This window comes from Escherichia sp. E4930, from assembly GCF_005845405.1.
Lineage (GTDB): Bacteria > Pseudomonadota > Gammaproteobacteria > Enterobacterales > Enterobacteriaceae > Escherichia.
The window spans coordinates 1-57,277 of the sequence record NZ_VCDZ01000011.1 but is presented as its reverse complement, the minus strand read 5'-3'; the positions used below and the strand labels follow the sequence as shown (position 1 = coordinate 57,277).

The 57,277-nt window shown below is 51.4% G+C and carries 55 protein-coding genes, 1 other RNA gene and 2 pseudogenes; 23 read left to right on the top strand and 35 right to left on the bottom strand.

Features of this window, described 5'->3' with window-relative positions:
* Positions 1-62: 62 nt before the first annotated feature.
* Positions 63-1,511, top strand: coding sequence for a urate/proton symporter UacT (gene uacT, locus FFT88_RS14655; RefSeq protein ID WP_130258061.1), 1,449 nt, complete (start codon positions 63-65; stop codon positions 1,509-1,511).
* A gap of 1 nt (position 1,512) precedes the next feature.
* Complete coding sequence (locus tag FFT88_RS14650) at positions 1,513-1,638, top strand: hypothetical protein (protein ID WP_130217940.1); 126 nt, start codon at positions 1,513-1,515, stop codon at positions 1,636-1,638.
* Positions 1,639-1,652: 14 nt separating this feature from the next.
* Here FFT88_RS14650 and FFT88_RS14645 read toward each other — a convergent pair whose 3' ends face one another.
* A complete protein-coding gene (locus FFT88_RS14645) occupies positions 1,653-1,706 on the bottom strand; it encodes a hypothetical protein (protein ID WP_123057966.1) in 54 nt (17 codons plus the stop codon).
* A 54-nt stretch (positions 1,707-1,760) separates the two neighbouring features.
* Here FFT88_RS14645 and idi point away from each other — a divergent pair, with 54 nt between their 5' ends.
* The gene (gene idi, locus FFT88_RS14640; protein WP_135405583.1) at positions 1,761-2,309 is read left to right on the top strand and encodes an isopentenyl-diphosphate Delta-isomerase; all 549 of its coding nucleotides are present in this window, start codon (positions 1,761-1,763) and stop codon (positions 2,307-2,309) included.
* 43 nt (positions 2,310-2,352) lie between these two features.
* Here idi and lysS read toward each other — a convergent pair whose 3' ends face one another.
* The 5 genes from lysS to xerD form a co-directional block, all read right to left on the bottom strand.
* On the bottom strand, positions 2,353-3,870 hold the full coding sequence (gene lysS, locus FFT88_RS14635) for a lysine--tRNA ligase (RefSeq protein ID WP_000003334.1): 1,518 nt from the start codon (positions 3,868-3,870) through the stop codon (positions 2,353-2,355).
* Between the two features lie 9 nt (positions 3,871-3,879).
* A protein-coding gene (prfB, locus tag FFT88_RS14630; protein ID WP_096179399.1) for a peptide chain release factor 2 occupies positions 3,880-4,978 on the bottom strand; the annotation gives its coding sequence in 2 pieces (ribosomal slippage) (positions 3,880-4,902 and positions 4,904-4,978; 1,098 coding nt in all).
* 91 nt (positions 4,979-5,069) lie between these two features.
* Complete coding sequence (recJ, locus tag FFT88_RS14625; protein ID WP_135405582.1) at positions 5,070-6,803, bottom strand: single-stranded-DNA-specific exonuclease RecJ; 1,734 nt, start codon at positions 6,801-6,803, stop codon at positions 5,070-5,072.
* Positions 6,804-6,808: 5 nt separating this feature from the next.
* Complete coding sequence (gene dsbC / locus FFT88_RS14620; protein WP_130207826.1) at positions 6,809-7,519, bottom strand: bifunctional protein-disulfide isomerase/oxidoreductase DsbC; 711 nt, start codon at positions 7,517-7,519, stop codon at positions 6,809-6,811.
* Between the two features lie 24 nt (positions 7,520-7,543).
* A complete protein-coding gene (gene xerD, locus FFT88_RS14615) occupies positions 7,544-8,440 on the bottom strand; it encodes a site-specific tyrosine recombinase XerD (RefSeq protein ID WP_064529792.1) in 897 nt (298 codons plus the stop codon).
* A 111-nt stretch (positions 8,441-8,551) separates the two neighbouring features.
* Between xerD and fldB the strand changes: the two genes are divergently transcribed.
* Positions 8,552-9,073 (top strand): flavodoxin FldB, encoded by a 522-nt coding sequence (gene fldB, locus FFT88_RS14610; RefSeq protein ID WP_135405581.1) that lies wholly within the window; start codon positions 8,552-8,554, stop codon positions 9,071-9,073.
* A 39-nt stretch (positions 9,074-9,112) separates the two neighbouring features.
* Here fldB and FFT88_RS14605 read toward each other — a convergent pair whose 3' ends face one another.
* Positions 9,113-9,520 (bottom strand): protein YgfX, encoded by a 408-nt coding sequence (locus tag FFT88_RS14605; protein WP_130258059.1) that lies wholly within the window; start codon positions 9,518-9,520, stop codon positions 9,113-9,115.
* The gene (gene sdhE, locus FFT88_RS14600) at positions 9,501-9,767 is read right to left on the bottom strand and encodes an FAD assembly factor SdhE (protein ID WP_000354046.1); all 267 of its coding nucleotides are present in this window, start codon (positions 9,765-9,767) and stop codon (positions 9,501-9,503) included. Before sdhE ends, FFT88_RS14605 begins: the two co-directional genes overlap by 20 nt.
* 251 nt (positions 9,768-10,018) lie before the next feature.
* Between sdhE and ygfZ the strand changes: the two genes are divergently transcribed.
* A complete protein-coding gene (gene ygfZ, locus FFT88_RS14595) occupies positions 10,019-10,999 on the top strand; it encodes a tRNA-modifying protein YgfZ (RefSeq protein WP_135405580.1) in 981 nt (326 codons plus the stop codon).
* Between the two features lie 313 nt (positions 11,000-11,312).
* On the opposite strand, the gene FFT88_RS14590 is transcribed toward ygfZ, so the two are convergent.
* Both FFT88_RS14590 and yqfB read right to left on the bottom strand, forming a co-directional pair.
* Entirely contained in the window at positions 11,313-11,972 is a 660-nt protein-coding gene (locus tag FFT88_RS14590) for a hemolysin III family protein (RefSeq protein ID WP_130217956.1), read from the bottom strand.
* A gap of 163 nt (positions 11,973-12,135) precedes the next feature.
* Positions 12,136-12,447 (bottom strand): N(4)-acetylcytidine aminohydrolase, encoded by a 312-nt coding sequence (gene yqfB / locus FFT88_RS14585; RefSeq protein WP_135405579.1) that lies wholly within the window; start codon positions 12,445-12,447, stop codon positions 12,136-12,138.
* 44 nt (positions 12,448-12,491) lie between these two features.
* Here yqfB and bglA point away from each other — a divergent pair, with 44 nt between their 5' ends.
* A complete protein-coding gene (gene bglA / locus FFT88_RS14580) occupies positions 12,492-13,925 on the top strand; it encodes a 6-phospho-beta-glucosidase BglA (protein ID WP_138352535.1) in 1,434 nt (477 codons plus the stop codon).
* Positions 13,926-13,972: 47 nt separating this feature from the next.
* Here bglA and FFT88_RS14575 read toward each other — a convergent pair whose 3' ends face one another.
* The 4 genes from FFT88_RS14575 to gcvT form a co-directional block, all read right to left on the bottom strand.
* Positions 13,973-14,866 (bottom strand): transporter, encoded by an 894-nt coding sequence (locus FFT88_RS14575; protein WP_135405620.1) that lies wholly within the window; start codon positions 14,864-14,866, stop codon positions 13,973-13,975.
* Between the two features lie 458 nt (positions 14,867-15,324).
* Positions 15,325-18,198 carry an aminomethyl-transferring glycine dehydrogenase gene (gcvP, locus tag FFT88_RS14565; protein WP_135405577.1) on the bottom strand — a complete coding sequence of 958 codons (2,874 nt, stop codon included), beginning with the start codon at positions 18,196-18,198 and terminating at the stop codon, positions 15,325-15,327.
* 118 nt (positions 18,199-18,316) lie between these two features.
* Positions 18,317-18,706, bottom strand: coding sequence for a glycine cleavage system protein GcvH (gene gcvH, locus FFT88_RS14560; protein ID WP_001295377.1), 390 nt, complete (start codon positions 18,704-18,706; stop codon positions 18,317-18,319).
* A gap of 23 nt (positions 18,707-18,729) precedes the next feature.
* Positions 18,730-19,824, bottom strand: a complete 1,095-nt coding sequence (gene gcvT / locus FFT88_RS14555; RefSeq protein ID WP_000068709.1) for a glycine cleavage system aminomethyltransferase GcvT — start codon at positions 19,822-19,824, stop codon at positions 18,730-18,732.
* A 288-nt stretch (positions 19,825-20,112) separates the two neighbouring features.
* Between gcvT and FFT88_RS14550 the strand changes: the two genes are divergently transcribed.
* A complete protein-coding gene (locus tag FFT88_RS14550) occupies positions 20,113-20,196 on the top strand; it encodes a hypothetical protein (RefSeq protein ID WP_123057965.1) in 84 nt (27 codons plus the stop codon).
* A gap of 72 nt (positions 20,197-20,268) precedes the next feature.
* Here the strand turns inward: FFT88_RS14550 and ubiI are convergent, their stop codons facing one another.
* From ubiI to ygfB, 4 genes are read right to left on the bottom strand one after another with little or no spacing between them, the layout of a single operon-like run.
* Positions 20,269-21,471: an FAD-dependent 2-octaprenylphenol hydroxylase gene (gene ubiI, locus FFT88_RS14545; RefSeq protein WP_001192176.1), complete on the bottom strand. Its 1,203-nt coding sequence runs from the start codon at positions 21,469-21,471 to the stop codon at positions 20,269-20,271.
* 22 nt (positions 21,472-21,493) lie between these two features.
* Complete coding sequence (gene ubiH, locus FFT88_RS14540; RefSeq protein ID WP_135405576.1) at positions 21,494-22,672, bottom strand: 2-octaprenyl-6-methoxyphenyl hydroxylase; 1,179 nt, start codon at positions 22,670-22,672, stop codon at positions 21,494-21,496.
* On the bottom strand, positions 22,669-23,994 hold the full coding sequence (gene pepP / locus FFT88_RS14535) for a Xaa-Pro aminopeptidase (protein ID WP_135405575.1): 1,326 nt from the start codon (positions 23,992-23,994) through the stop codon (positions 22,669-22,671). The genes ubiH and pepP overlap by 4 nt, the downstream gene beginning before the upstream one ends.
* 25 nt (positions 23,995-24,019) lie before the next feature.
* Positions 24,020-24,598, bottom strand: coding sequence for a UPF0149 family protein YgfB (gene ygfB, locus FFT88_RS14530; protein ID WP_001295378.1), 579 nt, complete (start codon positions 24,596-24,598; stop codon positions 24,020-24,022).
* A 167-nt stretch (positions 24,599-24,765) separates the two neighbouring features.
* Between ygfB and zapA the strand changes: the two genes are divergently transcribed.
* From zapA to FFT88_RS14515, 3 genes are all read left to right on the top strand, one after another.
* Positions 24,766-25,095 (top strand): cell division protein ZapA, encoded by a 330-nt coding sequence (zapA, locus tag FFT88_RS14525; protein WP_001276008.1) that lies wholly within the window; start codon positions 24,766-24,768, stop codon positions 25,093-25,095.
* 41 nt (positions 25,096-25,136) lie between these two features.
* Positions 25,137-25,320: non-coding RNA, 6S RNA (ssrS, locus tag FFT88_RS14520), on the top strand.
* A 20-nt stretch (positions 25,321-25,340) separates the two neighbouring features.
* The gene (locus FFT88_RS14515) at positions 25,341-25,943 is read left to right on the top strand and encodes a 5-formyltetrahydrofolate cyclo-ligase (RefSeq protein WP_135405574.1); all 603 of its coding nucleotides are present in this window, start codon (positions 25,341-25,343) and stop codon (positions 25,941-25,943) included.
* A 100-nt stretch (positions 25,944-26,043) separates the two neighbouring features.
* Here the strand turns inward: FFT88_RS14515 and ibsC are convergent, their stop codons facing one another.
* From ibsC to rpiA, 3 genes are all read right to left on the bottom strand, one after another.
* Positions 26,044-26,103, bottom strand: coding sequence for a type I toxin-antitoxin system toxin IbsC (gene ibsC, locus FFT88_RS14510; protein WP_071524576.1), 60 nt, complete (start codon positions 26,101-26,103; stop codon positions 26,044-26,046).
* A gap of 239 nt (positions 26,104-26,342) precedes the next feature.
* Positions 26,343-27,575, bottom strand: a complete 1,233-nt coding sequence (gene serA, locus FFT88_RS14505; RefSeq protein WP_130217979.1) for a phosphoglycerate dehydrogenase — start codon at positions 27,573-27,575, stop codon at positions 26,343-26,345.
* A gap of 254 nt (positions 27,576-27,829) precedes the next feature.
* Positions 27,830-28,489 (bottom strand): ribose-5-phosphate isomerase RpiA, encoded by a 660-nt coding sequence (rpiA, locus tag FFT88_RS14500; RefSeq protein WP_135405573.1) that lies wholly within the window; start codon positions 28,487-28,489, stop codon positions 27,830-27,832.
* 392 nt (positions 28,490-28,881) lie between these two features.
* Between rpiA and argP the strand changes: the two genes are divergently transcribed.
* The 5 genes and pseudogenes from argP to scpC all read left to right on the top strand — a co-directional run bounded on the left by argP (position 28,882) and on the right by scpC (position 35,413).
* Positions 28,882-29,775 carry a DNA-binding transcriptional regulator ArgP gene (gene argP, locus FFT88_RS14495; RefSeq protein ID WP_000828349.1) on the top strand — a complete coding sequence of 298 codons (894 nt, stop codon included), beginning with the start codon at positions 28,882-28,884 and terminating at the stop codon, positions 29,773-29,775.
* A gap of 203 nt (positions 29,776-29,978) precedes the next feature.
* Positions 29,979-32,123, top strand: a complete 2,145-nt coding sequence (gene scpA / locus FFT88_RS14490) for a methylmalonyl-CoA mutase (RefSeq protein ID WP_130217981.1) — start codon at positions 29,979-29,981, stop codon at positions 32,121-32,123.
* Positions 32,116-33,113, top strand: a pseudogene (gene meaB, locus FFT88_RS14485) (methylmalonyl Co-A mutase-associated GTPase MeaB). Before scpA ends, meaB begins: the two are co-directional and overlap by 8 nt.
* 10 nt (positions 33,114-33,123) lie before the next feature.
* Positions 33,124-33,909 carry a methylmalonyl-CoA decarboxylase gene (gene scpB, locus FFT88_RS14480; RefSeq protein ID WP_135405572.1) on the top strand — a complete coding sequence of 262 codons (786 nt, stop codon included), beginning with the start codon at positions 33,124-33,126 and terminating at the stop codon, positions 33,907-33,909.
* Positions 33,910-33,934: 25 nt separating this feature from the next.
* Entirely contained in the window at positions 33,935-35,413 is a 1,479-nt protein-coding gene (scpC, locus tag FFT88_RS14475) for a propionyl-CoA:succinate CoA transferase (protein ID WP_135405571.1), read from the top strand.
* On the opposite strand, the gene FFT88_RS14470 is transcribed toward scpC, so the two are convergent.
* From FFT88_RS14470 to argO, 3 genes and pseudogenes are all read right to left on the bottom strand, one after another.
* Positions 35,410-36,306: a LysR family transcriptional regulator gene (locus FFT88_RS14470; RefSeq protein ID WP_130207863.1), complete on the bottom strand. Its 897-nt coding sequence runs from the start codon at positions 36,304-36,306 to the stop codon at positions 35,410-35,412. The genes scpC and FFT88_RS14470 overlap by 4 nt on opposite strands.
* A 170-nt stretch (positions 36,307-36,476) precedes the next feature.
* Positions 36,477-37,217 (bottom strand): oxidative stress defense protein, encoded by a 741-nt coding sequence (locus FFT88_RS14465; protein ID WP_135405570.1) that lies wholly within the window; start codon positions 37,215-37,217, stop codon positions 36,477-36,479.
* A 92-nt stretch (positions 37,218-37,309) separates the two neighbouring features.
* Positions 37,310-37,944, bottom strand: a pseudogene (gene argO / locus FFT88_RS14460) (arginine exporter ArgO).
* A 213-nt stretch (positions 37,945-38,157) separates the two neighbouring features.
* Here argO and FFT88_RS14455 point away from each other — a divergent pair.
* On the top strand, positions 38,158-39,087 hold the full coding sequence (locus FFT88_RS14455) for a hypothetical protein (protein WP_135405569.1): 930 nt from the start codon (positions 38,158-38,160) through the stop codon (positions 39,085-39,087).
* 39 nt (positions 39,088-39,126) lie between these two features.
* Here the strand turns inward: FFT88_RS14455 and mscS are convergent, their stop codons facing one another.
* The 4 genes from mscS to epd form a co-directional block, all read right to left on the bottom strand.
* Entirely contained in the window at positions 39,127-39,984 is an 858-nt protein-coding gene (gene mscS, locus FFT88_RS14450) for a small-conductance mechanosensitive channel MscS (RefSeq protein ID WP_130259410.1), read from the bottom strand.
* Positions 39,985-40,511: 527 nt separating this feature from the next.
* A complete protein-coding gene (gene fbaA / locus FFT88_RS14445; protein WP_000034372.1) occupies positions 40,512-41,591 on the bottom strand; it encodes a class II fructose-bisphosphate aldolase in 1,080 nt (359 codons plus the stop codon).
* Between the two features lie 141 nt (positions 41,592-41,732).
* Complete coding sequence (pgk, locus tag FFT88_RS14440) at positions 41,733-42,896, bottom strand: phosphoglycerate kinase (RefSeq protein ID WP_130217997.1); 1,164 nt, start codon at positions 42,894-42,896, stop codon at positions 41,733-41,735.
* 49 nt (positions 42,897-42,945) lie between these two features.
* The gene (gene epd / locus FFT88_RS14435; protein WP_096121752.1) at positions 42,946-43,965 is read right to left on the bottom strand and encodes an erythrose-4-phosphate dehydrogenase; all 1,020 of its coding nucleotides are present in this window, start codon (positions 43,963-43,965) and stop codon (positions 42,946-42,948) included.
* A 371-nt stretch (positions 43,966-44,336) separates the two neighbouring features.
* Here epd and FFT88_RS14430 point away from each other — a divergent pair, with 371 nt between their 5' ends.
* The 5 genes from FFT88_RS14430 to FFT88_RS14410 are packed head-to-tail and all read left to right on the top strand — an operon-like array spanning position 44,337 to position 47,413.
* Positions 44,337-44,768, top strand: coding sequence for a PPC domain-containing DNA-binding protein (locus FFT88_RS14430; protein ID WP_130258044.1), 432 nt, complete (start codon positions 44,337-44,339; stop codon positions 44,766-44,768).
* Between the two features lie 22 nt (positions 44,769-44,790).
* Positions 44,791-45,369, top strand: coding sequence for an ECF transporter S component (locus FFT88_RS14425; RefSeq protein ID WP_000113903.1), 579 nt, complete (start codon positions 44,791-44,793; stop codon positions 45,367-45,369).
* The gene (locus tag FFT88_RS14420; RefSeq protein WP_135405568.1) at positions 45,370-46,077 is read left to right on the top strand and encodes an energy-coupling factor transporter transmembrane component T; all 708 of its coding nucleotides are present in this window, start codon (positions 45,370-45,372) and stop codon (positions 46,075-46,077) included.
* Complete coding sequence (locus FFT88_RS14415; protein WP_135405567.1) at positions 46,065-46,742, top strand: energy-coupling factor ABC transporter ATP-binding protein; 678 nt, start codon at positions 46,065-46,067, stop codon at positions 46,740-46,742. Before FFT88_RS14420 ends, FFT88_RS14415 begins: the two co-directional genes overlap by 13 nt.
* Entirely contained in the window at positions 46,736-47,413 is a 678-nt protein-coding gene (locus FFT88_RS14410) for a sulfate/molybdate ABC transporter ATP-binding protein (protein ID WP_135405566.1), read from the top strand. Before FFT88_RS14415 ends, FFT88_RS14410 begins: the two co-directional genes overlap by 7 nt.
* Here the strand turns inward: FFT88_RS14410 and FFT88_RS14405 are convergent.
* Genes FFT88_RS14405 through cmtB form a run of 6 tightly spaced genes read right to left on the bottom strand, consistent with a single transcriptional unit; the run spans position 47,385 to position 52,739 of the window.
* Positions 47,385-48,098 (bottom strand): nucleoside/nucleotide kinase family protein, encoded by a 714-nt coding sequence (locus tag FFT88_RS14405; protein ID WP_135405565.1) that lies wholly within the window; start codon positions 48,096-48,098, stop codon positions 47,385-47,387. The genes FFT88_RS14410 and FFT88_RS14405 overlap by 29 nt on opposite strands.
* Complete coding sequence (gene fumE, locus FFT88_RS14400) at positions 48,095-48,604, bottom strand: fumarase E (RefSeq protein ID WP_135405564.1); 510 nt, start codon at positions 48,602-48,604, stop codon at positions 48,095-48,097. Before fumE ends, FFT88_RS14405 begins: the two co-directional genes overlap by 4 nt.
* Positions 48,605-48,625: 21 nt before the next feature.
* Positions 48,626-49,591, bottom strand: a complete 966-nt coding sequence (glpX, locus tag FFT88_RS14395; protein WP_000987277.1) for a class II fructose-bisphosphatase — start codon at positions 49,589-49,591, stop codon at positions 48,626-48,628.
* The gene (locus FFT88_RS14390; RefSeq protein WP_135405563.1) at positions 49,588-50,865 is read right to left on the bottom strand and encodes a zinc-binding dehydrogenase; all 1,278 of its coding nucleotides are present in this window, start codon (positions 50,863-50,865) and stop codon (positions 49,588-49,590) included. Before FFT88_RS14390 ends, glpX begins: the two co-directional genes overlap by 4 nt.
* Positions 50,866-50,879: 14 nt before the next feature.
* Complete coding sequence (gene cmtA, locus FFT88_RS14385) at positions 50,880-52,268, bottom strand: PTS mannitol transporter subunit IICB (protein WP_130221438.1); 1,389 nt, start codon at positions 52,266-52,268, stop codon at positions 50,880-50,882.
* A gap of 27 nt (positions 52,269-52,295) precedes the next feature.
* Entirely contained in the window at positions 52,296-52,739 is a 444-nt protein-coding gene (gene cmtB, locus FFT88_RS14380) for a PTS mannitol transporter subunit IIA (protein WP_135405562.1), read from the bottom strand.
* A 375-nt stretch (positions 52,740-53,114) separates the two neighbouring features.
* On the opposite strand from cmtB, the gene FFT88_RS14375 reads away from it, so the two are divergent.
* Complete coding sequence (locus tag FFT88_RS14375; RefSeq protein WP_135405561.1) at positions 53,115-54,023, top strand: prohibitin family protein; 909 nt, start codon at positions 53,115-53,117, stop codon at positions 54,021-54,023.
* A 45-nt stretch (positions 54,024-54,068) separates the two neighbouring features.
* On the opposite strand, the gene tkt is transcribed toward FFT88_RS14375, so the two are convergent.
* Complete coding sequence (tkt, locus tag FFT88_RS14370) at positions 54,069-56,060, bottom strand: transketolase (protein WP_000098613.1); 1,992 nt, start codon at positions 56,058-56,060, stop codon at positions 54,069-54,071.
* A 277-nt stretch (positions 56,061-56,337) separates the two neighbouring features.
* Between tkt and loiP the strand changes: the two genes are divergently transcribed.
* Entirely contained in the window at positions 56,338-57,096 is a 759-nt protein-coding gene (gene loiP, locus FFT88_RS14360) for a metalloprotease LoiP (RefSeq protein ID WP_135405560.1), read from the top strand.
* Positions 57,097-57,277: the final 181 nt, after the last annotated feature.

Sequence of the window (57,277 nt, the reverse complement as noted above, 5' to 3'; positions counted from 1 at the left end):
AAAGAGTTTTAGTGAACGTAAACGGTTGCTTTTTACTCTGGCGAGCGAAAGGAGAAAGACTGATGAGCGCCATAGATTCTCAAATTCCCTCATCCTCAGGGCAAGACCGCCCAACGGATGAGGTGGACCGCATATTATCACCAGGAAAGCTGATCATACTCGGTCTGCAACACGTCCTTGTTATGTACGCAGGCGCAGTCGCCGTCCCACTGATGATTGGTGACAGACTCGGACTCTCGAAAGAAGCTATCGCAATGCTGATTAGCTCCGATCTCTTTTGCTGCGGTATCGTCACATTATTGCAATGTATCGGCATTGGTCGCTTTATGGGAATTCGCCTGCCGGTGATTATGTCGGTGACCTTTGCGGCTGTAACGCCAATGATTGCCATTGGGATGAACCCGGATATCGGTCTGCTGGGGATTTTTGGCGCGACCATTGCGGCCGGTTTTATCACCACGCTATTAGCACCACTTATTGGTCGCTTAATGCCTTTATTCCCACCGTTGGTTACCGGTGTGGTTATTACTTCTATCGGGCTTAGCATCATTCAGGTGGGTATTGACTGGGCCGCCGGAGGTAAAGGGAATCCGCAATATGGTAATCCCGTTTATTTAGGTATCTCCTTTGCCGTCTTAATTTTTATCTTGCTCATTACTCGCTATGCGAAAGGATTTATGTCCAACGTCGCCGTATTACTGGGGATTGTATTTGGCTTTTTACTTTCGTGGATGATGAATGAAGTCAATTTATCCGGGCTACATGATGCTTCATGGTTTGCGATTGTTACGCCGATGTCGTTTGGTATGCCGATTTTCGATCCCGTTTCCATTCTGACCATGACTGCCGTGTTAATCATCGTGTTTATCGAGTCGATGGGGATGTTCCTGGCATTGGGGGAAATTGTCGGTAGAAAACTTTCTTCGCAAGACATTATTCGCGGGCTACGCGTAGATGGCATAGGGACAATGATTGGTGGCACGTTTAACAGCTTCCCCCACACGTCATTTTCTCAAAACGTTGGCCTGGTTAGCGTGACGCGCGTTCATAGCCGCTGGGTGTGTATTTCTTCGGGAATTATATTAATCATGTTCGGGATGGTGCCAAAAATGGCGGTGCTGGTAGCCTCCATTCCGCAATTTGTGCTGGGCGGCGCTGGGCTGGTGATGTTCGGCATGGTACTGGCGACAGGGATTCGAATTCTGTCGCGCTGTAACTACACCACCAACCGTTACAACCTCTATATTGTGGCGATCAGTCTCGGCGTTGGCATGACTCCGACGCTCTCTCACGATTTCTTTTCTAAGTTACCGGCCGTACTGCAACCGTTGCTGCATAGCGGCATTATGCTCGCAACCCTTAGCGCCGTTGTGCTGAATGTCTTCTTTAATGGCTACCAGCATCATGCTGACCTGGTGAAGGAATCCGTCTCTGATAAAGATTTAAAAGTCAGAACAGTGCGTATGTGGCTTTTGATGCGCAAGCTAAAGAAAAATGAGCATGGTGAATGATATGAACCTGTTAATACGCACTATATTCAGTCTGTTATTACTCTTAATGATCTCCATTCCTGTCATTTCTGACTGCGTGGCAATGGCTATTGAAAGTCGCTTCAAATATATGATGCTGCTTTTTTAAATGACCTTTCTCTGTCAGCATCCGCTCAAAACGGGCGGATGCCGATAAACACTCACTTGGTTAATCATTTGACTCTTCAGTTATCTATAATGACGAGTGATTAGAATTACATGTGAGAAATTATGCAAACGGAACACGTCATTTTACTGAATGCACAGGGAGTCCCCTCGGGTACGCTGGAAAAATATGCCGCACACACGGCAGACACCCCCTTACATCTCGCGTTCTCCTGCTGGCTATTTAATGCTAAGGGACAACTGCTGGTTACCCGCCGCGCACTAAGCAAAAAAGCGTGGCCAGGCGTGTGGACTAACTCGGTGTGCGGTCATCCACAACTGGGCGAAAGCAATGAAGAGGCGGTAATCCGCCGTTGCCGCTATGAACTGGGCGTGGAAATAACGTCACCCGAATCGGTTTATCCAGACTTCCACTATCGCGCCACTGACCCGAATGGCATTGTCGAAAATGAAATGTGTCCAGTCTTTGCCGCACGAATTACCAGCGCGTTACAGCCCAACGGTGATGAAGTGATGGATTATCAATGGTGTGATTTATCAGATGTTTTGCGCGCTATTGATGCTACGCCGTGGGCGTTTAGTCCGTGGATGGTGATGCAGGCAGCCAATAGCAAAGCCAGAAATGTATTATCTGTTTTCGCAAAGCGGGAATAAAAAACCCCGACAAATGCCGGGGTTATGTGAATACGCGTAACGCTTATTTCACCGGACGCATCGCCGGGAACAGAATAACGTCGCGGATGGTATGGCTGTTGGTGAACAGCATAACCATACGGTCGATACCAATACCCAGACCTGCTGTCGGCGGCAAACCATGTTCCAGTGCGGTGACGTAATCTTCGTCGTAGAACATTGCTTCGTCGTCGCCTGCATCTTTCGCGGCAACCTGATCCAGGAAGCGCTGCGCCTGATCTTCGGCATCGTTCAGCTCGCTAAAGCCGTTACCGATTTCACGACCGCCAATGAAGAACTCAAAGCGGTCAGTGATTTCCGGGTTAACGTCGTTACGACGCGCCAGCGGGGAAACTTCTGCCGGATATTCAGTAATGAAGGTCGGCTGAATCAGATGTGCTTCTGCCACTTCTTCGAAGATCTCGGTAACGATACGGCCCAGACCCCAGCTCTTCTCAACGTGGATGCCGATAGATTCAGCAATCGCTTTTGCAGAGTCGAAGTTGTCCAGATCCGCCATATCGGTTTCCGGGCGATATTTCTTGATCGCTTCACGCATGGTCAGTTTTTCGAACGGTTTACCGAAGTCCAGCGTCACGTCGCCGTAGGTCACTTCCGTCTTACCGAGAATATCCTGTGCCAGAGTACGGAACAGCGATTCGGTCAGCTCGATCAGATCTTTGTAATCTGCGTAAGCCATATAGAGTTCCATCATGGTGAACTCTGGGTTATGACGTACGGAAATACCTTCGTTACGGAAGTTACGGTTGATTTCGAATACACGCTCGAAGCCACCGACCACCAGACGCTTGAGGTACAGTTCCGGCGCGATACGCAGGTACATATCGAGATCCAGCGCGTTGTGATGGGTGATAAACGGACGCGCAGCGGCACCGCCAGGGATCACCTGCATCATCGGCGTTTCAACTTCCATAAAGCCGCGGTTCACCATGAACTGGCGAATACCGGACAGAATTTGCGAACGCACTTTAAAGGTGTTACGGGATTCATCGTTAGAGATGAGATCCAGATAACGCTGACGATAGCGCGCTTCCTGATCCTGCAAGCCGTGGAATTTATCCGGCAGCGGACGCAGTGCTTTGGTCAGCAGACGCAGCTCGGTACAGTGGATAGACAGTTCGCCGGTTTTGGTTTTGAACAGCTTACCTTTCGCGCCGAGGATGTCGCCGAGGTCCCATTTTTTGAACTGCTCGTTGTAAACGCCTTCCGGGAGATCGTCACGGGCAACGTACAGCTGAATGCGGCCGCCGACGTCCTGAAGGGTCACGAAGGAGGCTTTACCCATAATACGGCGGGTCATCATGCGGCCAGCAACGGCAACTTCGATGTTCAGCGCTTCCAGTTCTTCGTTCTCTTTACCGTCGAATTCTGCGTGCAATTGGTCAGAGGTATGATCGCGACGGAAATCGTTCGGGAAGGCAATCCCCTGCTCGCGCAGGTTCGCCAGCTTCTCACGACGCGTTTTCAGTTCATTGTTAAGATCGACTACCGCGTCAGCGCCCTGTGCGTTTTGTTCAGACATGTTGGTTCCTCATAACCCTGCTTTCAAACTTGCTTCGATAAATTGATCCAGACTGCCGTCCAGCACTGCCTGCGTGTTGCGGGTTTCTACCCCGGTGCGCAGATCTTTAATGCGGGAGTCATCAAGGACATAAGAACGAATCTGGCTGCCCCAGCCGATGTCGGACTTGGTGTCTTCCATCGCCTGTTTCTCGGCATTCTTCTTCTGCATCTCCAGTTCATAAAGCTTCGCTTTCATCTGCTTCATGGCCTGGTCTTTGTTCTTGTGCTGGGAACGGTCGTTCTGGCACTGGGTCACGATCCCGGTCGGGATGTGAGTAATACGCACCGCAGATTCGGTACGGTTAACGTGCTGACCGCCCGCGCCGGACGCGCGATAAACGTCAATGCGCAGATCCGCCGGGTTGATTTCGATATCAATATCATCATCAACTTCCGGGTAAACAAACGCGGAGCTGAACGACGTGTGGCGACGACCGCCGGAGTCAAACGGGCTCTTACGCACCAGGCGGTGAACGCCAGTTTCTGTACGCAGCCAGCCGTAAGCGTAATCGCCGGAGATTTTGATCGTCACGGATTTAATACCCGCCACTTCACCTTCCGACTCTTCGATGATTTCAGTTTTGAAACCACGCGATTCTGCCCAGCGCAGATACATACGCTCAAGCATGCTCGCCCAGTCCTGTGCTTCCGTACCGCCAGATCCCGCCTGAATATCGAGGTAGCAGTCGGCGCTGTCATATTCGCCAGAGAACATACGGCGGAACTCAAGCTGCGCCAGTTTTTCTTCCAGGGCGTCGAGTTCAGCAACGGCTTCGTTAAAGGTTTCTTCGTCGTCAGCTTCTACAGCCAGTTCCAGCAGACCAGAAACATCTTCCAGCCCCTGCTTCATTTGGTCGAGGGTGTCGACAACGGCTTCGAGGGAGGAACGCTCTTTACCCAGCGCCTGTGCGCGTTCGGGTTCGTTCCAGACATCCGGCTGTTCCAGCTCGGCGTTTACTTCTTCCAGACGCTCTTTCTTGGCGTCATAGTCAAAGATACCCCCTAAGAACGTCGGAGCGTTCCGTGAGGTCCTGAATGCGATTATTTACCGGATTAATTTCAAACATGGTCTGATTTCTTTTATTGAGCTAGTCAAAATGCGGTGATAAGAGCGGGATTGTACCGGATCCCGGCTCAATTTTATACATACTAAATTCGTCAGACAGGCCAGATATTGTCGATGATAATTTGCAGGCTGCGGTTGCCGCGAAACTCGTTAATTTCGAGCTTGTAAGCCAGTTGCACTTCGCGCACGCCGTTATCCGGCCAGAGGGCGGTATCGACATTAAACGCAATACCATCCAGCAGTGGACCGCCGCCGACCGGTTCGACCATAACTTTCAGATGACGCTCGCCTACCAACCGCTGTTGCAGCAGGCGGAAATGGCCATCAAACAGTGGTTCCGGGAACATCTGCCCCCACGGGCCAGCATCACGTAGCAGCTGCGCCACTTCCATAGTCATCTCTTCGGCGCTTAACGGGCCGTCGGAGACGACTTCACCCTGTAATAATGCGGGGTCCAGCCACTCGGTAACCAGTTCGCCAAAGCGTTGCTGAAAAAGTTCGAATTTATCCTCTTCCAGCGACAGGCCTGCCGCCATCGCATGGCCGCCAAACTTGAGCATCATGCCGGGGTAGAGTGTGTCTAATCGCTCCAGCGCATCACGCATATGCAGCCCCTGAATGGAGCGACCGGAACCTTTCAGCGTACCATCACCCGCAGGCGCAAACGCAATAACCGGACGGTGAAAACGCTCTTTAATACGCGAAGCCAGAATACCGACAACCCCCTGATGCCATTCAGGATGATACATTGCCAGCCCGCCGGGCAGCGTGTCGCGACTGCGCTCCAGTTTCTCGCACAGAGTCAGCGCCTCAACCTGCATTCCCTGTTCAATCTCTTTGCGCGTCTGGTTTAGGGCGTCGAGTTCATTTGCCAGCACACGCGCTTCGCCGATGTTGTCGCACAGCAACAGCGCTACTCCGACGGACATATCATCCAGTCGCCCGGCAGCATTGAGACGTGGCCCCAGCGCAAAACCTAAATCGCTGGCGGCGAGTTTTTGCGGATCGCGGTTTGCTACTTCCAGCAGAGCTTTAATCCCCGGACGGCACTTCCCGGCACGGATGCGACTCATCCCCTGCCAGGTCAGGATACGGTTATTCGCATCCAGCGGCACCACGTCCGCCACCGTCCCGAGCGCCACCAGATCCAGCAATTCCGCCAGATTAGGGATTGCAATGCCACGGTCATCAAACCAGCCCTGATCGCGCAAAAAGGTGCGCAGCGCCAGCATCAGATAAAATGCGACGCCTACGCCTGCCAGTGACTTCGATGGAAAGTCGCAGTCACGCAAGTTAGGGTTAATAATGGCTTCCGCCGCGGGTAACGTATCGCCCGGCAAATGGTGATCGGTAACAATAACCGGAATGCCCAGCGTGTGAGCGTGTTCAACGCCCGCGTGAGAGGAAATGCCGTTATCCACCGTCACAATCAACTGCGCACCACGGGCATGCGCTTGCTCAACCACTTCCGGACTTAAGCCATAACCGTCTTCAAAACGGTTCGGCACCAGGAAGTCGATGTTGGCGCAGCCAAGCGAACGCATCGCCAGCACGCTAAGGGCGGTACTGGTGGCGCCATCGGCGTCGAAATCTCCGACCACAATTATCCGCGTTCCTTCGCGAAAAGCGTTGTAAAGGATCTCAACGGCCTTTTCGACGCCGCTCAGTTGCTGCCAGGGCAGCATCCCTTTAACACCGCGTTCCAGTTCCTGCGCGCTACGCACGCCCCGGCTGGCGTATAAACGACGCAGCAAGGGCGGCAGATCAGCTGGCAGGTCTGCCGTTTCATCGATTTCACGGCGACGAAGTTTTATCTGTTGTTTCACGCGAATTATTTACCGCTGGTCATTTTCTGGTGTTCGTCGAGGAATTCTTTCATGTCTTTCGGCGGCTGGTAGCCCGGCACCAGAGTACCGTTGCTCAGCACAATCGCCGGAGTACCACTGACGCCAAGCTGGACGCCAAGCGCGTAATGGTTGGCAATATCCACGTCGCAACTGGCTGGCGCGACGCTTTTACCCGCCATCACATCATCAAACGCTTTGTTTTTATCTTTCGCACACCAGATGGCTTTCATTTGTTGCTCAGCCTGGCTCTCCAACCCCTGGCGCGGGAAAGCGAGATAACGCACGGTGATCCCCAGCGCGTTGTAGTCTGCCATCTGTTCATGCAGCTTGTGGCAGTAGCCACAAGTAATATCGGTGAACACGGTGATGACGTGTTTTTCCTGCGGCGCTTTATAAACAATCATATCTTTTTCAAGCGCGTTAAGTTGCTTTAACAGCATCTTATTGGTGACATTGACCGGAGCCGTGCCACTAACGTCATACATTGGCCCCTGAATGATATGTTTACCATCATCGGTGATGTACAACACACCGCTGTTAGTCAGAACTGTCTTCATGCCAGCCACGGGTGCGGGCTGAATATCGCTGCTTTTGATGCCCATTTTGGCTAACGTTTGTTGAATTGCCGCGTCATCCGCCTGAACAAAGCCTGAAAACGCCGCCAACAAAGTAAACAACATAAAACCTTTCTTCATAAATCTTCCCGTTCTTTTCAGACATCACGCCCGTGGGTGATGCTGTTGATGAAGTTGCCGCAGACGCTCGGTAGCGACATGCGTATAAATTTGCGTGGTGGAGAGATCGCTATGGCCCAACAACATCTGTACCACGCGTAAGTCCGCACCATGATTTAACAAATGAGTGGCAAAAGCGTGACGCAACACATGCGGTGACAGCTTTTCGCTGTCGATACCCGCCAGCACGGCATAATGTTTAATGCGGTGCCAGAAGGTCTGTCGCGTCATCTGCTGCGCACGCTGGCTGGGAAACAACACGTCAATCGACACACCATTCAGCAGCCACGGACGCCCATGTTCCAGATAGTTTTCCAGCCAGTAGACCGCCTCTTCACCTAACGGCACAAGACGCTCTTTGTTGCCTTTACCAATGACCCGCACTACGCCCTGGCGCAGACTAATGTCGCTCATTGTCAGCCCAACCAGTTCCGAGACACGCAACCCGGTAGCATACAGCACTTCGAGCATCGCTTTATCGCGAAGCTCCAGAGGCTGATCGACTAAAGGTGCCTGTAATAATCTTTCAACCTGCGCTTCGCTTAAATCTTTCGGCAAACGCTGGGGCAATTTCGGCGAAGCCAAATGCGCACTGGGATCGTCTTCACGAAATTTTTCGCGATAAAGATACTGGAACAATCGGCGCACTGCACTCAGCAAACGCGCTGAGCTGGTGGCTTTATACCCGCCCTCCAGCCGTTCTGCCAGTAATGCCTGCAAATCGTCACTTTGTGCCGTTGCCAGCGTCAGCCCACGATGATGCAACCACTCCACCATCATTGACAGATCGCGACGGTATGCGTTCAACGTATTTTCGGCGAGATTTTTTTCCAGCCACAGGGCATCCAGAAACTGCTCGATGCGTGCCAGATCTTGTTTCACTTGCGCCCCTTATCGTTACTCGTTTGATCCATTATGCCTTATTGTGCCGTGACTAAAGCGATTCTGATACACTAGCCGCAAAAGCCACAGCAGAATCGAGAAGCTTACGTTATGAATATGGGTCTTTTTTACGGTTCCAGCACCTGTTACACCGAAATGGCGGCGGAAAAAATCCGCGATATTATCGGCCCAGAACTGGTGACCTTACATAACCTCAAGGACGACTCCCCGAAATTAATGGAGCAGTACGATGTGCTCATTCTGGGTATCCCGACCTGGGATTTTGGCGAAATCCAGGAAGACTGGGAAGCCGTCTGGGATCAGCTCGACGACCTGAACCTCGAAGGTAAAATTGTTGCGTTATATGGGCTTGGCGATCAGCTGGGATACGGCGAGTGGTTCCTTGATGCGCTCGGCATGCTGCATGACAAACTCTCGACCAAAGGCGTGAAGTTCGTCGGCTACTGGCCAACGGAAGGATATGAGTTTACCAGCCCGAAACCGGTGATTGCTGACGGACAGCTGTTCGTGGGTCTGGCGCTGGATGAAACTAACCAGTATGACCTTAGCGACGAGCGTATTCAGAGCTGGTGTGAGCAAATCCTTAACGAAATAGCAGAGTATTACGCCTGATGTGACTGACGGCTTTGCGCATTAGCGTTGCCGTCATGTTTACCTTTGCGTCTCTTGTTGCAACAAAATTCGCCGTAAATCCCGCCATTCGGCTTCGTCCATGCTGTCGGCTGCCAGCCATAAATGCTGCCGTTTACCGCTGTCAGAACGTAAACGCAGCATCATGCCGCTTTTAACCATCCACGGCGCTTTGACGATGCTCCACTCCTGCCCTTGCCAACGCAAACGCCCGTCCATCAACAGGCGAATCTCCCCCTGGCGAGCATTAATACGCCGCTGGCTGCGAACGCAATCAAACACCACCAGCGAAAGCAACACCATCCATAACGGGGTGTAACTGAGCGGCCAGGGCATGAGTAAAATAACAGCGGCAACCAGCCCATGAATCAGCAAGGAAAGCCACTGTGCGCGCCAGGAGACGCGCAGATCAGATTGCCACAGGACCACGTTCCCGGTTCCGTGTCTGGATGAGTCGGACCATCATTTCCAGTTCTGCATCGGCCGGTTTACCGTGATTCATCAGCCAGTTGAACAGGTCCGGGTCGTCGCATTCCAGCAGACGAATAAAGATGCGTTTTTCGTCATCACTTAAGCTGTCGTACTCATGTTCGAAAAACGGCATGATTGAAATATCGAGTTCGCGCATACCACGGCGGCATGCCCAATGAATGCGGGCTTTGTTGTTAATGTCCATCTTCTTCCTGTCTCACGAAAATCCAGTACCCCGCTATTGTAACGTGTTTTTCGACTTCTTTTGCGGGAATATCGGTAAACACAATCGCGATCGCGAAATTAATCCGCAACAATTCAATAGCTTCATTTTTTTGGATGTCGCCTCGCAAAGCATATCAGAAGGCACAGATCGCGTAGTGAAAGCACTTGCATTGCCTCATAGCTCTTTTACCATTAGTCATTAATACGCCGTTTGTTACACAGGACTCCATTATGGCTTTAACACCTTTTCCTCCCCGTCAGCCTACGGCTTCTGCCCGTTTACCACTGACGCTGATGACGCTTGATGACTGGGCGCTTGCCACCATTACTGGCGCAGATAGCGAAAAATATATGCAGGGTCAGGTGACAGCAGACGTCAGCCAGATGACAGAAGACCAGCATCTGCTCGCCGCCCATTGTGACGCCAAAGGTAAAATGTGGAGCAATCTACGCCTGTTCCGCGATGGCGACGGCTTTGCGTGGATTGAACGCCGCAGCGTGCGTGATTCGCAACTGACTGAACTGAAAAAATATGCGGTGTTTTCTAAAGTGACCATCGTGCCGGACGATGAACGCGTGCTGCTCGGTGTTGCCGGTTTTCAGGCACGCGCCGCGCTGGAAAACCTCTTCAGCGAAATGCCTTCGAAGGAAAAACAGGTAGTCAGAGAAGGTGCGACCACACTGCTATGGTTTGAACATCCGGCAGAACGTTTTCTGATCGTAACCGATGAAGCTACTGCCAATATGCTGACCGATAAACTGCGCGGTGAAGCGGAACTGAACAATAGCCAACAGTGGCTGGCATTAAACATTGAAGCAGGTTTTCCGGTGATTGATGCCGCCAACAGCGGGCAGTTTATCCCACAGGCGACCAACCTCCAGGCGCTGGGCGGTATCAGCTTTAAGAAAGGCTGCTATACCGGACAAGAGATGGTGGCACGAGCAAAATTCCGTGGTGCCAACAAACGCGCGCTCTGGTTGCTGACAGGTAGTGCCAGCCGTTTGCCGGTAGCTGGTGAAGACTTAGAGCTGAAAATGGGCGAAAACTGGCGTCGTACCGGTACGGTGCTGGCTGCGGTAAAACTGGAAGATGGTCAGGTCGTGGTTCAGGTCGTCATGAATAACGATATGGAACCGGACAGCATCTTCCGCGTTCGTGATGATGCGAATACATTGCGTATCGAACCGCTGCCGTATTCGCTGGAAGAGTAAACGCTGTATCGCTTCGGGCATCTATTGCCGGATGCGACGCTGGCGCGTCTTATCAGGCCTGGGATTTGGTGCCTTTTTCACAAATGGGAAGCGCCCCGTAGGCCGGATAAGGCGTTCACGCCGCATCCGGCAGTTGCGCTCCGATGCCTGATGCGACGCTGGCGTGTCTTATCAGGCCTTCAACTTGGTGCCTTTTTCACAAGTGGGAAGCGGCCCGTAGGCCGGATAAGGCGTTCACGCCGCATCCGGCAGTTGCGCTCCGATGCCTGATGCGACACTTGTATGTCTTTTCAGGCCGACAAAGGCACAGCCATTACGGCTGTCCAATATACAAATAGATCGCCAGGAAATGGCACACACTGCCGCCGAGCACAAAGCCGTGCCAGATGGCGTGGTTGTAGGGGATGCGTTTGCAGACGTAGAAAATCACCCCAAGCGAGTAAACCACTCCGCCTACCGCCAGTAAGGTAACGCTGCCCGCCGCGAGCTTAACTGCCATTTCATAAATTACCACCAGCGACAGCCAGCCCATCGCCAGATAGGTCACCAGAGATAAAATTTTGAATCGGTGCGCGATGGTCAGTTTGAACAGAATCCCCAGCAATGCCAGGCTCCAGATAACAATCATCAACCCGCGCGCTAACGGAGAATCCAGCCCCACCAGCAAAAACGGCGTGTAGGTTCCGGCAATCAACAAGTAAATGGCGCAATGGTCAAATTTCTTCAGCCACATTTTTGCCCGTTGATGAGGAATGGCGTGATAAAGCGTCGAAGCGAGGAACAGCAGGATCATGCTGCCGCCATAGAGGCTGTAACTGGTTATCGCTGTGGCGCTGGCATTAAGATCCACCGCCTGAACCAGTAGCAACACCAGCCCAACGATACCAAACACCAGCCCAATGCCGTGACTGATGCTGTTGGCAATTTCCTCTGCCAGCGAATATCCCTGCTTAATGAGAGGCTTCTGAACCATAACTTACTCCGGAGAAACGTACACGCACGTGAACACTTCTCCAGCGTAACTGAGAATAGTTCCAGTGAACACCTGTTAGCTAAAATAAATTCTGATTTGAGAGTAATCTCCGAAAAATCATGAAATTAAATGTGAAATTTCAACTAACAGGCGTGAGTTCAATTTAAAGGCATTTAAATTCAATCACATAAAACCGTGTCTGACCGGGATAGATATCGGTAATGACCGTTTTCAGTTCAGCCAGAGTCATATTTTCCTGTTGTGCATGTTTTTCTGTGAGAGTATCCAGCGTTACGGTTGAAGTTGCGGTGACTTCAATGGTGCAAAAATAGCCGTCATCTTCAAAGCGCCCGACGCGAAGCACATCGCCCGATTTAAAGTGCGATTCAGACTCGTCGCGAATAGTGATGGTTTTACGCCCAGCCAGAATGTCATCCTGGAAACGTTGAAAAAAAGTGATGTCGTTTGGCTGCATGGTACTATTTCCTGTAAGAATTGACTCATCTGGAGCCTATGATAGTGAAAAAACTCACCTTACCGAAAGATTTCTTATGGGGCGGCGCAGTAGCCGCTCATCAGGTCGAAGGCGGCTGGAACAAAGGCGGCAAAGGGCCGAGCATTTGTGACGTTCTGACCGGTGGCGCACACGGCGTGCCGCGCGAAATCACCAAAGAAGTCTTGCCGGGCAAATACTATCCGAACCATGAAGCCGTTGATTTTTATGGTCACTACAAGGAAGACATCAAACTATTTGCCGAAATGGGCTTCAAATGTTTTCGGACTTCCATCGCCTGGACACGCATTTTTCCAAAAGGCGATGAAGCTCAGCCAAACGAAGAAGGGCTGAAGTTCTACGATGATATGTTCGATGAACTGCTGAAATACAACATCGAACCGGTGATCACCCTCTCCCACTTTGAAATGCCGCTGCATCTGGTGCAGCAATACGGTAGCTGGACCAACCGTAAAGTGGTTAATTTCTTTGTCCGTTTCGCGGAAGTGGTATTTGAACGCTATAAGCATAAAGTCAAATACTGGATGACCTTCAACGAAATTAACAACCAGCGTAACTGGCGTGCACCGCTGTTCGGTTACTGCTGCTCCGGCGTGGTGTATACCGAGAATGAAAACCCGGAAGAGACGATGTATCAGGTGCTGCATCATCAGTTTGTCGCCAGCGCCCTGGCGGTGAAAGCCGCGCATCGCATCAACCCGGAGATGAAAGTCGGTTGTATGCTGGCGATGGTGCCGCTCTATCCTTACTCCTGTAACCCGGACGATGTGATGTTCGCTCAGGAGTCGATGCGCGAGCGCTACGTCTTTACCGATGTGCAGCTGCGTGGCTATTACCCGTCCTATGTGTTGAACGAGTGGGAGCGTCGCGGATTTAACATCAAGATGGAAGATGGCGATCTGGATATACTGCGCGAAGGCACCTGCGATTATCTTGGCTTCAGTTATTACATGACCAACGCGGTGAAGGCCGAAGGCGGCACCGGCGATGCGATCTCTGGTTTTGAAGGCAGTGTACCGAACCCATTTGTTAAAGCGTCGGACTGGGGATGGCAGATTGATCCGGTGGGTCTGCGCTATGCACTATGCGAATTGTATGAGCGTTATCAGAAGCCGCTGTTTATTGTCGAAAACGGTTTTGGCGCTTACGACAAAGTGGAAGAAGACGGCAGCATCAACGACGACTACCGCATTGACTACCTGCGCGCCCATATTGAAGAGATGAAAAAAGCGGTGACTTACGATGGCGTGGATCTGATGGGCTACACACCGTGGGGCTGCATCGACTGCGTGTCATTCACTACCGGGCAGTACAGCAAACGCTACGGCTTTATCTATGTGAATAAACATGACGACGGTACTGGCGATATGTCGCGTTCACGTAAGAAGAGCTTTGACTGGTACAAAGAAGTGATTGCCAGCAACGGCGAGAAACTGTGATTCCCGCATGTTACCCGCCAGCAGGCGGGTAACATTCTGCACCTGATTTACCAGGTCTTACCGATTTTAAATTCCCAGCGAACATCTTCCATCTTAGCCGGCGACTTCGCTTCCTGCATTACCGGAAAGAAAGCCCCGGCACCAAACCATAACTTCAGTGAATCAACGGCAACGTTAAATGACGGGCCAACAACCCATTCGGTAGTACCTGAGTGGTTATTAATGGTGCTGCCATTAGGCAATTTTTTTGTACCTGAAGCGTTATTGCTGTAGGCACTTTCCAGGCCAATATCCAGCGGCAAATCACTGAACATATAACGCACCTGGGTATTCCATTGAAATTCACTGCCGCGCTTCACATCCTGGTTTCCACGCTCAAATGGCCCTTGATAAACAAAATCCATATCTCCTTTAATATTGGGCGTGAATGATTTCGTTAAAGAGAGTGATACCCGCCCTCCCCAGGCGCTGTTCCCAGGCAAATGATTATCTCCATCTTGCCCGGTGGGTAGTAATAGCGCCCCACCTACCGTAACCCAAAACGGATCCCCTCTTCGCTGGCTCATTAAAGCATAAGTTGCCCCCACCGATTGGTCGCCCATTCCCTCTATATGTTCAGGAGACAGATTGTCTCGTTTGTTATTGATATAAGAGCCCACAGTTGATAATTCCAGTCTGTCGGTCAGACCATAACGAATCTTCAATAACCATATCTGGGAGTAAACATCCGGACTCCCGTGTCCCTCGATTTGATGGTCTTTATCACGAAATGAGCTATTAACGGCGGTTAATAGCATTCCTTCTGGCAATACTGAACCTCCAGAAATAGCGGTATTAACTGGCGCACCTAACAGATTGCTGGGCCTGTTTTCTCCTTCAACTGCCACTGCATTCATTGATAAAAAGCATGATATTAATGGTAGAAATATAAATCGTTTCATCATTCCCTCCAGGTATGAAAAACAAAGCGTTAAATTAAGAATCATTCTTATTATTTATATTTGTTTTGCTTTTATTATTTAGGTAAATAACTTAATGGAGTTAATATACGGAAAGTTTTTCAATTATATTGAGAGCTAAATAACGATTCCGGAGAGAAACTATTTGTAATTACATGTAAACATAGTGTGTTGTTTTTATTAAATAACGACACGATAAAAATAATTCTCGATAAATAATTAGCAAGAAGCGCAATAAAAACAGGAAAATTAAATTTAGGCTAACAGACTAATGAGAAACGAAAAGTTGCCTAATGCGTTGCGATTACCAGGCTTGTTTTTACTGCAATATATTTAATTTTAAAATGCTGTGGGGCGGGTAAGACACTCACGTCGCATCCGGCATAAACAAAGCACGAAAAGGCGCCGAAGCGCCTTTAGAAGATAGTCGAATCAGTGAATTACTGGTATTCGCTAATCGGTACGCAGGAGCAGAACAGGTGACGGTCGCCGTAAACATCATCCAGACGTTTCACCGTCGGCCAGTATTTGTCTGCCACGCCTGCCGGGAATACTGCAACTTCACGGCTGTACGGATGCGCCCACTCGGCGACCAGTTCGCTCTGAATGTGCGGCGCGTTCACCAGCGGGTTATCTTCCAGCGGCCAGACACCGGCTTTCACCTGGTCAATTTCTGCGCGGATAGCCAGCATCGCGTCGATAAAGCGATCCAGTTCCACTTTGCTTTCAGATTCAGTCGGTTCAACCATCAGCGTACCCGCCACCGGGAACGACATGGTCGGCGCGTGGAAACCGTAGTCGATCAGGCGCTTGGCAATATCCAGCTCGCTGATGCCGGTTTCTTCTTTCAGCGGGCGAATATCGAGAATACATTCGTGCGCCACGCGACCGTCACGACCGGTATACAGCACCGGGAAGGCATCCTGCAGGCGGCTGGCAATATAGTTGGCGTTGAGAATTGCCACCTGACTTGCTTTTTTCAGCCCTTCTGCGCCCATCATGCGGATGTACATCCAGCTGATTGGCAGGATAGAGGCGCTACCGAACGGTGCCGCAGAAACCGCGCCCTGACGGGTTAACATGCCTTCGATTTGCACCACGCTATGGCCCGGCACAAACGGTGCAAGATGCGCTTTCACGCCGATCGGTCCCATACCCGGACCACCACCGCCGTGCGGAATGCAGAAAGTCTTATGCAGGTTAAGGTGCGAAACGTCCGCGCCAATAAAGCCCGGCGAGGTAATGCCAACCTGGGCGTTCATGTTCGCGCCATCAAGGTAAACCTGACCGCCGAACTGATGTACGACTTCACACACTTCACGGATCGTTTCTTCATACACGCCGTGGGTGGAAGGATAGGTCACCATGATACAGGAGAGGTTATCGCCCGCCTGTTCTGCTTTCGCGCGCAGATCAGTCAGATCGATGTTGCCGTTTTTATCACACGCCACAACCACCACCTGCATTCCTGCCATATGTGCAGAAGCGGGGTTAGTTCCGTGCGCAGAAGCCGGGATCAGGCAGATATCGCGATGCCCTTCGTTGCGGCTTTCATGATAATGACGAATCGCCAGCAGGCCCGCGTATTCGCCCTGTGCGCCAGAGTTCGGCTGCATACAAACGGCGTCGTAACCGGTCAGCTTCACCAGCCAGTCAGCCAGCTGCGCGATCATCTGCTGATAACCTTCGGCCTGTTCCGGCGGGCAGAACGGGTGCAGTTCGGCAAATTCCGGCCAGGTGATTGGGATCATCTCGGCGGCGGCGTTCAGTTTCATGGTGCAGGAACCCAGCGGGATCATCGCCTGATTCAGCGCCAGATCTTTACGCTCCAGCGAGTGCATATAGCGCATCATTTCGGTTTCGCTATGGTAGCGATTAAACACCCGATGGGTGAGAATTTCGTCGTCGCGCAGCATCGCAGGCTGAATAGAGCGGCTGTCGTGAGCCACGTCTTTGTCCAGCGTGTCGATGTCCAGCCCGTGGTTATCGCCCAGCAGCACGCTGAAAAGCTGCATCACGTTTTCGCGCGTGGTGGTTTCATCAAGGGTGATCCCAACCGCGTTCAGAATATCGCTACGCAGGTTGATTTCAGCCGCTTCGGCACGCGCCAGTACGCCCGCTTTGTCTGCCACTTCCACACACAAAGTGTCGAAATAGTGCGCATGGCGCAGCTTCAGACCTTTTTGTTGCAGGCCCGCCGCCAGAATATCGGTCAGACGGTGGATGCGATTAGCGATACGTTTCAGGCCAACCGGGCCGTGATAAACGGCATACAGGCTGGCGATGTTTGCCAGAAGTACCTGGGAAGTACAAATGTTGGAGTTCGCTTTCTCACGGCGAATATGTTGCTCGCGAGTCTGCATCGCCATGCGCAGCGCGGTATTGCCAGCTGCATCTTTCGATACACCGATAATACGGCCCGGCATTGAGCGTTTGTATTCATCTTTCGCCGCAAAGAATGCCGCGTGCGGGCCACCGTAGCCCATCGGCACACCAAAGCGTTGCGCCGAACCAAAAACAATATCCGCGCCCTGTTTACCCGGCGCGGTTAACAGCACCAGCGCCATAATATCGGCGGCGACGCTGACCACAATTTTGCGTGATTTCAGTTCGCTGATAAGCGCAGTGTAGTCATGGATTTCGCCCGTCGTACCGACCTGCTGTAACAGCACGCCGAACACCTCCTGGTGATCGAGCACTTTTTGCGCGTCATCGACAATCACTTCAAAACCAAAGGTTTCGGCACGGGTGCGAACCACATCCAGCGTTTGCGGATGAACGTCAGAAGCAACGAAGAAGCGGTTGGCATTTTTCAGTTTGCTGACGCGTTTCGCCATCGCCATTGCTTCGGCGGCAGCAGTGGCTTCGTCAAGAAGAGAAGCCGAAGCCATATCCAGCCCGGTTAAATCCAGCGTTACCTGCTGGAAGTTGAGCAGTGCTTCGAGGCGGCCCTGGGAGACTTCAGGTTGATACGGAGTATACGCGGTATACCAGCCCGGATTTTCCAGCATGTTACGCAGAATAACCGGCGGCAACTGCACGGCGGTGTAACCCATGCCAATGTAAGACGTGAAGCGTTTATTGCGACTGGCAATAGCCTTGAGTTCCGCCAGCGCGGCGTATTCGGTCGCCGGTGCGCCAACCTGCGGCGGAGTCGCAAGCTGAATATCTTTCGGCACAATCTGGCCGGTCAGCGCGTTTAACGATTGTGCACCAACGGCATTCAGCATTTCTTGCTGTTGCGCGGCGTCCGGTCCGATATGGCGTTCAATAAAAGCGCCGCTGTTTTCAAGCTGGCTTAACGTCTGTGTCATGGGCGATGGTTCCTGAAACGTGCAGTGAATTGTGAACCTCTCTCCTTGCGAAGAGAGTGAGGGTGAGGCGTAAATTTCCCTCACCCTGATCCTCTCCCGCAGAAGAGGATTAAAGCCGTTACTCGTCTTCTAACAATGCTTCGTATGCGGTCGCATCCAGCAGTGATTCCAGTTCGCTTTCATCGCTGGCTTTGATTTTAAAGATCCAGCCGCCTGCATACGGTTCGCTGTTCACCAGTTCCGGGGAATCGCTCAGTGCGTCGTTTACCGCCACGATTTCACCGCTTACTGGCGCATAAATGTCTGACGCTGCTTTTACTGATTCGGCAACCGCGCAGTCATCGCCCGCGCTAACCGTTGCGCCGACTTCCGGCAGGTCAACAAACACCATATCGCCTAACAGCTCCTGAGCGTGCTCGGTGATGCCAACGGTGTAAGTGCCGTCAGCTTCTTTACGCAGCCATTCGTGTTCTTTGCTGTATTTCAGTTCTGCTGGTACGTTGCTCATCAATCAATCTCCAAAAAAGTAAATCACGCGACGGCTTTGCCGTTACGCACAAAAACAGGTTTCGTCACTTTAACCGGCATTTCACGGTTGCGAATTTGCACAATCGCTGTTTCACCAATACCTTCCGGCACGCGCGCCAGCGCAATGCTATAACCCAGCGTTGGGGAGAAAGTACCGCTGGTGATAATGCCTTCATGCTGGTTGCCCTGCGCATCGGTAAAACGTACCGGCAGTTCATTACGCAGCACGCCTTTTTCGGTCATCACCAGACCAACCAGTTTTTCTGTGCCATGCTCACGCTGCACTTCCAGAGCTTCACGGCCGATAAAGTCACGATCTGCCGGTTCCCAGGCGATGGTCCAGCCCATGTTGGCGGCTAAAGGAGAGATGGTTTCGTCCATCTCCTGACTATACAAATTCATGCCCGCTTCCAGACGCAGCGTGTCACGCGCGCCCAGGCCGCATGGCTTAACGCCCGCTTCCACCAGCGCGCGCCAGAAATCGGCCGCTTTTTCGTTGGGTAGCGCAATTTCATAACCCGCTTCACCGGTGTAACCGGTGGTGGCAATAAACAGATCGCCCGCCTGCACGCCAAAGAACGGTTTCATCCCTTCCACTGCCTGACGCTGGGCATCATTAAACAGTGTGGCAGCTTTTGCCTGCGCATTCGGCCCTTGTACGGCAATCATGGAAAGGTCATCACGAACGGTAATTTCGATGCCGAAAGGTTCAGCGTGTTGGGTAATCCAGGAGAGGTCTTTTTCGCGGGTGGCGGAGTTAACAACGAGGCGGAAGAAATCTTCAGTGAAGTAGTAGACGATGAGGTCATCTATCACACCGCCAGAGGCATTCAACATCCCCGAGTAAAGGGCTTTGCCGCTTTTGGTGAGCTTCGCCACATCGTTCGCCAGCAGATAACGCAGAAACTCCCGGGTGCGGCTGCCGCGGAGATCGACGATGGTCATATGCGACACATCAAACATTCCGGCATCGGTACGTACCGCATGATGTTCGTCGATTTGCGAACCGTAATGCAGCGGCATCATCCAGCCGTGGAAATCCACCATGCGAGCGCCGCAAAGCGTGTGTTGTTCGTACAAAGGAGTCTGTTGTGCCATCTTGTCCTCATTGAATAAGCGGGGCTGACAACTTTTCATGGCGAAATTGTCACCACGAAACCCAGCACTGGAGCCACTCCCGGTCCCCAACGCAATCGTTCTCTTTTCCCTGAACTTACCACCGAAACAGACGGTTAACCATAAGGAAAAATTGATCATCACATTAGCTTATGGTTAAAAACCGCAAAAATGACAACAGGACAAAAAACCAAATAACACGATACCAGAAAACAAACATAACGAATTAATAAAACAGTTTTGAATAAAGCGATATTAAGAACTAAAAAATTGTCAAAAATCACTAAATCAAAAATTAACGACATTAGAAAATATAATGCGAAATTGCGGGTGAAATTAGTTTATTTCAAATGAGGAAAATCTCCCGGCGAAAAACCGGGAGATGAAAGTGTGATGGGTATCAAATAAACAAAAGAGGAGAAATTTTTAACGCAGCCATTCAGGCAAATCGTTTAATCCCATTGCCTGACGAATAAGTTGCGGTTTAACGCCAGGAAGCGTATCGGCCAGTTTCAGACCAATATCACGCAGCAGTTTTTTCGCCGGATTGGTGCCGGAAAACAGATCGCGAAAGCCCTGCATACCTGCCAGCATCAGCGCCGCGCTGTGCTTGCGGCTACGCTCATAGCGACGCAGGTAAATGTACTGCCCGATGTCTTTACCCTGACGATGCAGTCGTTTCAGTTCAGCAATCAGCTCTGCAGCATCCATAAAGCCGAGATTTACCCCCTGCCCCGCCAGCGGGTGGATGGTATGCGCGGCGTCGCCCACCAGCGCCAGACGGTGCGCGGCAAACTGGCGCGCATAACGCCCCGTCAGCGGAAACACCTGACGCTCGCTCTCAACCTTGCATAAGCCCAGGCGATTATCAAAAGCGATATTTAACGCGCGATTAAATTCGTCTTCCCCTGCCTGCTGCATCCGCTGCGCTTCCTCTGGCGACAGTGACCAGACAATCGAGCAAAGATGCGGATCGCTAAGCGGTAAAAAGGCCAGAATGCCTTCGCCATGGAAAACCTGCCGCGCCACCGCATCATGCGGTTCTTCCGTGCGAATGGTCGCCACCAGCGCGTGATGCTGATAATCCCAGAAAGTCAGCGGAATATCGGCCTTGTTGCGCAACCAGGAATTAGCGCCGTCCGCACCAATTACCAGACGCGCCGTTAACATGCTGCCATCTTTCAGCGTCAGGAAGGTTTCGTTTTCCCCCCAGGCGACCTGCTGTAATTCTGCGGGGGCCAGCAGGGTGATATCTGACGACTGCTGTGCTTTGTTCCACAGCGCGTAATGAATCACTGAGTTTTCAACGATATGCCCAAGATGGCTATAGCCCATGCTTTGATCGTCAAACGAGATGTGACCAAAACTGTCTTTATCCCACACTTCCATACCGTGATAACAGCTGGCTCGGCGAGAGAGAATGTCCTGCCAGACGCCAAGACGGGTGAGTAATTTTTCGCTGGCGGCATTGATAGCCGAAACGCGCAGTTGTGGTGGTGCATCTGCCGCCAGAGGTTCCGGTACGCGCTGCTCCAGTACGGCAACGCGTAAGCCGCTCCCCTGTAAGCCGCAGGCAACCGCCAGCCCCACCATGCCGCCGCCAACAATGGCTACATCAACACTTTGCATTGTTTATTCCTTAAAACCGCCTTCAACGCGCCACCCAACCGAGGGTGCGTTGCGCCAGCACATCGCGTGCCGGGGTGAATAATTCCATCGTCATCAGCCCGATGTTGCGTCCGACAACCAACGGCGCCCAACGGTTGGCAAAAAGATGTACCAGACTGTCCGTGACGCCGATGGTTGCTTCGCGATCGCTCTGCCGACGCTGCTGATAACGGCATAATACGCCGTAATCACCAATGTCTTCTGCGTGCTCCTGCGCCTGGGTCAGGGTTTCCGCAAGGCTCATCACATCACGCATACCGAGGTTAAATCCTTGCCCGGCAATCGGGTGCAGGGTTTGCGCCGCATTGCCCACCAGCACGGTGCGATGGGTAATCGGTCTGGCGGCGCGGGTTAACGCCAGCGGATAAGCACTGCGTTTACCGGCGTGGGTAATTTGCCCCAGTCGCCAGCCAAAGGCAGACTGGAGTTCACGGCAAAACTTCTCGTCGCTCCACGCCAACACTTCTTCGCGCCGTTCCAGTGGATGACACCAGACCAGCGAACAGCGTCCTTCAGACATCGGCAACATCGCCAGTGGACCATGTTGCGTAAAGCGTTCAAAAGCGCGGCCTTCGTGCGCAACGGAAGTCGCAACATTCGCAATCACAGCCAGTTGTTCGTAGGGCTCCTGCTGCCAGTCAACGCCACAGGTAGTCGCTAACGCGGAATGCGTACCGTCAGCCGCCACCAGCACGCGGCCCGTCAGCGTCTCGCCACTCTCCAGCGTCACTTCAACGTTAGCTGGGGTACGAACAACATTAGCAATGCGATCCGGGCAATGCAGCGTTACGCCAGGCGCTTTGCGCAACAGCGCAAACAGGCGTTGCCCGACATTGTGCAATTCGACAACCTGCCCCAGCGCTGCCAGTCGGTAATCTTCTGCGGCGAGGGTGACGAATCCGGCATGACCACGATCGCTGACATGCACGGTGGTGATGGCGGTTGCGCAATCAGCCAGAGATTGCCAGACGCCAATGCGCGCCAGTTGCTGGCAGGTACCCGCCGCCAGCGCAATCGCCCGTCCATCAAAGCCCGGATGAGCATGAGACTCTGGCGCGGTCGCTTCAATCAAATGTACCGGCAGCGTCCCGTGACTTAACCGGGAAATAGCCAGCGCCAGCGTCGCGCCCGCCATGCCGCCACCGACGATGATTACGCTCATTGCTTTCTCGCAGCTGCCATCAACGCTTCAATTTCTTCCGGCTTTTTCACCACGCTGGCGGTGAGGTTTTCGTTACCGGTTTCGGTAATCACAATGTCGTCTTCAATACGAATGCCGATACCGCGATATTGTTCTGGCACTTCTGCATCCGGCGCAATATACAGCCCTGGCTCTACGGTCAGTACCATGCCCGGTTCCAGAATGCGCGAGCGATCCTGGCCATAAACGCCAACGTCATGGACATCCAGTCCTAACCAGTGGCTAAGGCCATGCATAAAGAAAGGACGATGGGCGTTCTGAGCGATCAGTTCATCAACATCACCTTTCAGGATGCCGAGTTTTACCAGGCCGCTAACCATGATGCGCACTACTTCACTGGTGACTTCCAGAATGGAGGTTCCCGGACGATACAGACGCAAGCTGGTTTCGAGAGATTCCAGCACAATGTCGTAGATTTCGCGCTGGGCCTGGGTGAATTTGCCGTTGACCGGGAAGGTACGGGTGATATCGCCCGCGTAACCTTTATATTCACAACCAGCATCAATCAACACCAGGTCGCCGTCGCGCAGTTCACACTCGTTTTCGGTGTAATGCAGAATGCAGCCGTTTTCACCACTGCCGACAATGGTGTTATAGGAAGGATAGCGCGCACCGTGGCGGTTGAATTCGTGGTGAATTTCGCCTTCCAGATGGTACTCGAACATCCCCGGACGGCATTTTTCCATCGCCCGGGTATGCGCCAGTGCGGTGATTTCACCCGCGCGGCGAAGTACGGCAATCTCTTCCGGCGATTTGAACAGGCGCATTTCATGAACAATGGGACGCCAGTCGATCATCGTTGCTGGCGCGGTGAGATTTTGCCGCGAGCCTTTACGCAGTTTTTCCAGCGCACTATTCACGATTTCATCAGCATATGCATATTCGCCCTGGGCGTGGTAAACCACATCCAGACCATTAAGTAGTTGATAAAGTTGCTGATTGATTTCGCTGAACGCCAGAGCGCGATCAACGCCCAGTTTCTCTGGCGCGGCATCCTGACCTAAACGACGGCCAAACCAGATCTCCGCCGTCAGGTCGCGCACGCGGTTAAACAAAACGCTGTGGTTATGAGTGTCATCGCTTTTAATCAGCACCAGCACCGCTTCCGGTTCATTAAAGCCGGTGAAGTACCAGAAGTCGCTGTTCTGACGATAGGGGTATTCGCTGTCGGCGCTACGGGTTACTTCTGGTGCCGCAAAAATCAGCGCGGCGCTGCCGGGTTGCATTTGCTCCACCAGGGCCTGACGGCGGCGCTGAAATTCCTGCTGAGATATCTCACTCATAACACTCTCCTTACGTTTTTTGTTTTTAGTGTAGAGTTGGTTTTTGTACTTCTGGTGCGGTCGGTTGCGGATGAGTAAAGGTGTCGTGGCATAACAGCGCGGCAACACGGACGTACTCGATGATCTCTTCAAGCGACATTTCCAGCTCTTCTTGATCTTCGTCTTCGTCGTAGCCCAGTTGCGCGATGTTACGCAGATCGTCAATGGCTTCGCCAGTTTCACCGGTCACTTTATCCAGCTTCGGCTGAGTGACGCCAAGACCGAGCAGGAAGTGATTTACCCAGCCTGCCAACGCATCAGCGCGATCGAAAACGCTAACGTCATCGCCATCAGGCAGATAAAGCTGAAAAAGGAAGCCGTCATCTTGCAAGGCATCACTGGTGGCAGAGTGCATTTTGCGCAATGCCTGGGCAAGTTCATGCCCGAAAGCCATACCTTCGTTCGTCAGGTCGTGAAGCAGCGGCAGCCAGGAGCTGTCATCATTACCGCCACATATCATCCCACTGATTAAACCATGCATCTCAGCAGGGGTCAGACCTGTCCCTTGTTGGTTCAGATACTGGTTCATTTCATTGTAACCAGGCATTTCGTTCTGTATTGACATAAGCATTCGGCATCAAAGGGAGGAAGATTCATGATATGCTATCACTTTGGACCCTGGTGGACCAGAAAAGGGCTTGTCTCATTGCACCAGGGTAGCTATAGTTTCGCCCCTTCGCAGACCAAAGGTCTGAAGGCGAAGGCAGCGCAGTCAATCAGCAGGAAGGTGGCATGTCTGCACAACCCGTCGATATCCAAATTTTTGGCCGTTCACTGCGTGTGAACTGCCCGCCTGACCAAAGGGATGCGTTGAATCAGGCTGCGGACGATCTGAACCAACGGTTGCAAGATCTGAAAGAACGCACTAGAGTCACAAATACTGAACAGTTGGTTTTCATTGCCGCATTGAATATCAGCTACGAGTTAGCGCAAGAAAAAGCGAAGACTCGTGACTACGCGGCAAGCATGGAACAGCGTATTCGGATGCTGCAACAGACCATAGAACAAGCGTTACTTGAACAAGGTCGCATCACCGAAAAAACGAACCAAAACTTTGAATGACACTTTCCGGTTTACTGTGGTAGAGTAACCGTGAAGACAAAATTTCTCTGAGATGTTCGCAAGCGGGCCAGTCCCCTGAGCCGATATTTCATACCACAAGAATGTGGCGCTCCGTGGTTGGTGAGCATGCTCGGTCCGTCCGAGAAGCCTTAAAACTGCGACGACACATTCACCTTGAACCAAGGGTTCAAGGGTTACAGCCTGCGGCGGCATCTCGGAGATTCCCTTCTTATCTGGCACCAGCCATGACGCAACTACCAGAACTCCCACTGACATTATCCCGACAAGAAATCCGCAAAATGATTCGGCAACGTCGTCGTGCGTTAACGCCGGAGCAACAACGTGAAATGGGCCAGCTGGCTGCCATGCGGATGATGAGTTATCCCCCTGTTGTGATGGCGCATACGGTCGCTGTATTTCTCTCTTTTGATGGCGAACTCGACACCCAGCCGCTCATAGAGCAACTCTGGCGCGCAGGTAAGCGCGTGTATCTTCCAGTTTTACATCCCTTTAGTGCCGGTAATTTACTGTTCCTGAATTACCATCCTAAGAGTGAACTGGTGATGAACAGGTTGAATATCCACGAGCCAAAACTGGACGTGCGTGACGTGCTACCCCTTTCCCGATTAGACGTCCTGATAACGCCGCTGGTCGCCTTTGATGAGTTCGGTCAACGCCTTGGAATGGGAGGTGGATTTTATGATCGGACATTGCAAAACTGGCAGCACTACAACATGCAGCCAGTAGGTTATGCCCATGATTGCCAGTTGGTGGAAAAACTCCCCGTAGAAGAATGGGACGTCCCGCTGCCTGCGGTGGTTACGCCATCGAAAATCTGGGAGTGGTGAGGGCGACACACCTGCATCGCCCTGATTGACATCGTTGATTCTTTGACCTAATTTAGTGAGTAAGGGTAAGGGAGGATTACTTCTCCCCTGTGACTGACTGTTAATAAGCTCCGAAACTTATGAGTAACAGTACAATCAGTATGATGACAAGTCGCATCATAACCCTTCTCCTTTAAGCCCTCGCTTCGGTGAGGGCTTTACCGTTACAGCCCTGTGCTGCCCCGCCATCGTAAATCCTCTTTGAATAAACACAACGCATTGATCTAGCTTTAATTTATTTCTTCGAGCAGGCTCGCAAAGGCGATTACACAGCGATGCAAATGCTGTAATTAGCGCGGTAAAAGGGATAAAAAAACGGGCAAGTCAGTGACCTGCCCGTTGATTGTCAGAGAAGGGGAATTAGTACAGCAGACGGGCGCGAACAGTACCCGGAATAGCTTTCATGGCCTGTAACGCTTTTTCAGCAACGTCTTCGTCAGCTTCAATATCAATAACGACGTAACCCATCTGGGCAGAAGTTTGCAGATATTGCGCGGCAATGTTGACGCCCTGCTCGGCAAATATTTTGTTCAGCGCAGTCAGCACGCCCGGGCGGTTTTCGTGAATGTGCATCAGACGGCGTCCACCATGCAACGGAAGCGAGACTTCCGGGAAGTTCACCGCAGAGAGTGTGGAGCCATTGTCAGAGTACTTGATTAATTTGCCCGCAACTTCCAGGCCGATATTCTCCTGCGCTTCCTGAGTCGAACCGCCAATGTGTGGCGTCAGAAGGACGTTGTCGAATTCGCACAGCGGAGAGGTAAACGGATCACTGTTAGTCGCCGGTTCCGTCGGGAACACGTCGATTGCGGCCCCTGCCAGATGTTTGCTCGCCAGAGCGTCACATAGCGCCGGAATATCAACCACCGTTCCGCGCGAAGCGTTAATCAGTAATGAGCCGGGCTTCATCAGCGAGATCTCTTTCGCGCCCATCATATTCTTGGTAGACGCATTCTCTGGCACATGCAGACTCACTACATCGCTCATATTCAGCAGGTCGGAAAGATGTTGCACCTGAGTGGCGTTGCCCAACGGCAGTTTGTTTTCAATATCATAGAAGTAAACATACATCCCCAGCGATTCCGCCAGAATGCCCAACTGCGTACCAATATGACCATAACCAATAATGCCCAGCTTTTTGCCGCGCGCCTCAAAAGAACCTGCGGCCAGTTTGTTCCACACGCCACGGTGCGCTTTGGCGTTGGCTTCCGGCACTCCGCGCAACAGCAGCAGAAGTTCGCCAATCACCAGCTCAGCAACGGAACGCGTATTTGAAAACGGGGCATTAAATACCGGGATCCCGCGTTTTGCCGCAGCATTCAAATCAACCTGGTTGGTCCCAATGCAGAAACAGCCAATAGCGACCAGTTTTTCAGCAGCATTGATCACGTCTTCGGTCAGATGGGTACGGGATCGCAAGCCGATGAAGTGGGCATCGCGGATGGATTCTTTTAATTGTTCATCATCCAGCGCGCCTTTGTGAAATTCGATGTTGGTATAACCTGCCGCACGAAGGCTTTCGAGCGCCTTTTGGTGCACGCCTTCTACCAACAGAAACTTAATCTTGTCTTTCTCCAGCGATACCTTTGCCATTTACCCAATCCTGTCTTTGAAATGTTGTGTGCGGATTTGCATCCGCCTTTCAACATATCAAAAAATAATATTGCGGCAATATGAACGTTTGCGTCTCGATGTTGAGGAAATATCACGCAAATGTATTTATTAGATGAATATGCTGGGTTAGTGACATTATTTAGAGCAATCGACAATAGCCGACTAAAAACGTGACACATGTCACCAAATTTAACGAAGAGAATTTTTTTAACGGGGGAGGTTCCCCCGTCAGATCATTTCACAATGGTTTTGACGCCGTCAGGCGTACCGATCAACGCAACATCCGCACCACGGTTAGCAAACAAACCAACAGTAACCACGCCAGGAATGGCGTTAATCGCGTTTTCCAACGCTACCGGGTCAAGAATTTCCATTCCATGGACGTCGAGGATCACGTTACCGTTATCGGTCACTACGCCCTGACGGTATTCCGGGCGACCACCCAGTTTCACCAGTTGACGAGCTACCGCACTACGCGCCATCGGGATAACTTCAACCGGCAGCGGGAATTTACCCAAAATATCGACCTGCTTGGAGGCGTCCGCGATGCAGATAAATTTTTCTGCGACCGAAGCAATGATTTTTTCACGGGTCAGCGCCGCACCGCCGCCCTTGATCATCTGCATGTGGCCGTTGATTTCATCTGCGCCATCAACGTAGATGCCGAGGCTGTCGACTTCGTTGAGATCAAAAACGTGAATGCCGAGGCTTTTCAGTTTTTCAGTGGAAGCATCAGAACTGGAAACGGCCCCTTCAATCTGGCCTTTCATCGTGCCGAGCGCGTCAATAAAGTGTGCGGCTGTGGAACCTGTACCTACACCAACAATGGTGCCGGGCTGAACATACTGAAGTGCCGCCCATCCTACTGCTTTTTTCAATTCATCCTGCGTCATGATCGTTTCGCCTGTGGTATGAAATTTCACACGCATTATATACAAAAAAAGCGATTCAGACCCCGTTGGCAAGCCGCGTGGTTAACTCATCCATAAAATAACGGGCAATGTTGCTCTTCAGGAAAAAGATAGACAAGGGGCCTGATATTCAGCTCCACTGCATAAACCGTTGCACCAACTCTCCGTTCTCCCGCGCAGACGCAATGGGATTATTGGCCGATAAACCAACCTTTACAACACACGGCCCGGGTACTTCACAAAGGTTTAGAAAGCACGGTATTGCCAACCAAAATGTCCACTATGACCGCTTTTGTATGCGTTAAATACTCTGTAACCAAAGCAAAATTATGTCATAGTTCGGCATGAGAATATTTGAGGAGCAGGTTAGAGAAATGAAACGCCCGGACTACAGGACATTACAGGCACTGGATGCGGTGATACGTGAACGAGGATTTGAGCGCGCGGCACAAAAGTTGTGCATTACGCAATCAGCCGTCTCACAACGCATTAAGCAACTGGAAAATATGTTCGGGCAGCCGCTGTTGGTGCGAACAGTTCCCCCGCGCCCGACAGAACAAGGGCAAAAATTACTGGCACTGCTTCGCCAGGTCGAGCTGCTGGAAGAAGAGTGGCTGGGCGATGAACAAACCGGTTCCACCCCACTACTGCTCTCGCTGGCAGTCAACGCCGACAGTCTGGCAACCTGGTTGCTTCCGGCACTGGCTCCTGTACTGGCTGATTCGCCTATTCGTCTGAACTTACAGGTGGAAGATGAAACTCGCACCCAGGAGCGTCTGCGCCGAGGTGAAGTGGTCGGCGCGGTGAGTATTCAACATCAGGCGCTGCCTAGTTGCCTGGTCGATAAACTTGGCGCGCTCGACTATCTGTTCGTCAGCTCCAAACCGTTTGCCGAGAAATACTTCCCCAACGGAGTAAGCCGCTCTGCGCTGCTCAAAGCACCAGTAGTCGCGTTTGACCATCTTGACGATATGCACCAGGCATTTTTGCAGCAAAACTTCGATCTGCCGCCAGGTAGCGTACCGTGCCATATCGTTAACTCGTCCGAAGCCTTCGTGCAGCTCGCTCGCCAGGGTACAACCTGCTGTATGATCCCACACCTGCAAATTGAAAAAGAATTGGCCAGCGGAGAGTTGATTGATCTGACGCCCGGGCTATTCCAACGGCGAATGCTTTACTGGCATCGCTTTGCCCCAGAAAGCCGCATGATGCGTAAAGTCACTGATGCTTTGCTCGACTATGGTCACAAAGTGCTTCGTCAGGATTAATCAATCAGTTAACGCCTGGTAGCACATATCAGGCGTTTTTCTTTTTTTCTTTTTTATTCTTTGAATAACATCACAAAACAGACAAATCTCACACGGCAAAAAACGACGCCCCATTCCATTTTTTTTGCTGGCGACAAACCCGTATAAAAAGCTCACCGTAAGCGCAAACACCCTCATTTTTATTGCGTTTTATGGAGCAAATAATGTCAAACGTGCAAGAGTGGCAACAGCTTGCCAACAAGGAGTTGAGCCGTCGGGAGAAAACCGTCGACTCACTGGTTCAGCAAACGGCGGAAGGGATCGCCATCAAGCCACTGTATACCGAAGCCGATCTCGACAATCTGGAAGTGACCGGTACCCTTCCTGGCTTGCCGCCCTATGTTCGTGGTCCCCGCGCCACCATGTATACCGCCCAACCGTGGACCATCCGTCAGTATGCCGGTTTCTCGACCGCCAAAGAGTCCAACGCTTTTTATCGCCGTAATCTGGCTGCCGGGCAAAAAGGTCTTTCCGTGGCGTTTGACCTTGCCACCCACCGTGGCTACGACTCCGATAACCCGCGCGTGGCGGGCGATGTTGGCAAAGCGGGCGTCGCTATCGACACCGTAGAAGATATGAAGGTGCTCTTCGACCAAATCCCGCTGGATAAAATGTCGGTTTCGATGACCATGAACGGCGCAGTCCTGCCAGTGCTGGCCTTTTATATCGTGGCGGCAGAAGAGCAAGGCGTTCCCCCCGATAAACTGACGGGTACAATTCAGAACGATATCCTCAAAGAGTACCTCTGCCGCAATACCTATATTTACCCACCGAAACCTTCTATGCGCATTATCGCTGACATTATCGCCTGGTGTTCCAGCAATATGCCGCGCTTCAATACCATTAGCATCAGCGGCTACCACATGGGCGAAGCCGGTGCGAACTGTGTGCAACAGGTGGCGTTTACTCTCGCCGATGGGATTGAGTACATCAAAGCAGCTCTCTCTGCTGGCTTAAAAATTGATGACTTCGCCCCGCGCCTGTCGTTCTTCTTTGGTATCGGCATGGACCTGTTTATGAACGTCGCCATGCTGCGCGCCGCACGCTATCTCTGGAGCGAAGCAGTAAGCGGGTTTGGTGCCAAAGATCCGAAATCGCTGGCGCTACGCACCCACTGTCAAACCTCCGGCTGGAGTCTCACCGAACAGGATCCGTATAACAACGTTATCCGCACCACCATTGAAGCGTTGGCAGCTACCCTTGGCGGAACCCAGTCGCTGCATACAAATGCCTTTGATGAAGCGCTTGGTTTGCCGACCGATTTTTCGGCACGTATTGCCCGTAACACCCAGATCATTATTCAGGAAGAGTCTGAACTCTGTCGCACCGTCGATCCGCTGGCCGGTTCTTATTACGTTGAGTCACTAACCGATCAGATCGTGAAACAGGCCAGAGCCATCATTGATCAGATCGACGAAGCCGGAGGCATGGCGAAGGCGATCGAAGCAGGTCTGCCAAAAAGGATGATCGAAGAAGCGTCTGCTCGTGAACAGTCGTTGATCGACCAGGGCAAACGAGTGATCGTCGGCGTCAACAAATACAAACTGGATCACGAAGATGAAACTGATGTCCTTGAAATCGACAACGTGATGGTGCGTAACGAGCAAATTGCTTCGCTGGAACGCATTCGCGCCACCCGTGATGATGCCGCCGTAACCGCCGCGTTGAACGCTCTGACTCACGCTGCACAGCATAACGAAAACCTGCTGGCTGCCGCTGTTAATGCGGCTCGCGTTCGCGCGACGCTGGGTGAAATATCCGATGCGCTGGAAGCCGCTTTTGACCGTTATCTGGTACCGAGCCAGTGTGTTACCGGCGTCATTGCGCAAAGCTATCATCAGTCGGAAAAATCAGCCTTCGAGTTTGATGCCATTGTTGCGCAAACGGAGCTGTTCCTTGCCGACAATGGTCGTCGCCCGCGCATTCTGATCGCCAAAATGGGGCAAGATGGACACGATCGCGGAGCGAAAGTCATTGCCAGCGCCTATTCCGATCTTGGTTTCGACGTTGATTTGAGTCCCATGTTCTCCACGCCGGAAGAGATCGCCCGCCTGGCAGTGGAAAACGACGTTCATGTGGTGGGCGCGTCCTCGCTTGCAGCAGGACATAAAACGCTGATCCCGGAACTGGTTGAAGCCCTGAAAAAATGGGGGCGCGAAGATATTTGCGTGGTCGCCGGTGGCGTTATTCCGCCGCAAGATTATGCCTTCCTGCAAGAGCGTGGCGTGGCGGCGATTTACGGTCCTGGTACTCCCATGCTCGACAGCGTGCGTGATGTGCTGAACCGGATTAGCCAACATCATGATTAACGAAGCCACGCTGGCAGACAGCATTCGACGCCTGCGTCTGGGTGAGCGAGCCACGCTCGCCCAGGCCATGACGCTGGTTGAGAGCCGTCACCCTCGCCATCAGGCACTCAGCACTCAACTGCTTGATGCCATCATGCCGTTTTGTGGTAACGCCCTGCCGACTGGGCGTTGACCGGCACGCCAGGAGCAGGAAAAAGTACCTTTCTTGAAGCCTTTGGCATGTTACTGATTCGCCAGGGGCTTAAGGTCGCGGTGATTGCCGTCGATCCCAGCAGCCCAGTGACCGGTGGCAGCATCCTTGGGGATAAGACTCGCATGACCGAACTGGCGCGTGCCGATGCAGCGTTTATTCGCCCGGTTCCGTCATCTGGTCACCTTGGCGGCGCCAGCCAGCGGGCGCGGGAGTTAATGCTGTTATGTGAAGCGGCGGGTTATGACGTGGTGATCGTTGAAACCGTCGGCGTCGGGCAGTCAGAAACGGAAGTCGCCCGCATGGTGGACTGCTTTATCTCGCTACAGATTGCCGGTGGCGGCGATGATCTCCAGGGCATTAAAAAGGGTTTGATGGAGATGGCAGATCTGATTGTCATCAACAAAGATGATGGTGATAACCACACGAATGTTGCCATTACCCGCCATATGTACGAAAGCGCTCTGCATATTCTGCGCCGCAAATATGACGAATGGCAGCCACAGGTCCTCACCTGTAGTGCACTGGAAAAATGCGGTATCGATGAGATATGGCGCGCAATTATCGATTTCAAAACCGCACTGACTACCAGCGGTCGTTTACAACAGGTGCGGCAACAACAGTCGGTGGAATGGCTGCGTAAACAGACCGAAGAAGAGGTGCTGCACCACCTGTTCACTAATGAAGATTTCGATCGCTATTACAGCCAAACGCTATTAGCGGTCAAAAATAATATGCTCTCGCCGCGCACAGGTTTGCGGCAGCTCAGTGATTTTATCCAGACTCAGTATTTTAATTAAGGGAATTTTTATGTCTTATCAGTATGTTAATGTAGCTATCATCAACAAAGTGGCGGTCATTGAGTTTAACTATGCCCGCAAACTCAATGCGTTAAGTAAAGTCTTTATTGATGACCTGATTCAGGCATTAAACGATCTCAATCGTCCAGAAATCCGCTGCATCATTCTGCGCGCCCCAAGTGGTTCCAAAGTCTTTTCCGCAGGTCACGACATTCATGAGTTGCCGTCAGGAGGCCGCGATCCGCTCTCTTACGATGATCCGCTACGTCAAATTACCCGCGTGATCCAAAAATGCCCCAAACCGGTAATTTCGATGGTCGAAGGTAGCGTCTGGGGGGGCGCATTTGAAATGATCATGAGCTCTGATCTGATCATCGCCGCCAGTACTTCTACCTTCTCAATGACGCCAGTCAACCTGGGCGTACCGTATAACCTGGTGGGGATCCACAACCTGACTCGTGACGCGGGCTTCCACATTGTCAAAGAGCTGATTTTTACCGCTTCGCCAATCTCCGCTCAACGCGCGCTGGCTGTTGGCATTCTCAACCACGTTGTTGAGGCCGATGAACTGGAAGATTTCACCTTACAAATGGCTCACCACATTTCCGAAAAAGCGCCGTTAGCCATTGCAGTAATCAAGGAAGAGCTGCGTGTGTTGGGTGAAGCGCACACCATGAATTCAGATGAATTTGAGCGTATTCAAGGGATGCGCCGGGCGGTTTATGACAGCGAAGATTATCAGGAAGGTATGAACGCCTTCCTGGAAAAACGTAAACCTAATTTCGTCGGTCATTAATGATCCACGAACTAAGGAGCAAAGGATGAATATTACCCGGACAAGGATGACCGCCGATGAAGCGGCGGAAATAATCCAGCACAACGATATGGTGGCATTCAGTGGTTTTACCCCTGCGGGTTCGCCCAAGGCTCTTCCTGTCGCCATTGCCCGTCGCGCCAATGAACAACATGAGGCGAAAAAAACGTATCAAATTCGCCTGCTGACCGGAGCGTCGATTAGCGCCGCCGCCGATGACATACTCTCTGAAGCTGACGCCGTTTCATGGCGCGCGCCATACCAGACATCATCGGGATTACGTAAAAAGATCAATCAGGGATCGGTTAGTTTTGTTGATCTGCATTTGAGCGAAGTTGCGCAAATGGTCAACTACGGCTTTTTCGGCGACATCGATGTTGCGGTAATTGAAGCCTCAGCCCTCGCTCCGGATGGTCGTGTCTGGTTAACCAGTGGGATCGGTAATGCCCCGACCTGGTTGCTGCGCGCAAAGAAAGTGATCATTGAACTCAATCATTATCACGATCCGCGCGTTGCAGAACTGGCGGATATTGTGACTCCAGGCGCACCACCGCGGCGCAATAGCGTGTCGATCTTCCATGCGATGGATCGCGTCGGTACTCGCTATGTACAAATCGATCCGAAAAAAATTGTCGCCGTCGTGGAAACCAACTTACCTGATGCAGGCAACTCGCTGGATAAACAAAATCCTATGTGCCAGCAAATCGCCGACAATGTGGTCACCTTCTTGTTGCGCGAAATGGCGCAGGGGCGCATTCCGCGGGAATTTCTGCCACTGCAAAGCGGGGTAGGCAACATCAATAATGCGGTAATGGCGCGTCTGGGGGAAAACCCGGAAATTCCTCCGTTTATGATGTATTCAGAAGTGCTACAGGAGTCTGTGGTTCATCTTCTGGAAACCGGCAAAATTACCGGGGCCAGCGCCTCCAGTCTGACAATTTCTGCCGATTCACTGCGCAAGATTTACGCCAATATGGATTACTTCGCCAGTCGCATTGTGTTACGTCCGCAAGAGATTTCCAATAACCCAGAAATTATCCGCCGCCTTGGTGTTATCGCTCTGAATGTCGGCCTCGAGTTTGATATTTACGGACACGCCAACTCAACGCACGTAGTCGGCGTTAATTTAATGAATGGTATCGGCGGTAGCGGTGATTTTGAACGCAACGCGTATCTGTCGATCTTTATGGCGCCGTCGATTGCTAAAGAAGGCAAGATCTCAACCGTCGTGCCTATGTGCAGCCATGTTGATCACAGCGAACACAGCGTGAAAGTGATCATCACAGAACAAGGGATCGCCGACTTGCGTGGCCTCTCTCCACTTCAGCGCGCGCGCACTATCATCGATAACTGCGCACATCCGATGTACCGTGACTATCTGCACCGCTATCTGGAGAATGCACCCGGCGGGCATATTCACCACGATCTTAGCCACGTTTTCGATCTGCATCGTAATTTGATCGAAACGGGCTCAATGCTGGGTTAATCGCTCGTACCGTCACGATCTTCAGCAATTTGCTGTAGCAGCGTGGCGGTATAGCGATGATTTTTCAGTGAATAAAGGTATTCCTGCATATACATTGGCGTATGCGGTGCATCAAAATATTTCAACGTAGCTGGGTTCACCAGCCGCCATGCAAAATGTGGGATCACCGTAAGAAAATGTCCGTGCTCAACGGCGCTGATTTTGGCCATAAAACTGTATGGGCGATAAATAATTGTTGGATTGATCCCACAAGGGCGCATGTTCGCATCTATCATCGCTTCATAATTAGCACGGTTTTGAAAGCGCATCTGTAACCAGGGCAACTCCTGTAATAACTCCTGCTCCTGACGCTCTTCATAACGGCGAGAAACGAGAAACCCCAGTCGCAGCGGCGGCAGTTCACTCATTGTTAGATTATCCAACCCGTGTACACGAGCGGAAACATGCTGCGGAGAGATAATAAAATCAAGCTGACGATAGAAGAGATTGTCGATAACCTCATTTTCGCTGAATTCAACCGGCTGGGCCGTCACGCCTTCGTACTTATCACCCAGGCTAATTAACTGATCAAAAATAATCGTCGGATAGGTATTATCGATACCAATCACAATTTCACGAGAACGACGTCCAGAATTATGAATTTCATTATCGATAGCAGAAAGCCGTTGGTAAACAGGGAAAAGCTTTTGATAAAGCTCCTGCCCGGCTTTATTAAGGCTGATGTTATTATCTTTACGGGTAAATAATGTATAACCAATTTGCTCCTCTAGCGCGGCAATACTTTTGCCGAACGGCGAAGCAGTCATATGTAACTTTTCTGCCGCTCGGGCAATATTATTGGTTTGCGCTAATAAAATAAAATTGCGCATCTTTTTCGAAATAAAAATATCCATCGCCGCTTCCTCCAAACATCCCTGTCCGCTTAACCGTTTCAGTAAGTTAATCCTTAATGAAATCGCAAGCAAAGATAGGTGCTTGCGTCATGGTTTTACAGAAAATTACAGAAAAAAGAGGCGATATCAGATAAAGACATTAGCCCGACAAATAAGCCGGGCTACAAGTATTATTGTGCGGCAGGTGCTTTAGCGGGTTGTTGATCCACTGGTTCTAACTGGAAGACTACATCGACCTGATCATCAAACTGAATAGCGGCCTGCTCGTAAGTTTCCTGGGCGGAAACCGGCGCGGCATCAGCTTTCATCATGCGTACCATTGGGCTGGGCTGATAATTGGAAACATGGTAGCGCACGCTATATACCGGCCCCAGTTTGCGATTAAAGCCGTTCGCCAGCTCCTGAGCCTGATGAATCGCGTTATCAATCGCTGCCTTACGCGCTTTGTCTTTATAGGCATCTGGCTGTGCCACGCCCAACGACACAGAACGAATTTCGTTGAGTCCGGCCTTCAGCGCGCCATCCAGCAAGGAATTCAGTTTGTCTAACTGACGAAGCGTGACTTCCACCGTTCTCACGGCACGATAGCCTTTCAGAATACTTTTACCATCCTGGTAATCGTAGTCTGGCTGGGTACGCAAATTCGCGGAACTTATATCTTTTTTCGCGATCTGATTGAGTTCAAGGAAAGAAATATATTGCGCGACACGCTCATCCGCCTGCTTCTTGGCAGAAGCGGCGTCCTTCGCCGTCACGTTAACTTCAATAGCAAGAATAGCGATATCTGGCACCGCATCAACGCTTGCCGTTCCTGAAGTGACAATGTGCGGACCATCCGGTAGTTCATTGGCCTGCACAGCCATCCCGCTGAAACCCATCAATGCCGCCAGGGCGATAACTTTGAACTTCACGTTAGTCTCTCCGTGTTAATTGACTTGCCCAAAATTCAGGACCTCTGGAGGCAAGCTTAGCGTCTCTGTTTTATTTTTCCATCAGATAGCGCCTAACTGAACAAGGCTTGTGCATGAGCAACACCCTCTTTCGCCAGTTGTAGGGCGATAATCCACATAACGCAGCCCACCACGAGATTGATAATGCGCTGCGCTTTGGCGGTACGCAAACGCGGCGCCAGCCAGGCGGCTAATAACGCCAGACCAAAAAACCACAGGAAAGAGGCACTGATCGTCCCGAGCGCAAACCAACGTTTGGGATCTGGCTCAAGTTGCCCGCCCAGACTGCCCAATACCACAAAGGTATCCAGGTAAACATGCGGATTCAGCCAGGTTACTGCCAGCATAGTGGCAATAATTTTCCAACGTCCCTGCTTCATCACTTCAGCACTAACCAGCTCAATATTGCTGCTCATCGCCGTTTTAAAAGCACCAAAGCCATACCACAGCAAGAAGGCCACACCGCCCCAGGTCACCAGCGCCAGCAACCACGGTGACTGCATCAATAACGCGCTACCACCAAAAATCCCGGCACAAATCAGGACCAAATCGCTTATCGCGCAGAGCAAAGCAATCATAATGTGGTACTGACGGCGAATGCCTGATTCATCACAAAAGCATTTTGCGGGCCAAGCGGTAGAATCATAGCAGCACCAAGTGCAAGACCTTGAAAATAATAAGAAAACACGTTGAACATTCCGAACTAATTATCTGATAAAGAGACTATAGCGCGGGATTGTTATTAGATAAAATTTATAATGCTAATAGCATATAAATAATTTTAATAAAAAAATAAATAATTCTATTCGGTAACTGATTTTAGGATAAAGATCTCATCTTCCCCATAACATAAACGGCGTTATGGCTCTCTTTCCTGCTAGCGTTGTAAAGGACTAACACTATGCAAGCCTATGATCTCACTCTTCTCCCCTACCCTATCCACGAAAATATGCCGCGCCAACAAGGTTGGTGCTTTGGCCTACCGCCAGGCATAACGCCCGAACAGTGGCCGCTGGATCCAAATAATGGTTTCCCATTGAATCATGGATTTACCCTGCTGTTGCCGGAAGATTATCGGATTTATGGGCCAGAGATTGTCGCGTTATCCTTCTTTGCTGTTGCGCCCGAGCACAACGATGGCGGAACACCCTGTACGGAAGCAATATTGGATGTGTTTGAGAATTTTGAATCCTGCCCCCCACCCAAAGATCCAGACCTTTATGTTTTCTGGCAGGCAGAAAAGCAACGACATCCACGGCTATTTCGGATGGAAGATATATTAGGCTGTTCTTATGCCGTAATCTTACTCACCCAGCACGAGTTCAACGGCCCATTTTGTGAGCCACCTGAACTTATACCTAACCACTATCGCGACCAGCAAGATACGCCAGAATGGCTGACTATTGGCAGTGCGTTTAGTTATTTTCAGGCTAACGTCAGGCCAAAAGATACGCCTGAAAGCAATTTTGTATACCGTAAAATGGGCACCATTCCTGAGCAGTCACTGGCTTTCAATCTGGCGATTTCATGCGAGCCGCGCGCTTTTGATCCTAATGCGGGAATTAGCCCCACAGAAAGAAATAATACGGAATATCAGTCCATTCGTTATTTTTCTAAAGATGCAGAGGGAAAGAGTAAATGTGAAACTCACCAGTGGCATAGTGCACATCTGCCCAATCATCTCGGTGGTTCAATGGCGCCCGTGCAGTCTATACCAAACGGAATGTCGCCTTATTATATTGAGTTTGAAGAGTATTTCGGTGGATATAATTTCGGTGCAGGTAATGCCTGGCTGGACTTTAAAAATATGAAGTTTGATTTTAGTTGTTAAAAATGAGGGCTTATCACCTTGATAAGCCCTCGTACATAATTAGCTATTGCTCTCTTTCACCCGCTTGAAGTTCACATCCATTTGTGGATACGGGAAGCTGATGCCAGCAGCATCAAATTCACGTTTAATACGTTCCAGCACATCCCAGTACACGTTTTGCAGATCGCCACTGTTGCTCCAGGCACGCACGACGAAATTAATCGACGATGCGCCAAGTTCGTTCAGGCGTACGGTAATTTCACGATCTTTTAAAATACGATCTTCGGACTGAATAATATCGGTCAGGATCTGCTTAACCTGATCGATATCAGAATCATACGCTACGCCAATAATAAATTCGTTACGGCGCGCCGGCTCACGAGAGAAGTTAATAATATTACCGGCAATAATTTTACCGTTCGGAATAACAATTATTTTACCGTCTGCGGTACGCATGGTGGTGGAGAAAATCTGCACACTCTGCACAGTACCAGCAACGCCGCCGAGGTCAACATATTCTCCTGCACGGAACGGGCGGAACATAACCAGCAAAACGCCAGCAGCCAGGTTAGACAGTGACCCCTGCAAGGCCAGACCTACAGCTAAACCTGCGGCACCGAGTACGGCAATGACCGATGCGGTTTGTACGCCCACGCGGCCCAGTGCTGCAATTAACGTAAAGGCGATAATTGCATAACGGATTAATGCAGAAAGAAAATCAGCAACGGTGGCATCTATGTTACGGGAGATCATCAGGCGATTCACCGCGTTGGAAATCATCCGCGCGATAATCAAACCAACGATGATGATCGCGAGTGCCGCCACGATGTTTACAGCATAACTCAGCAACAGCGCCTGGTTATTTACCAACCAGGATCCTGCGCCGTTTATGCTATCGACAACTTTCAAATCTTCCATTCAATATTCCTTTTCAACTGACTTAAATTGGAGAAACATACTCCGCCGCCTTACGACGGGCAGTCTGACAAGGGTAAACAATAAAGCATAATTTTGCCAAATAGATCACAGATTTCTTAAGTACATCACCTTGCTTTTGGCGAAAGAAAGACCCGCAGAGCGGGCCTCAGACAGATGACAATGAGCGCTTTGTCATGCCGGATGCGGCGTGAACGCCTTATCCGGCCTACAAAAACCTGCAAATTCAATATATTGCAGGATTCGTGTAGGCCTGATAAGCGTAGCGCATCAGGCAATTTTGCTTTTGGCGAAAAAAAAGACCCGCAGAGCGGGTCTCAGACAGATGACAATGTGCGCTTTGTCATACCGGATGCGGCGTGAACGCCTTATTCGGCCTACAAAAACCTGCAAATTCAATATATTGCAGAATACGTGTAGGCCTGATAAGCGTAGCGCATCAGGCAATTTTGCTTTTGGCGAAAAAAAGACCCGCAGAGCGGGCCTTGAGATAAGCAGAAAGGAATATCTTACAGAACGTCGATCGCGTTCAGTTCCTGGAATGCTTTTTCCAGACGAGCGATCATCGAAGTCTGACCGGCACGCAGCCATACGCGCGGATCGTAGTATTTCTTGTTCGGCTGATCTTCGCCTTTCGGGTTGCCCAGCTGGCCCTGCAGGTAAGCTTCGTTCGCTTTGTAGTAGTTCAGAACACCTTCCCAGGTCGCCCATTGGGTGTCGGTATCGATGTTCATTTTAACTACACCGTAGCTTACGGAGTCTTTGATTTCCTGAGCAGTAGAACCGGAACCACCGTGGAATACGAAGTTCAGGCTGTTGTGCGGCAGATTGTGTTTCTTAGAAACATATTCCTGAGAATCACGCAGGATGGTCGGGGTCAGAACAACGTTACCCGGCTTGTAAACACCGTGTACGTTACCGAAGGACGCTGCGATGGTGAAACGCGGGCTGATTTTGCTCAGCTCGGTGTATGCGTAATCAACGTCTTCCGGCTGGGTGTACAGTGCAGAAGCGTCCATGTGGCTGTTGTCCACGCCGTCTTCTTCACCACCGGTGCAACCCAGTTCGATTTCCAGAGTCATGCCGATTTTGGACATGCGCTCCAGGTATTTAGAGCAGATTTCGATGTTCTCTTGCAGAGATTCTTCAGACAGGTCGATCATGTGAGAAGAGAACAGCGGCTTACCAGTAGCAGCGAAGTGTTTTTCACCCGCGTCCAGCAGACCGTCGATCCACGGCAGCAGTTTCTTCGCGCAGTGGTCGGTATGCAGGATAACCGGAACACCATAATGTTCAGCCATCTGATGAACGTGATGCGCACCAGAGATCGCACCCAGGATAGCAGCGCCCTGCGGAACGTCAGATTTCACGCCTTTACCAGCGATAAAGGAAGCACCACCGTTGGAGAACTGAACGATAACCGGCGCTTTAACTTTAGCAGCGGTTTCCAGTACGGCGTTGATGGAGTCAGTACCGACGCAGTTTACTGCTGGCAGTGCGAAGTTGTTTTCTTTTGCTACCTGGAAAACTTTCTGTACGTCATCACCAGTGATTACGCCAGGTTTTACGAAATCAAAAATCTTAGACATGTCTCTTGTCCTGTATCGTCGGGCCTTATACTCGTCATACTTCAAGTTACTGTGCTGCAACTCGAATTATTTAGAGTATGAAAAAGTGCGTGCTTTAAAAGCGCGCTGCAACAAGGGCAGGTTTCCCTGCCCTGTGATTTTTTACTTCTTAGCGCGCTCTTCGAGCATCGCTACTGCAGGCAGTACTTTACCTTCCACGAATTCGAGGAATGCGCCGCCGCCAGTGGAGATGTAGGAGATTTTGTCAGCAATGCCGAACAGGTCGATTGCTGCCAGAGTGTCGCCGCCGCCAGCGATGGAGAACGCTTCGCTGTCTGCGATAGCGTTAGCCACGATTTCAGTACCTTTGCGGAAGTTCGGGAATTCGAACACGCCAACCGGACCGTTCCACAGAATGGTTTTCGCATTCTTCAGGATTTCAGCCAGTTCCTGAGCGGAAGCATCACCGATATCCAGGATCTGCTCGTCAGCTTTCACATCGTTAACAGATTTCAGAGTAGCCGGAGCGGTTTCAGAGAACTCAGTCGCTACGCGAACGTCAGACGGAACCGGGATGTCGCAGATGGTCAGCAGACGTTTTGCTTCGTCAACCAGGTCAGCTTCGTACAGAGATTTACCCACATCGTGGCCTTGTGCCGCGATAAAGGTGTTAGCGATACCACCACCTACGATCAGCTGGTCAGCGATTTTAGACAGGGAGTCGAGAACGGTCAGTTTGGTAGATACTTTAGAACCACCAACGATAGCCACCATCGGGCGAGCAGGTTCTTTCAGTGCTTTACCCAGCGCGTCCAGTTCAGCTGCCAGCAGCGGGCCTGCGCACGCAACATCAGCGAATTTACCGATACCGTGAGTAGAAGCTTGCGCGCGGTGAGCAGTACCGAATGCGTCCATTACGAACACGTCACACAGTGCAGCGTATTTTTTGGACAGGGTTTCGTCGTCTTTCTTCTCGCCTTTGTTGAAGCGAACGTTTTCCAGAACAACCAGTTCACCTTCAGCAACGTCAACGCCGTCGAGGTAATCTTTAACCAGACGAACCGGGTTAGACAGTTTGTCTTTCAGGTAGTTAACAACCGGCAGCAGAGAGAATTCTTCGTTGTACTCGCCTTCGGTAGGACGACCCAGGTGGGAAGTTACCATCACTTTTGCGCCTTGTTTCAGGGCCAGTTCGATGGTCGGCAGAGAAGCACGGATACGCGCGTCGCTGGTTACTTTCCCGTCTTTTACTGGTACGTTCAGATCCGCACGGATAAATACACGTTTCCCAGCAAGATCCAGATCGGTCATCTTAATTACAGACATGGTGAATCCTCTCGTTGATTCTAAAAGTTTTGCAGACGCTGCTTGCGTCTTACCTGAAAGCAACAGTAGCCATAGCTAACGTCGTGTCGAGCATTCGGTTAGCAAAGCCCCATTCGTTATCGCACCAGACCAACGTTTTGATCAGGTGTGCGCCACTGACCCGGGTTTGGGTGCCATCGACAATGGCACTGTGCGGATCGTGGTTAAAATCTACAGAGACCAACGGTAATTCCGTATAGTCAACTATACCATGAAATGCACCTTGTGCTGCTTTTTGCAGCAACAGGTTGACTTCATTGGCTTTTACAGGTTTCTTCACCGTCACGCTTAAATCGATTGCCGTCACATTTATGGTTGGCACACGTACAGCAATCGCTTCAAAGCGATCGTTAAATTGCGGAAAAAATCGTGTGATACCGGCGGCCAGTTTAGTATCGACCGGAATGATCGACTGGCTGGCTGCCCGGGTGCGGCGCAGGTCAGGATGGTACGCATCAATAACCTGTTGATCGTGCATGGCGGAGTGAATTGTGGTCACAGTGCCGGACTCAATACCGTACGCATCATCCAACAATTTGATGACAGGAATTATGCAATTCGTGGTACAGGAAGCGTTAGAAACGATGCGGTGTTCCGCACGAAGTTGATCCTGATTGACGCCGTAAACAACGGTCGCGTCGAGATCGTTACTGCCAGGATGTGAAAAGAGCACTTTTTTGGCCCCGGCGGCAATGTGCGCTTCGCCATGCTCGCGGGTGCCGTATACGCCGGTGCAGTCGAGAACCACATCAACGCCTAGTTCACGCCAGGGAAGCGATTGCAGTGAACGTTCATGCAATACGCGGATGGCATCATCACCAACAAAAAGTTGATCACGTTCCTCACGGACTTCCCATGCAAAACGGCCATGACTGGTGTCATATTTCAACAAATGCGCCATGCCCGCAGCATCCGCCAGTTCGTTGATTGCCACCACGGTAATTTCCGCACGGCGTCCTGATTCATACAAAGCACGAACCACATTACGCCCGATGCGACCGAAGCCATTTATCGCTACGCGTACGGTCATAGATCTCCTGCAAGGCTTTCCCTGAGCAAATTTGCCAGACAGAGTAATCCAGCAAATCGTTCGGGGAAACCTTACCTGTCGCAAACTGCGACTGATTGGTTAATTGTCGAACATTTAATCGACTGAAACGCTTCAGCTAGGATAAGCGAAACATGGAATAAAAGGAATGATTGTCCAGTCAAAGAAGACAATTATCTGACTTGCGTCACGTTTTCCGGCCTGATGCGTTGGAATTTATTCCACTTTGCAGAATCACGAATAAGCGTAGCAAAATCTTTTCGTTGTGCCGTCACAAACCCTGACTTATATCAGAATATGACTGATGCAGCGTCGATATTATCCGCAATACGTCCGAGTTTCGGAGTACTCCAATGATGACATTGCCCTACCCATATTCTTCCTCCGCACGCTTTTACGCGCTGCGCCTGCTCCCCGGGCAGGAAGTTCTCTCCCAATTACGCGCCTTCGCGCAGCAACAACAACTCCACGCCGCGTGGATTGCCGGTTGTACCGGCAGTCTGACTGACGTCGCCTTACGCTATGCCGGGCAAGAAAACACGGCCCTACTAAGCGGCAAGTTCGAAGTGATCGCACTGAACGGCACGCTGGAACACACTGGCGAGCATCTTCATCTCTGCGTTTCTGACCCACGCGGCGCGATGCTTGGCGGCCACATGATGCCCGGCTGTACCGTACGCACCACGCTTGAACTGGTGATCGGCAGCCTTGAGGAACTGGCGTTTAGCCGCCAACCTTGCGCGCTTTCTGGTTACGACGAGTTGCATATTTCCCCCGTTAAATAACTATTTGCAGAGAGGTTTTCTTATGGCGCGTCGCCACTTTTCCAGTCAGGCACTGGTGTTGATCGTTATATCTATCGCCATCAATATGATCGGCGGGCAACTGGCCAGCATGGTTAAATTACCTATTTTTCTCGACTCAATCGGTACGCTCATTAGCGCGGTACTACTTGGCCCGGTTATTGGCATGTTGACCGGCTTACTGACCAATTTACTCTGGGGATTGCTAACTGATCCGATCGCCGCTGCATTTGCGCCCGTCGCGATGGTCATCGGCCTGGTCGCCGGTTGGCTGGCGCGAGCGGGTTGGTTTCGCACTCTGCCAAAAGTCGTTGTCAGCGGCGTGATTATTACGCTTGCGGTAACGGTCGTCGCTGTACCGCTGCGTACTGCGCTGTTCGGCGGCGTGACAGGAAGCGGAGCCGATTTGTTCGTAGCCTGGATGCACTCTATGGGGCAAAACCTGGTGGAGTCGGTGGCGATTACGGTGATAGGCGCAAACCTGGTCGATAAAATTCTTACAGCAGTGATTGTCTGGCTTTTGCTCCGACAACTGCCGATTCGCACCACGCGGCATTTCCCGGCAATGGCTGCTGTGCGCTAAATGCATCCATTTACCTCATTAACACTGTGGGCATTGGCGGCCTGCACCACGCTAATCCTGCCCGCGCAGACAATATTGCCAGTCTATAGCGCGGCGACCTTTTTCTGCCTTATTGCGCTAAAGGCCACGCGGCGGCGGGCAAAATATGTCTCCTGGCTGATGTTCTCGCTGGGAGCCGGGCTGTGGCTGGTACACGGTGGCTGGCTAACAGAATGGCTTAGCGGCACGCCGCGTTCGCCGGAACGTTGGACGTATGCCATTACGCTCTGGTTGCGGATTCTGGCGATTGTTTCAACCTCGCAGTTGTGGATGCAATTCGTCCCCGTGCAACGTTTTATCCGCGCTCTGTTTGCTTCTCGCCTGCCGCCGGGCGTCGCTTATCTGTTCGCCGGGCCGTTATTGGTCGTCGAGCAATTAAAACGGCAATTAGCGATTATTCATGAAGCACAGCGCGCCCGCGGCGTGCCGCTGGATGAGGGCTGGTATCAGCGTTTACGTGCGATGCCCGCGTTAATTATTCCGCTAACACACAATGCGCTTAACGATCTTGCTGTCCGTGGTGCGGCGCTGGATATGCGGGCATTTCGAATCAACAATAGGCGCACTACGTTATGGGCACCAGCCGATAGCACCCTACAACGCGTAGCACGTTACGCCATGATCTTGCTAATGCTGGCTGAATTCGGAGTGTGGATATGGTTACGTTAGAACAGTTTCGCTATTGCCCGACACACTCAACGCATCCTCCGTTCTGTTATGACTTTCACTATGCCAAACCGGGGATGGTCGCCATCTTTGGTGACAACGGCAGTGGCAAAAGTACGCTGGCACAGCTGATGGCGGGCTGGTATCCGGACTTTCTGCCAGGAGAGATAGCCGGCACGGGGACGCTTCTCGGTACGCCCATTGGACAGATCCCGCTCAATGAGCAATCCGCCACTATCCAGCTTGTCCAGCAATCGCCCTATTTGCAACTCTCCGGCTGTACCTTTAGCGTGGAAGAAGAAGTTGCCTTTGGGCCAGAAAATCTGTGTCTTGCTGAAGAAGAGATTATGGCGCGGATTGATGCCGCCCTGACTCTGACCGAGTGCCAGCCGTTGCGCCATCGTCACCCGACAACACTCTCCGGTGGAGAGACACAGCGCGTGGTCGTTGCCTGCGCCATCGCGATGCAGCCAAAGCTCTTAATTCTTGATGAAGCCTTTAGCCGCCTGACGCCGCAGGCCAGCGAAATGCTGTTGCAGCGCTTACAACACTGGGCGTTTGAACGTGGTTCGCTGATTATTCTTTTTGAACGTCATCGCACGCCTTTCCTGAACTACTGCCAGCAGGCGTGGCACCTGCAAAACGGAGCGATCCAGCCATTATGTTAACGTTAAATCAGGTAACTTATCGCTGGCCAAGTGCAGTAACGGATTGTCTTTTCGACATTTCTCTGCAACTCAAACAAGGTGAATGGTTGGCACTGACCGGCGACAATGGCGCGGGAAAATCGACGCTGTTGCGGATAATGGCAGGTCTTCTTACGCCCACAGCCGGTACGGTTATGCTGCAACAACAGGCGATGAAAAACCTGAAAAACCGCCAGCGCGCGGCAAAGATTGGCGTACTGTTTCAGGAAGCGGAAAACCAACTGTTTCACAGCACCGTCGCCGACGAGATCGCATTTGGTTTGAAACTACAAAAATGCCCGGCGGATGAAATCACTCAACGTACCAATGCTGCCCTGCAATGCTGTCAGTTAGCAGATGTTGCCAGTGCGCATCCGTTAGATCTGCACAGTGCGCAGCGACGGATGGTCGCCGTCGCCTGCCTGGAAGCACTCTCTCCGCCACTATTGCTGCTGGACGAGCCGAGTCGGGATTTTGACGAAAATTGGTTGAGCGTGTTTGAAAGCTGGCTGGAAAAGTGCCGCCAGCAAGGCACAAGCGTCGTAGCAATCAGTCATGACGCCGCATTTACCCGGCGTCATTTCTCTCGTGTGGTGCGACTGGAAGGCGGTGTAGTGAAGGATGTTAATCCACCAGACGATATTCACCCGTAGCGGTCATCATTAAGGTCAAATTTGCAGGCAGACTCTCTTCAAGCACCCGGCGAACATTCGGCCCGTCGGTACGGTCATAAAAAGCTTCTGCGTCTGCCAGCGATAACCCTCCCGCCAGCTTTCGCCCCACCAGTCGTTCCCGCAACGCAGTAGCTGGCGCGTTGATAAAGATCGAGAAATCACAAAATTGCGCAAGCTGGCACCACTTCTCGTCGTCCTGCAACAACCAGTTTCCTTCGACGATGACGAGTGGTGCGGTAACGTGCAACGCATCTTCAACAGGATCATGCTTTTGTCGATCGTACTGCGGCCACGTACAATCCCCTTCCACTACCTGGCACAGATTTTCCGCCAGTTTCGCAACGTCGAATGTCTCTGGTGCGCCTTTGAAGGGGCGCAATTGATGCGCATCCAGCCAGCTATTGTAATGGTGAAAACCATCCATCGGGAGCGTCTGGATAGCGGGTAATTCAGGGTCTTGTTGCGCGAGATATTCCCAGAAGGTAGTTAAGGTAGATTTACCCGTCCCCGGCGGAGCGCAAAGAAAAACCACCGTACGTCGCTGCGGATTTACCGCCTGTAAGGCCGCCAGCATACGCAGTAGCGGTTTATGTACATTCTCAATTTCATCATCAGAGTACTGCGCCTGTACCTTTAGTCCATTCACCGTCAGTTCGATTTTCACGGCGTTAATTCCTTTAAAGTTGTCGTTACTGCCAGCGTCAGCGCCGTTTTGACCATCCCGCTAAAACGCGCCTCTGACCAGACGGCGAAATCGGCGAACTTCATCGCTTTCAACGCGTCATAGAGCGTCGCATTGCGAGTTATACTGTTGACATTGCTGATAAAATCCCAGGTTATATCATCGGTAAATCCGGGCGTTTCATCCTGTTCGTTCAGGTAATGCCAGTACTGGGAAAAGTGCGTGATATCGGCATACAGCCATTTATCCATTTTCCCCAGCGCATAAATCAAACGCAGCGCAACATCAATATCGTCAAGCGGGCCGCTTTGGGCGAGTAACGGCTTCACTGCATATTCGACGATCTCTTCATCGTTATCGACAAACAGCGACGGCAGAAACTGGCGTATTCCCTGGAGCAAAATGGCATGTGCAGTTTTCATAAATGACAATAAATTGTCCTGTGCATCCAGTTGCTCAAGCACATCATCTTCTGTCAGCGTCGCCATTGGTCTTCCGATAGATCACCATCAATGCAGGGAGTCTATTATATTACACGTTTGGTCCGCGCCGCCGATCAGTAATGTCTGCGTCCGCACCCCATTCGCCGTCTGTTGGATACCGTTCACCAACTCGCCGCCCGTCACGCCCGTAGCGCTAAAGAGGATATCGTTCCCCCTCACCAGTTCATCGAGCGAGTACACACGGTTAACGTCAACGCCCATTGCCTTGCAACGCTTACGCTCCTGCTCTGCGATTTGCCGATTTTCGGTGTAGTCACCTTTGGCCTGGCAAAAATCGATTAATTCCGCCTGCATATCCCCACCCAACGCTTTAACAGCACAGGCAGAAATAACGCCTTCCGGTGCGCCACCGATGGTGTACATCACATCGTAAGGATTATCCTGCCAGCAGGTCAGTACGCTGGCGGCGACATCGCCATCCGGCAGGGCGAAAACCTTCACGCCCAGCTGTGTTGCTTCCTCAATCGCGGCACTCAGGCGCGGTTTATCCAACGTAACCATACGCAGCTTGTCCAGCGGTTTACCTAACGCCCGCGCCACGTTACGCAAGTTGTCCGCCAGAGGCAAAGACAGATCAATCGCCCCGGCAGCCAGTCGATTAACAACCAGCTTTTTCATATACATATCGGGCGCGTGTAGCAGGCTATCTCGAGGGGCGAAAGCCATGACCGCCAGCGCATTGCTCTGCCCCATCGCCACCATCCGCGTGCCTTCAATGGGATCAACCGCGATATCGACTTCTGGCCCATCGCCTTTGCCTACCTCTTCGCCAATCCACAGCATTGGCGCATGGTCAATTTCTCCTTCGCCGATAACCACTCGTCCACGAAAAGCGACGTCGTTTAATGCCTGGCGCATCGCGGTGACCGCCAGGCCATCAATTTTATTTTTGTCGCCACATCCGGTTTGCGGCCAGGCAGCCAACGCTGCCTGTTCCGTAACGCGAAATAATGGCCACGCCAGGGACATCATTGCGCGGCCTCCCCGATATCAACGCCAAATTGCGCCAGCAGATATTTCTCGGCCTGTTCATTCCAGATGCCGTGCGTTTCCTCAACCAGCCGCGCCAGCTCTTTAAACAGCGGATCGGTTTTGCCTTTTTCGGCAAAATCGGCAATGGCAGTGAGCGGCATGGTCACGCCGTTATAAATGAGTTTTTTACCGCCAGGGATATCCGGCAGATTGAGCACGGTTTCTGGCACCGCATCCAGGCCACCGATATGGGTCACCATAAACGACGGCTGTAACTGCCCAGTGGCGCTAAGGGCAATCGCCTCTTTCATGTCGTCCGTTGAACCACCGGATGTACCGACGACGTGCGTGCTGTTGTAATGGACGTTGTAGAAATTAAACGGCACTTTGAAGTTTTTATCTGTCGGCCCGGCAAAGAAGTTCAGGCAGCCATCCTCCGCCAGCAATTCATCCGCCATTTCAACAACAGCAGGCTCCGCCGCATAAACAAAAATGTCATCGAACCCGGCATCTCCTGTAAGCGCCCGCAGCATCTGGACAGGATCGCTCATCCCTTTGGTATTCACATACACCAGCTCAATGCCTTTACTGGCCGCCAGTTCCACCGGCAGCAGCTTCTGTACCTGCGCCAGGCGTTTGTCGTCGATATCGACCACCACCACCCGCGACGGTTGTATGCCGCCGTTAATGGCATAATCGATAGCGCCAATTCCCATCGGACCTGCACACGCCAGCAGTGCAATATTGCCGCCAGGTTTGACGCCCATGCGATGCTCATAAACATATTGCGTGGTGTGATAATTGGCATGATAAGCGCCAATAATGCAGCACATAGGCTCTGCCAGCGACGCCGCAGCAAAATAAGAGCCGTGATACGGTAATACGCAGCCCAAATTAATGGCTACCTCTGGAATAATCATATAGGTGGCGTTACCGCCAAAATATTCGTAGCTGTAGCCCGCTGAATATCCGCTTGGTAACCCCATCGCCGGTTGCAATACAAAACGCTGACCTTTTTTATATTTGTCGGTGAGATTTTTACCCACTTCGACAATAACCCCGGCACATTCATGCCCGGTAATGACCGGATGATTTTCTAAATCGTCGGGTACGCGTTTATGTTCACTACCGAGTAACGCCGCTTTCCAGGTCGATAAACAGACGCTGTCAGAAATTACACTCACTAACAGTTCATTATCGGTAATTTCTGGCAATTCAAATTCGCGCAGACGGACATCCCGCTTGCCATAAATAGCAGCAACTTTGGTTTTCATTTTTACCTCTGCAATCAGTTTTTATGTTCGGCGGTTAATTGATTAAATAAAGTGTCGAGTTTTGGATCGCCAATATAGTTATTAATCAATATCAGCGGTTTATCCGTCACACGTTTCACGCGCCCTTCCAGACTGGCGTGAGTGACAACGATATCCGCATCCGCAGGCACGTTTTCTATGGCGTAATGTTTAACTTCTATTGCCAGCCCTGCTTTTTCCAGGCGTTTACGGAAGGTGGTTGCGCCCATCGCGCTGGAGCCCATCCCCGCATCGCAAACGAAGGCAATACGCTTAACACGGCTTAACGAGAATGCGCCTTCCTGCTTCATTGCTTTAACCGCATTGGCTGACTCGGTAAATTCATCTTCGCTCTCAGTCTCCACTGTTTTTTCCATCTTCAGTATCAGGGAAGTGATGACAAAGGACACCAGCGTGCCTACCGTAACTCCGGCAATTGTCGCCAGGAACGAGCCTTTCGGCGTCAGCGCCAGGTAAGCAAAGATAGAACCAGGGCTTGGGCCTGCAACCAGACCACCGTCCAGTAAGTTAAACATCCAGGTGCCAGACATACCGCCCGCAATCATGGCGATAATGGTCAACGGCTTCATCAGCACATACGGGAAATACAGTTCGTGGATCCCACCGAGGAAGTGAATAATCATCGCACCAGGTGCAGAGCGCTTACTCATCCCTTTACCAAACAGAGTGAATGCCAGCAGCAGTCCTAAGCCAGGCCCAGGGTTGGACGCCACCATAAAGAAGATGGATTTACCGTTAACCGAAGCCTGTTGCATCCCCAACGGGTAATAGACGCCCTGATCTATCGCGTTATTGAGGAAAAGCACTTTCGCCGGTTCATTGATGACTGACAGCAAAGGCAGATAGCCTGCATGTACCAGTGCTTCAATACACTCTTTGACGAAAGTATTGGCAATTAACACCGCCGGGCCGATGACTTCAAAACCCAGCAGACAGAGAATCATCCCAGCAATACCTAATGAGAAGTTATTGATAACCATCTCAAAACCAGCAGGTATGCGTTTTTCCAGTGCTTTATCGACATATTTTATGACCAGCCCACCTAACGGTCCCATGATCATCGAGCCAAGGAACATCGGAATTTCAGCACCGACAATAACGCCAATCGTCCCTATTCCTCCCATGACCGCACCGCGTTTACCACCGACCAGATGACCACCGGTAGAACCAATCATCACGGGCAATAAATAGGTAATCATCGGGCCGACAATTTTGGCGAAATGTTCGTTAGGCAGCCAACCAGTAGGAATAAATAATGCAGTAATAAAACCCCAGGCAATAAAAGCACCAATATTGGGGATGACCATTGCCGTCAAAAAGCCCCCAAAAGCCTGGACCTTTGCACGAGCAGACTTGTTTTCCATAATATTATCCTGTAGAGGAGAGAGTAATTATCCGCGGTTGATTATGTCCGCTAATTGTTTTTCTGATGTTGCTGTTAAGAGTTGTTCGAGTATTTCTTCTTCGCACAGTAATTCACTTAACGCCTGAATAGCGCCAATGTGCGAATCAGCATCGGCAGCCGAAAGCCCGATGAGTAAATTGATCGATTCATCATTTCCCGGAAAATACACTGGTCGTTCGAGTAATGTCAGTGACATCCCGGTTTTAAGCGCCCCACATTCCGGTCGCGCATGAGGCATCGCCACGCCTGGTGCGAGAATATAATAAGGACCGTTGCTAATGGTGGAATCTTTAATAGCTTGAATGTAATTCTCACTGATATAGTTTTTATCCAGCAATGATGCCATCGAAAAATCGATAGCTTCCTGCCAGTCTTTTGCTGAATGTATAACTGAGATTGATGACTCTGGAAAATAATCAATAAGCCGCATAAATCATCCTTATTTTATTTTTACGGTACCGTCCGGCGGTAAAAATAAAATACGCGTGAGATTTAATGAAAGCAATTGAGCGTCTGAGAGGACAAGTTTCACAAGCCAAAATAATAAAGCATTAAATAACAACAAGATGAAATCAATATTATTAAAGTCAACTTTGTATTTGCAACCGCCATCACAAAAACAATATTTTGTACGTTGATATATTTGTGACACACATCACCATTTGTTTATTGAATATCCGAAAACATACTTATTTGATTTATTGTTTTTCGCGCCACCCTTTATAGATTCTTAATTTGCGGTTGCCAGCTGTTTTCTCCTCCCCCCATGTGACATATTCCCATACTTTACTCAAGGACGACTCACATGAAAGCACCTGTTTCAATAACCTCATTCCGCCCACAAAAATCTCTTGCCATCGCCATTGGTGTTCTTGCCATTATTGTGCTGCCTTTTCTCTCGTATTACACCGTAAATGAAGGTGAACGCGGCATTTTGCTGCGCTACGGAAAAATCGTAAAAGTTGCCGAGCCGGGTCTGGGTTTTAAGATCCCTTTTATGGAAAGCGTGGAGAAAATTTCTACGCGTAATCAGGCCGTGGTCTATCAGGGATTACAGGCATACAGCCGCGACCAGCAACCTGCACAAATGACCGTGTCAGTCAGCTTCCATATTAAGCCTTCGGAAGCAGGCGCTGTTTATACCACTTACAACACCATTGAAGCATTAAAAGATCGCCTTATTGTTCGCCAGTTGCCAACCCAACTGGAGAACGTTTTCGGTCAATATACCGCCATCAGCGCGGTACAGGATCGCACGAAACTGGTTCAGGATCTGCAAAATGCCATGCGCAAAGCCGTTGTTGGGCCAGTGGTAATTGACGGGGTCCAGATTGAAAATATTGATTTTTCTGACGCTTATGAAAAGTCGATTGAAGACCGAATGAAAGCGGAAGTCGCCATTGCCACGCGTAAGCAAAATCTGGAAACAGAGAAAATCCAGGCGCAAATTGCGGTAACTCAGGCCCAGGCAGAAGCAGACAGTAAACTGGCGGCAGCCAAAGCAGAAGCTGAGACTATTCGCGTAAGAGGCGCGGCAGAGGCTGAAACTATTCGTTTAAAAAGTGCGGCTGAAGCAGAAGCTATCCGCCTGCGCGGTGAAGCCCTGCGGGATAATCCCGGCCTTGTTGCCCTCACCACTGCTGAGCGTTGGGACGGTAAGCTGCCCGATACCATGATTCCAGGCAGCACAGTTCCGTTTATCTCTACTAAGTAAAAAAAGGGCCGCTTTCGCGGCCCTTCTCACAAAGCATCTTACCGATTACAGCAACGCTTTTGCTTTCGCAACAACGTTGTCAACGGTGAAGCCGAACTCTTCAAACAGCAGCTCAGCCGGAGCAGATTCACCGAAGGTGGTCATACCGACGATAGCGCCATTCAGGCCAACATACTTGTACCAGTAGTCAGCAATGCCTGCTTCTACTGCAACACGAGCAGTAACCGCTTTCGGCAGTACAGATTCACGGTAAGCGGCATCCTGTTTGTCGAATGCATCAGTAGACGGCATGGAAACCACGCGCGCTTTCACGCCTTCGGCAGTCAGTTTTTCGTAAGCGGCAACCGCCAGTTCAACTTCAGAACCAGTAGCGATGAAAATCAGTTCCGGCTGACCGGCACAGTCTTTCAGCACATAACCACCGCGCGCGATGTTTGCCAACTGCTCTTCAGTACGTTCCTGCTGCGCCAGGTTCTGACGGGAGAGGATCAGCGCGGTCGGGCCGTCCTGACGCTCAACGCCGTATTTCCACGCGACCGCGGATTCAACCTGGTCACACGGACGCCATGTAGACATGTTCGGGGTTACGCGCAGAGAAGCGACCTGCTCTACCGGCTGGTGAGTCGGGCCATCTTCGCCCAGACCGATGGAGTCGTGGGTGTAAACCATCACCTGACGCTGTTTCATCAGCGCAGCCATACGTACGGCATTACGTGCGTATTCCACGAACATCAGGAAGGTGGAGGTGTACGGCAGGAAACCACCGTGCAGGGAGATGCCGTTAGCAATCGCGGTCATACCGAACTCGCGAACACCGTAGTGGATGTAGTTACCCGCAGCATCTTCGTTGATTGCTTTAGAACCAGACCACAGGGTCAGGTTAGACGGTGCCAGGTCAGCAGAGCCACCGAGGAATTCCGGCAACAGAGGACCGAAAGCTTCGATAGCATTCTGCGACGCTTTACGGCTGGCGATTTTCGCCGGATTAGCCTGCAGTTTAGCGATGAATTCTTTCGCTTTCGCGTCGAAGTCAGACGGCATTTCGCCTTTCATACGACGGGTGAATTCAGCAGCTTCCTGCGGATAAGCTTTCGCGTAAGCCGCAAACTTCTCATTCCATGCGGATTCTTTCGCCTGGCCTGCCTCTTTCGCATCCCACTGAGCATAGATTTCAGACGGAATTTCGAACGGTGCATATTTCCAGCCCAGCTGTTCGCGGGTCAGGGCAATTTCAGCGTCGCCCAGCGGCGCACCGTGGGAGTCGTGGGTACCGGCTTTGTTCGGGGAACCGAAACCGATGATGGTTTTGCACATCAGCAGGGACGGTTTGTCGGTCACTGCGCGCGCTTCTTCTACTGCGCGTTTGATGGATGCTGCGTCATGACCGTCGATGTCGCGAATAACGTGCCAGCCGTAAGCTTCGAAACGCATTGCGGTATCGTCGGTGAACCAGCCTTCAACGTGACCATCGATAGAAATGCCGTTGTCATCGTAGAACGCAATCAGTTTACCCAGCTTCAGCGTACCCGCCAGAGAGCAAACTTCGTGGGAGATGCCTTCCATCATGCAGCCGTCGCCCATGAAGGCGTAGGTGTAGTGGTCGACAATGTCGTGACCCGGACGGTTAAACTGCGCCGCCAGCGTTTTTTCCGCAATCGCCATACCGACTGCGTTGGCAATACCCTGACCCAGCGGACCAGTGGTGGTTTCCACACCAGCGGTGTAACCCACTTCCGGGTGGCCCGGAGTTTTGGAATGCAGTTGACGGAAGTTTTTCAGTTCTTCCATCGGCAGATCGTAACCGGTGAGGTGCAGCAGGCTGTAGATCAGCATGGAGCCGTGGCCGTTGGACAGCACGAAGCGGTCACGGTCAGCCCAGGACGGATTCTGCGGGTTGTGTTTCAGGAAATCACGCCACAGGACTTCGGCAATGTCAGCCATACCCATCGGGGCGCCCGGGTGACCGGATTTGGCTTTCTGTACTGCGTCCATGCTCAGCGCACGAATAGCATTGGCAAGCTCTTTACGTGAGGACATTTTGACTCCAGATCGGATGATGAAGGGCACGCCCTTAACGACTTGACGACAGCGCGTTTTGGGCTACGCCGGAAAATTTGCCAACAATTTACCGCAAGCCGCGCGTCATGTACATGGAACATCCTTTTGCCGTTTCAGAAATCTCTGGATCATGCTCGCATGTTGCGCAATCTGCTCGCCCGTCCGCTGCGCTTTTTCTTATACTTAGGACGAGCGTCGATTCACCTGCAAACGGCGCATTTTTAGAATAATCCTGACCTTGTGCGGAAGAGAAAACATGAAAATTCGCGCCTTATTGGTAGCAATGAGCGTGGCAACGGTGTTGACCGGTTGCCAGAATATGGACTCCAGTGGACTGCTCTCATCAGGAGCGGAAGCTTTTCAGGCTTACAGTCTGAGCGATGCGCAGGTGAAAGCCCTGAGCGATCAGGCGTGCCAGGAGATGGACAGCAAGGCGACGATTGCGCCAGACGGTAGTGAATACGCTAAACGTCTGACCACCATTGCTAATGCGCTGGGAAATAACATCAACGGCCAGCCGGTAAATTACAAAGTGTATATGGCGAAGGATGTGAATGCCTTTGCAATGGCTAACGGCTGTATCCGCGTCTATAGCGGCTTAATGGATATGATGACGGATAACGAAGTCGAAGCGGTGCTCGGTCACGAAATGGGGCACGTGGCATTAGGCCATGTGAAGAAAGGAATGCAGGTAGCACTTGGTACAAACGCAATTCGCGTTGCGGCGGCCTCTGCAGGCGGAATTGTCGGCAGTTTGTCACAATCACAACTGGGAGACCTGGGCGAAAAGCTAGTCAATTCGCAATTTACCCAACGTCAGGAATCAGAGGCCGATGATTACTCCTACGATTTGCTGCGCCAACGCGGTATCAGCCCGGCAGGTCTTGCCACCAGCTTTGAAAAACTGGCGAAACTGGAAGAAGGCCGCCAAAGCTCAATGTTTGACGACCATCCTGCATCCGCCGAGCGCGCCCAGCATATTCGCGATCGTATGAGCGCGGATGGAGTTAAGTAAGGCCTGGTGGTGCCGAACCCATGTCAGATAAGGCGTTCACGCCGCATCCGACATTAATGGCACATTTGTTACCCCGTGCGTATTGCCGGATGCGATGCTGGCGCATCTTATCCGGCCTACGGGCGCCGAAACCAGGTCAGATAAGGCGTTCACGCCGCATCCGACATTAATGGCACATTTG

Bases quoted from the DNA above. Each gene is read 5' to 3' on its own strand.
- uacT (WP_130258061.1), top strand. From the start codon at position 63: ATGAGCGCCATAGATTCTCAAATTCCCTCATCCTCAGGGCAAGACCGC.
- FFT88_RS14650 (WP_130217940.1), top strand. From the start codon at position 1,513: ATGAACCTGTTAATACGCACTATATTCAGTCTGTTATTACTCTTAATG.
- idi (WP_135405583.1), top strand. From the start codon at position 1,761: ATGCAAACGGAACACGTCATTTTACTGAATGCACAGGGAGTCCCCTCG.
- lysS (WP_000003334.1), bottom strand. From the start codon at position 3,870: ATGTCTGAACAAAACGCACAGGGCGCTGACGCGGTAGTCGATCTTAAC.
- dsbC (WP_130207826.1), bottom strand. From the start codon at position 7,519: ATGAAGAAAGGTTTTATGTTGTTTACTTTGTTGGCGGCGTTTTCAGGC.
- fldB (WP_135405581.1), top strand. From the start codon at position 8,552: ATGAATATGGGTCTTTTTTACGGTTCCAGCACCTGTTACACCGAAATG.
- sdhE (WP_000354046.1), bottom strand. From the start codon at position 9,767: ATGGACATTAACAACAAAGCCCGCATTCATTGGGCATGCCGCCGTGGT.
- ygfZ (WP_135405580.1), top strand. From the start codon at position 10,019: ATGGCTTTAACACCTTTTCCTCCCCGTCAGCCTACGGCTTCTGCCCGT.
- FFT88_RS14590 (WP_130217956.1), bottom strand. From the start codon at position 11,972: ATGGTTCAGAAGCCTCTCATTAAGCAGGGATATTCGCTGGCAGAGGAA.
- yqfB (WP_135405579.1), bottom strand. From the start codon at position 12,447: ATGCAGCCAAACGACATCACTTTTTTTCAACGTTTCCAGGATGACATT.
- FFT88_RS14575 (WP_135405620.1), bottom strand. From the start codon at position 14,866: ATGAAACGATTTATATTTCTACCATTAATATCATGCTTTTTATCAATG.
- gcvP (WP_135405577.1), bottom strand. From the start codon at position 18,198: ATGACACAGACGTTAAGCCAGCTTGAAAACAGCGGCGCTTTTATTGAA.
- gcvH (WP_001295377.1), bottom strand. From the start codon at position 18,706: ATGAGCAACGTACCAGCAGAACTGAAATACAGCAAAGAACACGAATGG.
- gcvT (WP_000068709.1), bottom strand. From the start codon at position 19,824: ATGGCACAACAGACTCCTTTGTACGAACAACACACGCTTTGCGGCGCT.
- ubiI (WP_001192176.1), bottom strand. From the start codon at position 21,471: ATGCAAAGTGTTGATGTAGCCATTGTTGGCGGCGGCATGGTGGGGCTG.
- ubiH (WP_135405576.1), bottom strand. From the start codon at position 22,672: ATGAGCGTAATCATCGTCGGTGGCGGCATGGCGGGCGCGACGCTGGCG.
- pepP (WP_135405575.1), bottom strand. From the start codon at position 23,994: ATGAGTGAGATATCTCAGCAGGAATTTCAGCGCCGCCGTCAGGCCCTG.
- ygfB (WP_001295378.1), bottom strand. From the start codon at position 24,598: ATGTCAATACAGAACGAAATGCCTGGTTACAATGAAATGAACCAGTAT.
- zapA (WP_001276008.1), top strand. From the start codon at position 24,766: ATGTCTGCACAACCCGTCGATATCCAAATTTTTGGCCGTTCACTGCGT.
- FFT88_RS14515 (WP_135405574.1), top strand. From the start codon at position 25,341: ATGACGCAACTACCAGAACTCCCACTGACATTATCCCGACAAGAAATC.
- serA (WP_130217979.1), bottom strand. From the start codon at position 27,575: ATGGCAAAGGTATCGCTGGAGAAAGACAAGATTAAGTTTCTGTTGGTA.
- rpiA (WP_135405573.1), bottom strand. From the start codon at position 28,489: ATGACGCAGGATGAATTGAAAAAAGCAGTAGGATGGGCGGCACTTCAG.
- argP (WP_000828349.1), top strand. From the start codon at position 28,882: ATGAAACGCCCGGACTACAGGACATTACAGGCACTGGATGCGGTGATA.
- scpA (WP_130217981.1), top strand. From the start codon at position 29,979: ATGTCAAACGTGCAAGAGTGGCAACAGCTTGCCAACAAGGAGTTGAGC.
- scpB (WP_135405572.1), top strand. From the start codon at position 33,124: ATGTCTTATCAGTATGTTAATGTAGCTATCATCAACAAAGTGGCGGTC.
- scpC (WP_135405571.1), top strand. From the start codon at position 33,935: ATGAATATTACCCGGACAAGGATGACCGCCGATGAAGCGGCGGAAATA.
- FFT88_RS14470 (WP_130207863.1), bottom strand. From the start codon at position 36,306: ATGGATATTTTTATTTCGAAAAAGATGCGCAATTTTATTTTATTAGCG.
- FFT88_RS14455 (WP_135405569.1), top strand. From the start codon at position 38,158: ATGCAAGCCTATGATCTCACTCTTCTCCCCTACCCTATCCACGAAAAT.
- mscS (WP_130259410.1), bottom strand. From the start codon at position 39,984: ATGGAAGATTTGAAAGTTGTCGATAGCATAAACGGCGCAGGATCCTGG.
- fbaA (WP_000034372.1), bottom strand. From the start codon at position 41,591: ATGTCTAAGATTTTTGATTTCGTAAAACCTGGCGTAATCACTGGTGAT.
- pgk (WP_130217997.1), bottom strand. From the start codon at position 42,896: ATGTCTGTAATTAAGATGACCGATCTGGATCTTGCTGGGAAACGTGTA.
- epd (WP_096121752.1), bottom strand. From the start codon at position 43,965: ATGACCGTACGCGTAGCGATAAATGGCTTCGGTCGCATCGGGCGTAAT.
- FFT88_RS14430 (WP_130258044.1), top strand. From the start codon at position 44,337: ATGATGACATTGCCCTACCCATATTCTTCCTCCGCACGCTTTTACGCG.
- FFT88_RS14425 (WP_000113903.1), top strand. From the start codon at position 44,791: ATGGCGCGTCGCCACTTTTCCAGTCAGGCACTGGTGTTGATCGTTATA.
- FFT88_RS14420 (WP_135405568.1), top strand. From the start codon at position 45,370: ATGCATCCATTTACCTCATTAACACTGTGGGCATTGGCGGCCTGCACC.
- FFT88_RS14415 (WP_135405567.1), top strand. From the start codon at position 46,065: ATGGTTACGTTAGAACAGTTTCGCTATTGCCCGACACACTCAACGCAT.
- FFT88_RS14410 (WP_135405566.1), top strand. From the start codon at position 46,736: ATGTTAACGTTAAATCAGGTAACTTATCGCTGGCCAAGTGCAGTAACG.
- fumE (WP_135405564.1), bottom strand. From the start codon at position 48,604: ATGGCGACGCTGACAGAAGATGATGTGCTTGAGCAACTGGATGCACAG.
- glpX (WP_000987277.1), bottom strand. From the start codon at position 49,591: ATGATGTCCCTGGCGTGGCCATTATTTCGCGTTACGGAACAGGCAGCG.
- FFT88_RS14390 (WP_135405563.1), bottom strand. From the start codon at position 50,865: ATGAAAACCAAAGTTGCTGCTATTTATGGCAAGCGGGATGTCCGTCTG.
- cmtA (WP_130221438.1), bottom strand. From the start codon at position 52,268: ATGGAAAACAAGTCTGCTCGTGCAAAGGTCCAGGCTTTTGGGGGCTTT.
- cmtB (WP_135405562.1), bottom strand. From the start codon at position 52,739: ATGCGGCTTATTGATTATTTTCCAGAGTCATCAATCTCAGTTATACAT.
- FFT88_RS14375 (WP_135405561.1), top strand. From the start codon at position 53,115: ATGAAAGCACCTGTTTCAATAACCTCATTCCGCCCACAAAAATCTCTT.
- tkt (WP_000098613.1), bottom strand. From the start codon at position 56,060: ATGTCCTCACGTAAAGAGCTTGCCAATGCTATTCGTGCGCTGAGCATG.
- loiP (WP_135405560.1), top strand. From the start codon at position 56,338: ATGAAAATTCGCGCCTTATTGGTAGCAATGAGCGTGGCAACGGTGTTG.